Raw genomic sequence first — 41,147 nt, 5'->3', positions numbered from 1 at the left:
AATCCGCGACGACATCCACGAAGCCTTCCTCAGCCTCGCCTGCGCCCTCATCTGCTGGCGCCAACTCCAACGTTAGGAGTTCTAAGAAGGGGCCCCTTCTCTACCGGAGACGTTAAGAAGGGGCCCTTCCTTACACCTCAGCGGAGGCTGCGCAGGCGCGGCGGCACGTTTGCCGCCGCGGCCCGGTCGAGCAGCCAGAGGGTACGGGAGACGCCCCGCACCCCGGCGGCCGGCAGCTGCACCGGCCCCGCCCCGGCCAGCGCCATGCCGACCGCGCGGGCCTTGTCCGCCCCGGCGGCGATCAGCCACACCTCCTCGGCCGTGTTGATCGTCGGCAGGGTCAGCGTGGTCCGCACCGGCGGCGGCTTCGGGCTGCCCCGCACCGCGCTGACCGGCCGGTTGTCGTGGTGCACCGGGTGCTCGGGGAACACCGACGCCACGTGCCCGTCCTCGCCGACGCCGAGCATCAGCACGTCGAAGTGCGGCACGAGCGCGTTCCCGGGCCGGGCCGCCGTCGCGAGTTCCCGCGCGTACCCGGCCGCTGCCGCCTCCGGGTCGTCGCCGGCCGGGCCGTCCGACGCCGGCATCGGGTGCACCCGGGCCGGGTCCAGCGGCACCGAGTCCAGCAGCGCCGCCCGCGCCTGCGTCTCGTTGCGCTCCGGGTCGCCGGCCGGCAGGAACCGCTCGTCGCCCCACCACACGTCGACCCGGGACCAGTCGACCGCGTCCCGGGCGGGCAGCTGCCCGACCGCCCGGTACACCGCCGCGGCGATCCGCCCGCCGGTCAGCACCACCGACGCCTGGCCACGCTCGGCCTGCGCGTCGAGCAGCTTCACCACCAACCGGGCCGCCACCGCCTGCGCGAGCAGGTCGGGGCCGGCGTGTACGGCGACACTCGCCTCAGTCATCCGTCGTGCCCTCGTGTTCCGACCGCCCACCGGCGGTCTCCTGTGCCTTCGACCGCCCGGTCCGGGCGGTCACTCGTTAGCTGTCGCGCCCGCGTGCGCGGTCACGCCGGCCTCGGCCCGCCGGGCGGTCGCCGGATCCTTCCACACGTGCACCCGCTGGGCCGGACGCTGGTCGAGCCCGGTGATCCCGGCCGCGGCGCCGAGCGCCTCCGCGTACACCTGGTCGGCGTCCAGACGGCGCAGCTCCTCGGCCAGTTCGTCGCCGAGCGGCCGGCGGACCAGCGGCAGCGTGCGGTCCTCCTGGCCGGTACGCCGGAACACCGCGATGCTGTCGTCCCGGGTCAGCGTCAGCTCGTCGCCGTTGGCGCAGCGCAACTGCACCTGGCGCATCCGCGGGAACTCCTCGGTGGCGGTCATGACCGGGTCGATGCCGAGCCGGGCCTTGAGCCAGCCGCGCATCAGCGCCGCCGTCGGGTCCGACGGGGGCGCCACCACGCTCGCCTCGGTGACCCGGGCCTGGGTGGTGTCGAACGCGCCCGCCACGAGCGTGCGCCACGGGGTGATCCGGGTCCACGCCAGGTCGGTGTCGCCGGGAGCGTAGTCGTGCGCCCGCTGCCGCAGCGCGGCGATCGGGTCGGCCGCCTGCGCCGCGTCGGTGATCCGCCGGTCCGCGACAACGCCGAGGAAGTCGGTGGAGATCTCCGCCGGCGGTTCGCCGTGCCACCACGTCACCACCGGTACGTCCGGCACCAGCAGTGGCATCACCACCGACTCGGCGTGCAGCGCGAGCCGCCCGTACATCCGGGTCACCACCGCCTCGCACGGCCCGAGCCGGCCACCCACGACGATCTCCGCGTCCAGCCGGTTGCGGTCCCGCTCCACGTCGGAGCGCACCACCACGAGCAGGCGGCACGGATGCGCCGCCGCGGCGATGGTGGCCGCCGCCTCGGCCTCGCGTACCCGCTTCTCGTCCACCACCACGATCAGCGTGAGCGCCATGCCGCTGGCCACCCCGCCCGCGCTGCGCCGTTCCGCGGCCAGCGCCTTGACCACCTCGTTGCCGGTGGTGTCCCACAGCCCGATCATGCTCTTCTCCAAGCCCGGCCCTCGCGGGCCAGCATCTCGTCGGCGGCGCGCGGCCCCCACTCGCCGGCCCGGTACGGCTCGGGTGTGGTGCCCGCCCAGGCGTGCTCCAGCGGGTCGACGACCTGCCAGCTCTGCTCCACCTCGGCGGCGTCCGGGAACAGCGTCCGGTCGCCGATCAGCACGTCCAGCACCAGCCGCTCGTACGCCTCGGGGCTGGACTCGGTGAACGCCTCGCCGTACTGGAAGTCCATCGCGATGTCGCGGACCTCCATCGTGGTGCCCGGCACCTTGGAGCCGAACTTCAGCACCACGCCCTCGTCCGGCTGCACCCGGATGACCAGCTGGTTGGGGCCGAGGGACTCCATGTCGGCGGCGTTGAACGGCAGGTGCGGCGCCTTCTTGAACATGATGGCCACCTCGGTGACCCGCCGGGGCAGCCGCTTGCCGGCCCGGATGTAGAACGGCACCCCGGCCCAGCGGCGGTTCTGGATGCCCAGCTTCACCGCCACGTACGTCTCGGTGGTGGAACCCTCCGGGACGCCCTCCTCCTCCAGGTAGCCCTTGGCGCGCTCGCCACCCACCCAGCCGGGCAGGTACTGGCCGCGCACGGTGTCCTCGGCGACGTCCCGCGGCACGGTGATCGCCTTCAGCACCTTGAGCTTCTCGGCCCGGATCTCGTCGGCGTCGAAGCTCGTCGGCTCCTCCATGGCGACCAGGGCGAGCAGCTGGAGCAGGTGGTTCTGGAGCACGTCTCGGGCGGTGCCGACGGAGTCGTAGAAGGCCGCGCGGGTGCCGATGCCGACGTCCTCGGCCATGGTGATCTGCACCGAGTCGACGTACTTGGAGTTCCACAGCGGCTCGAACAGGTTGTTCGCGAAGCGCAGCGCCAGGATGTTCTGGACCGTCTCCTTGCCCAGGTAGTGGTCGATCCGGAACACGTCCTGGCTGGTGAAGACGTCGTCGACGAGGTCGTTGAGCGCCTTGGCCGAGGGCAGGTCGTTGCCGAACGGCTTCTCCACCACCACCCGTCGCCAGCCGCCGGACTTGGCGTTGTCCGCCATGCCGGTGCGGGCGAGCTGCTTGAGCACCACCGGGAAGGCCGCCGGGGGGATGGAGAAGTAGAAGGCGGCGTTACCGGGGATGCCGTGCGAGTCGCGCAGCTCGTCGAGCGTGGCGGCGAGCTGGTCGAACGCCGCGTCGTCGTCGAACGAGCCGCCGACGAACTTGATGTTGCCGGCCAGCCGGGCCCACACCTCCTCCCGCCACGGGGTACGGGCGTGCTTCTTGGCCGCCTCGTGCGCCACCGACTCGAAGTCGCCGTCGCCCCAGTCCCGGCGGGCGAAGCCCAGGACCACGAAGCCGGGCGGCAGGAGCCCCCGGTTGGCCAGGTCGTAGACCGCCGGCAGCAGTTTCTTGCGGGCCAGGTCGCCGGTCACCCCGAAGATCACCAGGGCACACGGCTCGGGGATCCGGGGCAGCCGCCGGTCCTGCGGATCGCGCAGCGGGTTCACCGGGCCACCTCCTCCTGCGTCTCGGTCCGCTGATTCCAGGTCATTGATCGTCACGTGCGTGTCCGTCCGGCCGTGTGAAGGAGCGGGCGGCACCCGCCGCCCGCTCGGTCAGGTGCAGCACCTGGCGCTCCCGGCCGGCCAGGGCCCGCCGGTCGCCGGCGGCCCGGGCCGCCTGGAGCTGCGCGAAGGTGTACGGACGGCCGGGCCCGCCCAGATCATCGGTGACCGCACCGGTGATCTGGAGGCGCCGGCCGTGCGGGTCGGTGTGTGCCGGCCGGCGCGGTCCGCGGCCGGCGGTGACCGGCCGTCCGGCGGCCGGGGTCACGGCGTCACCTCGGGCTCGCTCACCGGCAACCACCTCACCCGTTCCACGGTACGGCGCGACGCGTCCCGGGGCCCGGCCCCGGGACGCGTCGTACGCCGTCGGTCACGCGTTGCCGCCGGCCTGCTGGGCCGCCTGCGCGTTCTTCCCGGCGGCCCGGTGCGGGCTGCCCGAGCCCTTGGCCGCCTCGGCGAGGGACTTCTTGACCCCCTCCAGCAGCTCTACCCAGCTCGCCTCGAACTTCTCCACGCCCTCGCGCTCCAGCGTGGCGATGACGTCGGACAGGTCCACGCCCACCGCCAGCAGGTCGTCGAAGACCCGGCGGGCGTCGTCGTACGCGACGGTGACGGTGTCCGCCTTCGTCTCGCCGTGCTCGGCGTACGCGTGGACGACCGGCTCCGGCATGGTGTTGACGGTGCCGGGCGCGATCAGCTCCTCGACGTAGATGACGTCCCGGTAGTCCGGGTTCTTCGTCGAGGTGGAGGCCCACAGCGGGCGCTGCGGGTGGGCGCCCGCGTCGGCCAGCTTCTGCCAGCGCGCCGAGGAGAACACCTCGCTGTAGCGCTCGTACGCCAGCCGGGCGTTGGCGACCGCGGCCTTGCCGCGCAGCGCCTTGGCCTGGTCCGAGCCGATCTTCTCCAGCCGCTTGTCCACCTCGGTGTCGACCCGGGAGACGAAGAACGAGGCGACCGAGCCGATCTTCGACAGGTCGTGCCCGTTGGCCTTCGCCTGCTCCAGGCCGGCCATGAAGGCCTCCATCACCTGCGAGTAGCGGTCCAGGCCGAAGATCAGCGTGACGTTGACGCTGATCCCCTCGGCGAGCGTCGCGGTGATCGCCGGCAGGCCCTCCTCGGTGGCCGGGATCTTGATGAACAGGTTCGGCCGGTCGACAAGCCACCACAGCGCCTTGGCCTCGGCGACGGTCTTCGCCGCGTCGTGCGCCGAGCGCGGGTCCACCTCGATCGACACCCGCCCGTCCACGCCGCCGCTGGCCTCGTACGACGGGCGCATCACGTCGCACGCCCACCGCACGTCGTACGTGGTGAGCATGCGGACCGCCTCCTCGACGTCCACGCCGCGTACGGCGAGGTCGCGAAGCTGCCAGTCGTACTCGTCGGCGTCGCTCAGCGCCTTGGCGAAGATCGTCGGGTTGGTGGTCACCCCGGCCACGTGGGACTCCCGGCGCAGCTTGTCCAGCCCGCCGGAGGTCAGCCGTACCCGGGAGAGATCGTCGAGCCAGATCGCCACCCCGGCGCCCTGGAGCTCCTTCAGCCTGTCGGTCATGACGCCCACGCTCCCCTCAGTTGCCGGTCGTGAAACCGGTGATGTCGCCCACCCGGGTCAGCGCCGCGTGCGCGGCGGCCACGATCCGGTCGGGGGTGAACCCGAACTGCTCGAAGAGCACGGTGTGCGGCGCGCTGGCGCCGTAGTGCTCGATGCTCACGCTCTCGCCGCTGTCGCCGACGATCGCCCGCCACGACATCGCGATGCCCGCCTCCACGCTCACCCGTGCCTTTACCCCGCGCGGCAGCACCGACTCCCGGTACGCCTCGTCCTGGGCGAAGAACCACTCCTGGCAGGGCATGGAGACGACCCGGGTGGGGGTGCCGTCGGCCTCCAGCCGCTCCCGCGCGGTGAGGCAGAGCTGCACCTCGGAGCCGGTGCCGACGATGATCACCTGCGGCTTGCCGTTCGACGCCTCGGCCAGCACGTACCCGCCCTTGGCCACGCCCTCGGCGCCGGCCAGCTCGGTGCGGTCGAGCGTCGGCAGCGCCTGCCGGCTGAGCGCCAGCGCGGTCGGCCGGTCGGTGTGCTCCAGCGCCTGCCGCCAGGCCCAGACCGTCTCGTTGGCGTCGGCCGGGCGGACCACGTCCAGGCCGGGAATGGCCCGCAGCGCGGTCAGGTGCTCGATCGGCTGGTGCGTCGGGCCGTCCTCGCCGAGGCCGATCGAGTCGTGCGTCCAGACGTAGGTCACCGGCAGCTTCATCAGCGCGGCCAGCCGTACCGCCGGGCGCATGTAGTCGCTGAACACCAGGAACGTGCCGCCGTAGGGGCGGGTGCCGCCGTGCAGGGCGATGCCGTTGAGGATCGATCCCATGGCGTGCTCACGGATGCCGAAGTGCAGCGTGCGGCCGTACTCGTCGCCGGGGAAGTCCTTGGTGGCGTGCGCCGCCGGGACGAACGACGGCTCGCCCTTCATGGTGGTGTTGTTGCTCTCGGCCAGGTCGGCCGAGCCGCCCCACAGCTCCGGCAGCACCGGCGCCAGGGCCTCCAGGACCTTGCCGGAGGCGGCCCGGGTGGCGACGCCCTTGGCGTCCGCCGGGAAGGTGGGCAGCGCGTCGGTCCAGCCGGTCGGCAGCGTACGGGTGGCCATCCGCTCCCACAGCGCCTTGCGCTCCGGGTTGGCCTGCGCCCAGGCGTCGAACCGGGTGGTCCACTCGGCCTGCGCCTGCGCGCCGCGCTCCAGCACCTGACGGGCGTGCTTGAGCACCTCCTCGTCGACCTCGAAGGTGCGCTGCGGGTCGAAGCCGAGGATCTCCTTGGTGGCCTTGACCTCGTCCGCGCCGAGCGCCGAGCCGTGGATCTTGCCGGTGTTCTGCTTGTTCGGCGCGGGCCAGCCGATGATGGTGCGCAGCGCGATGAAGGACGGCCGGTCGGTCTCCGCCTTGGCGGCCAGCAGCGCCTGGTAAAGCGCCTCCACGTCCTCGTGGTAGTCGCCCTGGTCGGCGTCGCCGCTGCGCCAGTCGACGGTCTGCACGTGCCAGCCGTACGCCTCGTAGCGCGCCGCCACGTCCTCGCTCTTGGCGATGCGGGTGTCGTCCTCGATCGAGATCTCGTTGTCGTCGTAGATAACGCAGAGGTTGCCGAGCTGCTGGTGGCCGGCGAGCGCGCTGGCCTCGTGGGTGATGCCCTCCTCGATGTCACCGTCGGAGGCGATGCACCAGATGTCGTGCCGGAACGGCGAGTCGGCGCGGTCCGGCTCCGGGTCGAACAGGCCGCGCTCGCGGCGGGCCGCCATGGCCATGCCGACCGCGTTGCCGAGGCCCTGGCCGAGCGGGCCGGTGGTGGTCTCCACACCCGGGGTGTGGCCGTGCTCCGGGTGGCCCGGGGTGAGCGAGCCCCACTGGCGCAGCGCCTTGAGGTCGTCCAGCGACAGCGGGTAGCCGGACAGGAAGAGCTGGATGTAGAGCGTCAGGCTGGAGTGGCCGGCGGAGAGCACGAACCGGTCGCGTCCGGCCCAGTTCGGGTCGGCGGGGTTGTGCCGCATGACCCGGTTGAAGAGCAGGTACGCCGCGGGGGCGAGGCTCATCGCCGTCCCCGGGTGGCCGTTGCCGGATTTCTCCACGGCGTCCATGGCCAGCACGCGGACCGTGTCGACGGCCCTGCGGTCGAGGTCGGACCAGTTGAGAGCGGGAAGCTCGGGTCGGTTGGCAGCCACGATGGTTGTGCTCCTCGGCAGATGGGCGGAACCCTCACTGATGACCCTATCGAGCGGTGCTAAACGTCCGCCCGGGGATCTCAGCATGCTGTTCTGTACGGATCGCGGACGTTCGGTCGTTCAACCCCAGGTGTGACGGCTCGCACCGATGCCGGGTCCACGGGGCAGCGAAAACGACGCCGCGTAGTGTGTGGGGCGGTGTGTGGACCTCGAAGGGTCCGGGCCGAACGACCTCCCCCGCCGATGCCGGAAGGTGGCAATCCGTGAGCACGATCACCGAGCGCCCCGTCAGCAATCCTGCCGGGCAGCCGCCGGTGGGCACGGTGGCGGAGGCGCCGGCGAGCGGCCGGCGGGACGTACGCGCCGTGGTGGCGGCGTACGTGACGCTGACCAAGCCGCGGATCGTCGAGCTGCTGCTGGTCACCACCGTGCCGGCGATGATGCTGGCCCACGGCGGGATGCCGTCGCTGTGGCTGGTCGCCGTGGTGCTTGTCGGCGGGTCGCTCGCGGCCGGCGCGGCGAGCGTCATCAACTGCTACATCGACCGCGACATCGACCAGCTCATGCGGCGCACCAAGCGCCGCCCGCTGCCCGCGCACACCGTGTCGCCGCGCAGCGCGCTGATCTTCGGCCTGGTGCTGGCCGCCGTGTCGGTGGCGTTGATGGCGGTGGCGACGAACTGGCTGGCGACGGTGCTGACGGTGGCCGCGATCGCCTACTACGACCTGGTCTACACGCTGTGGCTGAAGCGCACGACGGCGGCCAACACGTTCTGGGGCGGCATCTGCGGCGCCGCGCCGGTGCTGATCGGCTGGGCCGCTGTCACCGGCTCGCTGGCGCCGGCCGCGTGGGGCCTGTTCGCCGTGGTCTTCTTCTGGCAGATGCCGCACTTCTACGCGCTGGCCATCAAGTACAAGGCCGACTACGCCCGCGCCGGGGTGCCGATGCTGCCGGTGGTGGCCTCGGTGCGGCGGGTCAACGCCGAGATCATCGGCTTCTCCTGGCTCACGGTGCTCTCCTCGCTGGCGGTCTGGCCGCTGGGGATGAGCCCGATCTACGGGGTGACGGCGCTCGTGGTCGGCGGGATCTTCCTGGTCGAGGCGCACAAGCTGTGCCGGCGCGCGACGCGCGGCGAGGCGGTCAAGCCGATGCGGCTGTTCCACTGGTCGACCACGTACCTGACCATCCTGTTCGCCGCCGTCGCGCTCGACGCGCTCCTCTGACCCGCCCGTCCGGCGGTTCATCAGAAATTTTTTTCGGGCATCCTCGGACGGGTGCAACCTGGACAGATTGTGACGATCCCGCCTGCCTGTTTTGCCCGCCTAAAAGCGACATGTACGGGCAAATTACCTGTGGTTCTTCTTAAACCGATGGGTAATTGGCATCACATTCAGTTCATGGTTCTCGCACATCCGGGTGGAACTCTGCTTAGGCTTCGCGTCATGGCAGATGGTTCCGATACGACGCTGACGGCTGACAAGACCGCCGAGCAGGCCCCCAACGGCCTGGTCGCGGGCATCAAGTCGTTCGCCGCCGGGCACGGCGGCGCGAAGGCGGTCATCGAGTACGTCGGCAAGCGCGGCGCACGGATCGTCCTCGTGGGTTCCGACGGGGCATGGGCAGACCAGTTCGCCGACGGCACCGACGTCGCGCGGCAGGCCTGCGCCAAGGCCGGGGTCGACGTGGAGAACGCCTGGGAGCGTGAACTGATGGACCAGATGCGTCCGAGCAACGACCTGTGGCGGTCGATGGCCCGGCGCACGATGGCCCGTTGACATACACCGAATGACCAACCACCACCAGTCGACCCGGGGGAGACCCCGGGTCGCTTTCGTCACCTGCGCCGAGCTGCCCGACCTCGACCCGGACGACCGGCTCGCGCTCGGCCCGCTCGCCGCCCGCGGCGTCACCACCGAGATCGCGGTCTGGGACGACCCGGCAGTCGACTGGTCCGGGTACGACCTCGTCGTGCTCCGCTCCCCGTGGGACTACGCGCGGCGGCGGGACGAGTTCGTGGCCTGGGCGCGTACCGTGCCGGCCCTGGTCAACCCGGCCGACGTGGTCGCCTGGAACACCGACAAGCGCTACCTGTCCGAGCTGTCCGCCGCCGGAGCGCCCACCGTCCCGACGGAATGGGTCGAGCCGGGCCGGGTGTGGGCGCCACCGGCCGGGGGCGAGTACGTGATCAAGCCGGCGGTCAGCGCGGGCAGCCAGGACACCGGCCGTTACGACCTGACCGACGCGCAGCACCGCGAGCTGGCGGTGGCCCACGTACGGCGGCTCTCCGACGCCGGTCGGGTCGCCATGGTCCAGCCGTACCTCGGCGCGGTGGACACCGCCGGGGAGACCGCGTTGCTGTTCCTGGCCGGCCCCGGCGGCCTGGCGTTCAGCCACGCGATCCGCAAGGGCCCGATGCTGACCGGGCCGGACCTCGGCGAGGCCGCGCTCTACAAGGAGGAGCGGATCGACGCCCGCGCCGCCACGGCGGAGCAGCGCGCGGTGGCCGAGAAGGTGCTCGCGGTGGTGCCCGGCGGCCCGGAGCGGCTGCTCTACGCCCGCGTCGACCTGATCCCCGGTCCCGGCGGCGAGCCCGTGCTGGTCGAGCTGGAGCTGACCGAGCCGAGCCTGTTCGTCGGGTACGCCGACGGCGCCCCGGACCGCCTCGCCGACGCGGTGCTCACCCACCTGGCCCGCCGCTGAGGCCGCCGGCCGGCTGACCGCGACGCTCAGTCGCGGTCGCTGTGGTTACGGGCCCAGCGGCCGCCGATCGGCGGCGTGTCCAGCCGCAGCGCGGCCTCGGTGCCGGCCAGGTCGTTGTCCTCGAACGCGCAGGAGACGCAACTGCCCGCCTCGGTGACCCAGATGCCGTACGCCTGGGTGTCGGCGTCCCGGTGCCAGATCCGGTTGCCGCGCACGGTGGCCGAGTCGAACGGCGCGGCGATCGTGATGCCGCCGCACGCCGGCGGAGCATCAGGCAGCTCGTACGCCGTGCCGGGCCCCGGCGTGGCCGCGCTCCAGCCGGTGGAGCCGTCCGGGCGTACCTCGGCCAGGGAGAGCCGGTCGGCGCTGTTGTCGGACACCACGGCGTCGCGGGAGCCGACCCGGACCACCTTTCCCCGGTGACCGCCGGGCGGCCAGTGCGCGTTGCCGTCGGTGACCTCGCGCGGGCCGTAGCGCACCGCGCCGCCGGAGCCGGAGCAGGCCGGCGCGGACCGGCGGCCGTTGTCCCGGATCCGGTTGCCGACGATCGACGTGTCCAGCATCGGCCTGTCGATCCGGATGCCGTCCAGCGCGTTCTCGCGGATGTCGTTGTCCTGGATCACCACGTCGGCCGCCGCGCCCCGGTAGCCGTGGCCCAGGTCGTGCTCGTGGTAGCCGAAGCCGCCGTTGCGGCTGATCCGGTTGCCCTGCACCGCGTACGGGCCGGGGGTGTTGCCCATGCTGATGCCGTCACCGACGTTGGAGTCGATCACGCAGCCGGTGAGCAGGCCACCGCGCCCGGCCACCCCGGCGGTGCCGTTGCCGGACACGTCGAAGCCGGCCTCCAGGTTGTTGGTCATGGTGCAGCCGGAGACGATCAGCCCGTCCGCCCCCCAGTCGGAGATGCCGAACCGGTTGGCCTGGCTGTGGCAGCCGATGATCCGGATGCCACGCGGCGGGGTCCAGTAGTCCTTCTGGAGTTCCAGGAAGATGCCGTTGGTGCCGTTGCCGATGGTGGTGCAGTTGGTGATGGTGAGGCGTTCCACGTCGCCCCAGCCGCCGATGCCGACGCCGATCCCGGCGCCGCCCATCTGGTCCTCGTTGTCCAGCCGGCCGCAGCCCACCGCGACCACCCCGTCGATCAGGCTGTCCTGGAGGAAGTCGCAGCCCAGCCCGGTCGCGCCGGTGTGGTGGATGTAGAGGTTGCGGAACACACCACGTACCACGTACTGCAGGCCCAGTCCCTTCGCCAGATAGTCGTAGGACGCCTGGGCCACGCCGGAGCCGTCGATCTCGAAGTCGGCGAACGTGCAGTCGGCGATGTGCCGGTCCCGGTCCGCGCCGTGCTGCACGGTGGTCCAGAACGCGAGCGGGACCGGCGCGCTGCGGTTGCCCTCGTTGCTGAGCAGGAAGCGGGTCGCCGCCGGTCCGGCGCCGAGCAGCGAGACCCCGCTGCGCCAGACGGTGCCGGCGTTGCGGATCGAGTACAGGCCCGGCGGGCAGTAGATCACCCGCGCGCGGCCGTCGGCGTCGTAGCCGGTGCCGAGGCGGTCCACCAGCGCCGCCAGGGCGGGCTGGTCGTTCGTGACCCCGTCGCCGGTGAGGCCGTACTCGCGGGCGTCGCACCACAGCGGCGTCCCGGCGACCGGGGTCAGCCGCTGCGGGGTGGTGGTGGCGAGGCTCTTGCGCGACACGGGGAGCTCCCCTCGGGCGGGCGGTCGGTGGCCCGGACCGCTTTCCCGCTCCCGCCGCTCGGTAACGCCCGCACTCAGGCGGCGGCGCCCACCCGTTCGGTGACCGCCTCGGCCGGGGCCTCGGCGTCCGGGGTGGCCGGCAGCCGCTCGCGGGTCGACCAGAGCACGCCCAGCGTGGCCAGCAGCACCAGGCAGGAGCCGAGCATGTGCGCGCCGACCAGCACGGCGGGCAGGTGGGTGAAGTACTGGACGAAGCCGATCACGCCCTGGCCCAACTCGACCGCGATCAGCACCGCGGCGGCCCGCGCCGCCCGCGCCGCGCCGACCGCCCGGAACGCGAAGTACAGCGCCACCGACAGGCCGATCAGCAGGAAGACGCTGTCGGCGTGCACCTGGGAGATCGCCGCCGGGTCCAGGCCGTTGCGAGCCGCGCCGTGGTCTCCGGCGTGCGGTCCGCTGCCTGTCACCCACGTGCCGACCACCAGCACCGAGGCGCTGACCACGGTGGTGATCCAGGCGAGGGTACGCAGCGGCGCCGGCACGGTCGGTGCCACCGGCCCGTCCGGCTCCTTGATCCGCCGCCAGAGCGCGTACGCGGCGGCGATCACCGCCATCGAGGCGAGGAAGTGCAGCCCGACCACCCACGGGTTGAGGTTGGTGAGCACCGTGATGCCGCCGATGACCGCCTGGGCCGGGATGCCGAACAGCACGCCCAGCGCGAGCGGGAGCAGCCCGCGGCGGCGGGGGCGGTGGGCCAGCACGGCCAGCACCACGGCGAGCGCGATGATGCCCACCGCGAACGTGAGCAGCCGGTTGCCGAACTCGATCACCCCGTACACGCCCATCTCGGGCGTGGTGACGTACGAGTCCTCGGTGCACCGTGGCCAGGTGGGGCAGCCGAGGCCGGACGCGGTGAGCCGGACGGCCCCGCCGGTGACCACGATCGCGACGTTCGCGATGATCGAGGCGAGCGCGAGGCGGCGCAACAGCGTGGCGGAGACCGGAAACCGGACGGATCGCTTCACGTAGCGAATCCTACGCACCGTAGTTGATCCCGATCGGGTGACTCCGGCACCCCGGTGGTCGGAATCACCGGACCCCGGGTTTGCGGGCCCTCGGCGAATTACGTAACGTTGCCGTTGTGAAAAACGCGGCGGCGCTCTCCCGAACGCCGGTGACCGGTCCGGTCGCCGGTGGTTCGCGCGCACGTCGCGGCGTACGGCCCGGCGAGCGGGAGACCGTTCCGGCCGACCTGTCGACCCGCGACCGGGTCACCCAGTTGCTGCTGGAGCGTGGTCCCACCACCGCCGCGCAGCTCGGCACGGCGCTCGGTCTGAGCCCGGCCGCGATCCGCCGCCACCTCGACGCGATGCTCGCCGACGGTGACGTGGTCGCCCGCGACCAGACCGTCCGCGGCAGTCGCGGGCGCGGTCGCCCGGCCAAGGTCTTCGCGCTCACCGAGGCGGGCCGCGGTCGCTGCGGCACCCACCACTACGACAACATGGCCACCGCCGCGCTGCGGTGGATCGCCCGCACCGGCGGCACCGAGGCGGTCGCGGCGTTCGCGGCCGAGCAGGTCTCCGCGCTGGAGACCCGCTGCCGGGCGGCCATGGAGGACGCCGGAGACGCCCCGCTCGCGCGGGCGGAGGCACTCGCCGGCGCGCTGACCGCCGAGGGTTACGCTGCCAACGCGTCCACGATCGCCTCCGGCGGCCAGCTCTGCCAGCACCACTGCCCGGTGGCGCACGTGGCCGCCGAGTTCCCTCAGCTGTGCGAGGCCGAGACCGAAGTGATCTCCCGTCTGGTCGGCACTCACGTACAGCGCCTGGCCACCATCGCGCACGGCGACGGCGTGTGCACCACGCACATTCCCGCCCAGTCCGGTTCCACCGTCACCACTGTGAGGACAGATAGATGACCGAGCAGATCGTTCAGCCCCTGACCCAGGAGGAGCAGCTCGCCGCCCTCGGTCGTTACGAGTACGGCTGGGCCGACCCCGACGTCGCCGGGGCGTCCGCCCAGCGTGGCCTCAGCGAGGCGGTGGTGCGCGACATCTCGGCCAAGAAGAACGAGCCGGCCTGGATGCTCGACCTGCGGCTCAAGGGCCTGCGGCTGTTCGGCCGCAAGCCGATGCCGAACTGGGGCGCCGACCTCACCGGGATCGACTTCGACAACATCAAGTACTTCGTCCGGTCCACCGAGAAGCAGGCCACCTCCTGGGAGGAACTGCCCGAGGACATCAAGAACACCTACGACAAGCTGGGCATCCCGGAGGCGGAGAAGCAGCGCCTGGTCGCCGGTGTCGCGGCGCAGTACGAGTCCGAGGTGGTCTACCACCAGATCCGTGAGGACCTGGAGGAGCAGGGTGTCGTCTTCCTCGACACCGACACCGCCCTCAAGGAGCACGAGGACCTGTTCAAGGAGTACTTCGGCACGGTCATCCCGGTCGGCGACAACAAGTTCGCCGCGCTGAACACCTCCGTCTGGTCCGGTGGCTCGTTCATCTACGTGCCGAAGGGCGTGCACGTGGACATCCCGCTGCAGGCCTACTTCCGGATCAACACGGAGAACATGGGCCAGTTCGAGCGGACGCTGATCATCGTCGACGAGGGCGCGTACGTGCACTACGTCGAGGGCTGCACCGCGCCCATCTACTCCTCCGACTCGCTGCACAGCGCCGTCGTGGAGATCATCGTCAAGAAGAACGCCCGGTGCCGGTACACGACCATCCAGAACTGGTCGAACAACGTCTACAACCTGGTCACCAAGCGCGCCGTGTGCCACGAGGGCGCGACCATGGAGTGGGTCGACGGCAACATCGGCTCCAAGGTCACCATGAAGTACCCGGCGGTCTACATGACCGGCGAGCACGCCAAGGGCGAGGTGCTCTCGGTCGCGATGGCCGGCGAGGGCCAGCACCAGGACGCCGGCGCCAAGATGGTGCACGCCGCGCCGCACACCTCCTCGACCATCGTGTCGAAGTCGATCGCCCGGGGCGGCGGCCGCACCTCGTACCGCGGTCTGGTGCAGGTGCTGGAGGGCTCGACCAGCAGCAAGAGCACCGTCAAGTGCGACGCGCTCCTGGTCGACACGATCTCCCGCTCCGACACCTACCCGTACGTCGACATCCGCGAGGACGACGTGTCGATGGGGCACGAGGCGACCGTCTCCAAGGTCAGCGAGGACCAGCTCTTCTACCTGATGAGCCGGGGTCTGAGCGAGGACGAGGCGATGGCGATGATCGTGCGCGGCTTCATCGAGCCGATCGCCAAGGAGCTCCCGATGGAGTACGCGCTGGAGCTCAACCGCCTGATCGAGCTGCAGATGGAAGGCGCGGTCGGCTGACGCCGGCTGCCCGCCCTCCGCCTTACCTGACACCTCGTCGTAGAACAGACCAAGGAAGAGATGACTACCCAGGCTTCCGCGCCGCCCACGACCAAGTCGCAGGCGCTCCGCTCGTACGACGTCGCCGACTTCCCGGCCCTCACCGGCCTGGAGGAGGAGTGGCGCTTCACCCCGCTCAAGCGCCTGCGCGGCCTGGCCACGTCGGCGCAGGGCGCGACCGGCGCGGTCCGGCACGAGTACGGCGACCTGCCCGAGGGCGTCACCGTCGACCGGATCGGCCGGGACGACCCCCGGGTGGGCAGCGTTCTCACCCCGTTCGACCGGGTCAGCGCGCTCGCGTACGGCGGGGCCGACGGCGCGCTGCTGGTGCGGGTCGCCCGCGACGCGGTGGTGGAGCAGCCGGTGCGACTGCGGGTGGTCGGCGAGAACGCCGAGGCGCTCGCGTTCGGGCACACGTTCGTCGAGGTGGACCGGTTCGCCGAGGCCACAGTGGTGATCGAGCACGTCGGCTCGGCCACGCTCGCCGACAACGTCGAGGTGTCGGTGGGTGACGGGGCGAAGCTGACCCTGGTCACCGTCGCCGACTGGGCCGACGACGCGGTGCAGGCGCAGCACCTCAAGGTGCGGCTGGGCCGCGACGCCCGGATCGTGCACGTGCAGGTCAGCCTCGGCGGCGACCTGGTCCGGCAGTACACGTCTGTGGAGTACACCCAGCGCGGCGGCGAGGCCGAGCTGTACGGCGTCTACTTCGCCGACTCCGGCCAGCACCTGGAGCACCGGCAGCTGGTCGACCACACCGTGCCGGACTGCCGCAGCAACGTCGGCTACCGGGGCGCGCTGCAGGGCGACGACGCGCACACGGTCTGGGTCGGCGACGTGCTGATCCGCGCCGAGGCGACAGGCACCGACACGTACGAGATCAACCGGAACCTGCTGCTCACCGACGGCGCGCGGGCCGACTCCGTACCCAACCTGGAGATCGAGACCGGCGAGATCGCCGGCGCCGGGCACGCCAGCGCGACCGGCCGGTTCGACGACGAGCAGCTGTTCTACCTGATGGCCCGGGGCATCCCGGAGGCCGAGGCGCGGCGCCTGGTGGTGCGCGGCTTCTTCGCCGAGCTGATCAACAAGATCCCGGTCGAGGAGCTGCGCGAGCGCCTGGGCGACGCGATCGAGGCCCGGCTGGCGAAGGCCGGCGCCTGATGCTCAAGATCTGCTCCACCGAGGACGTGCCGAAGGGCACCGCGATCAGCGCCGACGTGGACGGCGTGCAGGTCGCGATCGTTCACGGCGAGGACGACGTGTTCTACGCCGTGCACGACGAGTGCTCGCACGCCGCCGTGGCGCTGTCCGAGGGCGAGGTCGAGGGCTGCACGCTGGAATGCTGGCTGCACGGATCCCGTTTCGACCTGCGTACCGGTGAGCCCACCGGCCTGCCCGCGACCGAACCCGTACCCGTCTATTCCGTCGAAGTCCGTGACGGCGACATCTACCTTTCCGTGGACGGCGACGGCCGTCCGCTGCCGAGCAATGGAGTGACCCGCTGATGAGCACCCTGGAGATCCGCGACCTGAAGGTGTCGGTCAAGCTGCCCGAGGGTGAGCTCAAGCCGATCCTGCACGGGGTCGACCTGACCGTGCGCTCCGGCGAGACCCACGCGATCATGGGCCCGAACGGCTCCGGCAAGTCGACGCTCGCGTACTCGATCGCCGGTCACCCGAAGTACGAGATCACCGGCGGCGAGGTGACCCTCGACGGCGAGGACGTGCTGTCCATGTCCGTCGACGAGCGGGCCCGCGCCGGCCTCTTCCTGGCCATGCAGTACCCGGTCGAGGTCCCCGGCGTGTCGGTGGCCAACTTCCTGCGTACCGCCAAGACCGCGATCGACGGCGAGGCGCCGAAGCTGCGCACCTGGGCCGGCGAGCTGCGCGGCGCCATGGAGAAGCTCCAGATGGACCCGGCGTTCGCCCAGCGCAACGTCAACGAGGGCTTCTCCGGCGGCGAGAAGAAGCGGCACGAGATCGTGCAGCTGGAGCTGATCAAGCCGAAGATCGCGATCCTCGACGAGACCGACTCCGGCCTGGACGTGGACGCGCTGCGCGTGGTCAGCGAGGGCGTGAACCGGGTGCGCGACACCGGTGACACCGGCCTGCTGCTGATCACCCACTACACCCGCATCCTGCGGTACATCAAGCCCGACTTCGTGCACGTCTTCGTGGCCGGCCGGATCGTCGAGCAGGGCGGCCGGGAACTGGCCGACAAGCTCGAGGAAGAGGGCTACGAGCGGTACGTCGCCGGAGCCGGCGCGGCGCGGGCCTGAGACACCGACATGACCTCGATGGCCATCCCGGCGGGCATGCCGCAGTACGACGACGTGCCGCGCTTCGACGTGGCGAAGGTGCGGGCCGACTTCCCGATCCTCGACCGGGAGGTCAACGGCCACCCGCTGGTCTACCTGGACAGCGCCAACACCTCGCACAAGCCGCGGCAGGTGCTCGACGTGCTCGCCGAGCACTACGCGCTGCACAACGCCAACGTGTCGCGCTCGGTGCACACGCTGGGCACCGAGGCCACCGAGGCGTACGAGGGCGCGCGGGCGAAGATCGCCGCGTTCATCAACGCGCCGAGTGTCGACGAGGTGGTGTTCACCAAGAACTCCACCGAGGCGATCAACCTCGTGGCGTACGCGTTCTCCAACGCCTCGCTGCGCGCGGACGCCGACCCGCGGTTCCGGCTGGGCCCCGGCGACGAGATCGTGATCTCCGAGATGGAGCACCACTCGAACATCGTCCCGTGGCAGTTGCTGGCCGAGCGTACCGGCGCGACGCTGCGCTGGTTCCCGGTCACCGACCAGGGCCGGCTCGACGAGTCCGACCTGGACGACCTGGTCACCGAGCGGACGAAGATCGTGTCGCTGGTGCACATGTCGAACATCCTCGGCACCGTCAACGCCACCGCGCGGATCACCGCGCGGGTCCGTGAGGTCGGCGCGCTGCTGCTGCTCGACTGCTCGCAGTCGGTGCCGCACATGCCGATGGACGTGGTCCAGTACGACGCGGACTTCATCGTCTTCACCGGGCACAAGATGTGCGGTCCGACCGGCGTCGGCGTGCTCTGGGGCCGGGGCGAGCTGCTCGCCGCGATGCCCCCGGTGATGGGCGGCGGCTCGATGATCGAGACGGTGACGATGGCCGGCTCGACGTTCGCCGCGCCGCCGGCCCGGTTCGAGGCGGGCACGCCGCCGATCGCCGAGGCGGTGGCGCTCGGCGCGGCGGTGGACTACCTCACCGCGATCGGCATGCCGGCCATCCAGTGGCACGAGAAGGAGCTGACGGCGTACGCGCTCGACGCCCTCGCCACGGTGCCGGGCCTGCGGATCTTCGGTCCGACCGTGCCGGTCGGCCGGGGCGGGACGATCTCGTTCGCGCTCGGTGACGTGCACCCGCACGACGTCGGGCAGGTGCTCGACTCGCTCGGCGTGCAGGTGCGGGTGGGACACCACTGCGCCAAGCCGGTGTGCACCCGGTTCGGGGTGCCGGCCACGACGCGGGCGTCGTTCTACCTCTACACCACCACCGCGGAGATCGACGCCCTGGTGGCGGGTCTGGAGCGGGTGCGGAAGGTGTTCGAGTGATGCAGCTCGAGTCTCTGTACCAGGAGATCATCCTGGACCACTACAAGCACCCACAGGGCCGCGGCCTGCGGGAGGCCACGGACCCGGCCGCCCGGGTCGGCGAGGCGCACCACGTCAACCCGACCTGCGGCGACGAGATCACCGTACGGGTGGCGACCGACGGCAGCGTGTTCACCGACATCTCGTACGACGGGATGGGCTGCTCGATCAGCCAGGCTTCGGCGAGCATCCTGCACGAGTTGCTGCGCGGCAAGGCGGCGGGCGACGCCGCCGTGGTGCACGGGGCGTTCGTGGAGTTGATGTCCGGGCGGGGCCAGGTCACGCCGGACGAGGACGTGCTCGGTGACGGGGTGGCGTTCGCGGGTGTCGCGCGCTACCCGGCCCGGGTCAAGTGCGCGCTGTTGTCGTGGATGGCGTTCAAGGACGCCGCGGCACGCGCCGGGGTGGGCGTGAGCCCGGAGGTGAAGGCATGAGCGACGAGAACATGACTCCCGAGGCCGGCGCGGTGGCCACCGACGGCGCGGCCGTCAACGGGGCTGTTGCCGGCGGCGCGGCCGCGGGCGCGGCGGCGCCGGCCGGCGGCAAGGCCGCGATCGGCGACATCGAGGAGGCGATGAAGGACGTCGTCGACCCCGAGCTGGGCATCAACGTGGTCGACCTCGGTCTGGTGTACGGCGTCCACGTCGACGACGACAACGTCGCCACCCTGGACATGACGCTCACGTCGGCCGCCTGCCCGCTGACCGACGTGATCGAGGACCAGGCGCGGCAGGCGCTGACCACCGGTCCCGGTGGCGGCCTGGTGAACGACATCCGGATCAACTGGGTCTGGCTGCCGCCGTGGGGCCCCGACAAGATCACCGACGAGGGGCGCGACCAGCTCCGCTCGCTCGGCTTCAACGTCTGACCGTTCCCGCTCACCGCCACGGGCGCGGCGCTCCTGCCAGAGGAGTGCCGCGCCCGCGGCGTCTCTCCAGCACCCTCACCGGCGCCCGCGCGTCGGCTCAGGTTGTAGATCTTGGAACGAAACGGCCCCCAGGGGGTCCCTTCGCTTCCAAGATCTCCAGCCCAGCCCAGCCCAGCCCAGCCCAGCCCAGCCCAGCCCAGCCCAGCCCAGCCCAGCCCAGCCCAGCCCAGCCCAGCCCAGCCCAGCCCGGGAAACGGGTGGCGGGGGTGGGGGAGCGGGGCGCAGGATGGGCCGGTGATCGAGGCGTACCCGAAGCAGGCTCCTGTCCGTGCGGCCACCGCCGTGCGCCGACAGCGCACCCTGCCGCCGGTCGCCTCGCCGCACCTTCCGTCGTCGTGACCGGGGCGTTCCTCGCCGGCCTGGTCGCTGGTTACGGCGTCGCCATCCCGGTCGGTGCGATCGCGATCCTCATCCTCGGGCTCAGCGCCCGTACCTCGTTCCGCGTCGGCGCGGGGGCGGCGCTCGGCGTGGCGAGCGCCGACGGTCTCTACGCGGCGGTCGCGGCTCTCGGCGGCACCGCGGTGGCGAGCGGCCTCGCGCCGTTCGCGGGTCCGCTGCGATTGCTCGCCGCGGGCGTGCTGCTGGTCCTCGCCGGCCTCACCGCCTGGCGCGCCCTGCGTCCGCCGATCACGACCCCCGAGCCGAGCGTGCGGGGTGGCCTGGACACGCCCGTGCGGGCGTTCGGCGCGGTGCTCGCGTTGACCCTGCTCAACCCGGCCACAGTGGTCTACTTCGTGGCGCTCGTCCTCGGCCGGGGCGACGTGCTCGGCCCCGGTCCGGTGGGCGCGGCCGTCTTCACGGCCGGGGTGTTCCTGGCCTCGGCCAGTTGGCAGTTGCTGATCGCCGGGGGCGGCTCGCTGATCGGCCGGGCCCTCACCGGGCCCCGCGCGCGGCGGGTCACCGCGCTGCTGTCCAGCGTCATCGTCGCGGGCCTCGCGGTCGCCACGCTGCTCGGTGTGTGACCGGCGTGGACATGCCCGTGTGTCAGCCGGATTGCGGACCGGTTCATGATCCGTTACCGGGGGATCGGCCGAAACGGCAGTTCCGGACGGCGGAAAGATCCATTGATGGTCCCGCATCCGACCAAAGGTGTTCTCGGCCGTCAGGTCGGCCGGCTCCGTCCTCGGAAGCGCGGATCCCGCGTGCCGGGACGACGCGGATCACCGTCCAGGTAGAACAGCATCCACCTTCCGGGTGATGTCCGCGGTCGCGGGTGGTCCTAGGGTCACGGAACAATCCGTGGGCCGTACACGTACGTCCGGTCATCCCCGCCGGTCGTACGGCAGTCCATACTCGACCCAGCAGGGAGAAGACTTGAGGATCACCCTGTGGCGTCCGCCGCGCGACCGGCAACTCGCCGGTCGGCCTCGGCGCGGACGGACCGCTGCCCTCCTCGTCGCCGCGCTCGCCGCGGCGACGCTTCCCGTTCTCGCGGCGCCCGCGCCCGCCTCCGCCGCACCCGGCGTCCACGGACCGTGGCGGAAGGTGGACGGCAAGCCGGCCGCCACCAAGGCGGGGCGCAAGGCCGCCGTCAAGGCCAAGCGGCTGGCCGCGTACAAGCTGGACCGCGGCACCATGAAGGGCCTGCTCGACAAGGCGCCCGCCGAGAAGCGCGTGGCGGTGGCCCGCGTGGCGAAGCAGGTCGTGTCGCTGCCCGCTCCGGACGGCACGTTCCAGCGTTTCGAGCTGGTCGACTCACCGGTCATGGAGGCCGGCCTGGCCGCCAAGCACCCGGAGATCACCACGTACGCCGGCAAGGGTCTGGACGACCCGGCGGCGACCATCCGCGCGGACCTCACCCCGCTCGGGTTCCACGCGTCGGTCCGGTCGGCCAAGGGCAACTGGTACATCGACCCGTACTACCAGCGCGACCAGAGCCTCTACGCGAGCTACTTCGCCCGCGACCTGGAGCACCCGGAGGGCGAGTTCGTCGAGCGTGAGGACGTCACGCAGGAGGCGCACGCGCTGGCCGGGGAGATCGCCGAGGCGGAGGTTCCGGCCGGGCCGCTGGTGAAGCTGCGCACCTACCGGGTGGCGCTGGTGACCGACCCGTCGTACGCCACCTACTTCGGCGCGGAGAACGTCACCGCCGCGAAGGTGACGCTGATGAACCGGGTCACCCAGATCTACGAGGACGAGACCGCGATCCGGCTCGTGCTGATCAACGACACCGACAAGACGAACCTGAACACGCCGGCCCTGGCCACCGAGCCGAACGGCCCGTGCGGCGCGGCGGCCTGCTTCACGCCGGCGCAGCTCACCTCGTGCGGCAGCGGCACGCTCAGCCGTAACCGGATCGTGCTCGGCCAGCTGGTCGGCGCGAGCAACTACGACGTGGGCCACATCGGCCTTGGCGTCAACGGCGGCGGCGTGGCCAGCCTCGGCGTGATCGGCGGCAACGGCAAGGCGCAGGGCTGCACCGGCCTGCCGACGCCGGTCGGCGACTTCTACGCGGTCGACTACGTCTCGCACGAGATGGGTCACCAGTTCGCCGGCAACCACACCTTCAACGGCACCCAGTACAACTGCTCGGGCGGCAACCGCAGCGCGGCCAACTCGTACGAGCCGGGCAGCGGCTCGTCGATCATGGCGTACGCGGGTATCTGCCAGCAGGACAACCTCCAGCCGCACAGCGACCCGTACTGGTCGCACCGCAGCTACACCGAGATCACCAACTACGTGACCTCGAACCGCCCGGCGATCAACGAGGTGCAGACCGTCTCGCTGTACGGGTTCGACGCCGACGGTGAGTCCTTCACCGTCCACTACGCGGGCAACGACTCGGCGCCGATCGTGCGGGGCGTCAACTACACCACCGCCGGCATCAAGGCGGCCGTCGAGGGCATCGCCGGCTGGCCGGCCGGCGCGACCGTCACGGTGGCCGCGTTCGGTGGCAGCGGCGCGCTCAACGACAACGGCTTCCAGGTGACCTTCGGCGGCACGCTGGCGACCACGAACGTGGCGTCGCTGGAGCTGACGAACGTCTCCGGCGCCTCCGGCTTCGTCGGCGAGACGGCCAAGGGCGGCGCCATCGACAACGGCGGCTGGCTGGTCGAGGAGACCGGCAACCACGCCCCGGTGGTCACCGTGCCGGACACCGTCACCATCCCGGTGCGTACGCCGTTCGCGCTGACCGGCAGCGCCACCGACGCCGACGGCGACACCGTGACGTACCTGTGGGAGCAGAACGACAGGGGCGCCTCGGCCGGCACCGCGCTGGTGAACAACACGAAGGTGAACGGTCCGCTGTTCCGGGTGTTCGGCGAGGCGGCGATCGTGTCGCCGACCGACACGCTGAAGTACCACTCGCCGGGCCTGAACTCGGTCACCACCGACTCGACCCGGGTCTTCCCGGACATGCGGCAGATCCTGGCCGGCAACACCAACGCCGCGACCGGCGCCTGCCCGGCCGCTCCGGCGCCCCCGGCCACCGGTGGCGCGTCGAACGTGCCGGCCGAGCTGGTGGACTGCTACTCCGAGTTCCTGCCCACCCGCGACTGGGTCGGCATGGCCGGCGACCGGACCCTGCACTTCAAGCTCACCGCCCGGGACGGGCGGCTGGGTGGCGGCGGCATCGGCAGCGCCGACGTCGCCGTGGTGCTGGCGCCGGACGCGGGCCCGTTCCTGGTGACCTCGCAGGACACCGCCGCCGTCCTGGACGGCGGCTCGACCCAGACCGTGACGTGGGACGTCGCCGGCACCGACGTGGCGCCGGTGAACGCCGCGCAGGTGAAGATCTCGCTGTCCGCCGACGGCGGGCAGACCTTCCCGTACGTGCTGGCCGAGCAGACCGCCAACACCGGCACCGCGACCGTGTCGCTGCCGAACGCGGCCACCGAGAAGGCCCGGATCAAGATCGAGGCGGTCGGTAACGTCTTCTTCGACGTCAACGACGCCGACTTCACGATCCGGTCCGCCCCGGTCGTCACCAGCACCGCCCCCGACGGTGGTGTGAGCGTGCAGTACAGCGACGCGCTCTCGCCGGCCGTCACCGTCACCGCCAACGACGGCGACACCGCCGGCGCGGACCTGAGCGCTGCGGCCACCGGGCTGCCCGCCGGCCTGTCCCTGGCCGTCACGAACACCTCCGCGACCGACGCCCGCCCGGGTACGCGTACCTGGGCGGTCGCCGGCACCACCACGGCGGCACCGGGTGACTACCCGGTCACCGTGACCGTGTCCGACGGCTCCGGGCTGACCGGCAGCACCTCGTTCACCGTCACCGTCGCCGCCGAGGACGCGGCGGTCAGCTGGGCCGGTGACACGCTGGTGAACACCGCGACCGGCGGCGCGTCCGGCACGGCGCTGCTGCGGGCCGTGGTCCGGGACGGCTCGGTGCTGCCCGGTGCCACGGACACCACGGCGGGCGACATCCGTACCGCCACCGTCACCTTCACCAAGGACGGCGTGACGCTCTGCACCGCCGCGCCGGCCCTGCTCGGCACGGCCACCACCAGCGCGTCCGCGGCGTGTGAGGCCACCCTGTCGAAGGGCACGCACACCGTCACCGCGACAGTGGGCGGCAACTACACGGGCAGCACCACCGCCCAGGTGACAGTGGCCGTCTCCGACGGTGGATTCCTCACCGGCGGCGGGGAGTTCACCGCCACCCGCTCGGCGGGAAGCTACCCGGCCGACGTGACCTCCACTGTCGAGGTGGAGCTGAACGCGAAGCCGGGCAAGGCGAACAAGGCCCCGTCGGGCAAGGCCGAGGTCGAGTTCCGCTCCGGTGGGAAGTCGTACACGGTCAAGGCCGACACTGTCGACGCGCTCGGCGTCACCTCGGCGGGCAAGGTCGCCCAGGTGCGCTACCAGGCCGCCCTGTACGACAGCAAGGGCAAGCTGGTGTCCTCCGGCCTGACCCTGGCCGTGACGGTGACCGACCGGGGCGCCCCCGGTAGGAACGACAGCGTCGGGCTCACCCTGTGGAAGGGTGGCGCCCTGCTCCTGTCGTCGGACTGGACGGGCGGCGCGACCGCCGAGGTCAAGCTGAAGGGCGGCAACCTCACCGTCCACTGATCCACGCGGTAGACGCGGGAGGGCGCCGGCACGGTGTCCTCCCGCGTCGCGTCTCCCGGCCCGTCGATGGCGTACCGTCGGGCCATGAGCAGCCGACCCGCCGCCGGGGGCGGCCGGTGGGTCGAGGTCGACCCCGGCCGCGTCGCCCGCTGGGTCGAGGGCTTCACCGACCGGCACGGCCCGCCGACCACGACAGTCCAGGAGTACGGGCTGCTGCTCACCGCCCCGGACGGCGCCACCGCCGAGCTGCACACCCCGCCCGGCGCGAGCGCGTCGGCGGACGTACCCGGATTCGTCGCCTCCGCCACGGCGGCCCGCCGGCTCGGTCTGCTGCTGGCCCGCAAGGGCGCGGTCGCCCTCGGCGTCGCCGACGGCGCCGACCTGGTGGTCTCCAAGGTGGACACCCGGTACGTGCAGGGCCGTACCGCGGCGGGTGGCTGGTCCCAGCAGCGGTTCGCCCGGCGGCGGGACAACCAGGCCAAGGCCGCCCTGGGCGACGCGGCGGAGCTGGCAGTGCGTCTGCTGTTGCCGGAGGTGGGCACGCTCGCGGCGCTGGTGTGCGGAGGTGACCGGCGCGCGGTGGACACGGTGCTTGCCGACCGGCGGCTGGCCCCGCTGACGGCGCTGCGCGCGCCGCGCCTGCTGGACGTGCCGGAGCCCCGGCACGCGGTGCTGGTGGCCGCGGTCGCCGCCGCCCGGGCGGTCCACATCCTGGTCCGCTGAACAGGAAAGATCACCTCAAGACGGCGCAATCCCGTTCCCCGATGGTGCATCGAATCGACTCGATGCCTATCGTCGGTGTCACGAAGCCGGGTCTCCGGGCGACCCGCAGGGCAGCTTCGCCTCCGCCATCACGCGCCGACATCGTTGGGAGAGAACAACTTCATGAGCGGATATCAGGACGGCCGGCTGCGGGCCCGGTGGCGCCGTGCGACGAGGCTCCTCGTCGCGGCGGCGGCGATGAGCGCCGGAAGCCTCGTGCTCACCGCCACGCTGACAGCCGGCACGGCCAACGCGGCTCCGGCGCGGGGCGCCGCGCTCGCCGCGCCCACTGTCACCAGCGTCACCGCGGGCGGCGCGCACACCTGCGCGATCAGCACCGACGGGGGACTGTGGTGCTGGGGCTCCAACTACGCCGGCCAGCTCGGCGACGGCACCACCACCAACCGCAGCGCCCCGGCGCGGGTCGGCACCGCCACCTGGACCGGTGTCGACGGCGGCTCCGGGCACACCTGCGCGGTACGCACGGACGGGACGCTCTGGTGCTGGGGCTCGAACTTCCGGGGCCAGCTCGGCGACGGCACCACCACCAGCCGCAGCGCCCCGGTGCAGGTCGGCACCGCTACCACCTGGGCCCGGGTCGACGCCGGCCCCCAGCACACCTGCGCGATCCGCACCGACGGCACGCTCTGGTGCTGGGGCTTCAACCGGACCACCCAGCTGGGCGTCGGCGCCTCGCCGTACGTCGCGAACACCCCGCTGCAGGTCGGCACGGCCACCGACTGGGTGAGCGTCTCGACCGGCTACGGGCACACCTGCGGTGTCCGCACCGGCGGCACGCTCTGGTGCTGGGGGTCCAGCTCGGACGGCCAGCTCGGGCTCGGCAACCTGGCACCCCAGACCGCGCCCGCGCAGGTCGGCACCGCCACCGGGTGGACCGGCGTGGCGGCCGGATACGCCCACACCTGCGGGATCCGCTCCGGCGCGCTGTGGTGCTGGGGTGAGAACGGATACGGCCAGCTCGGCGTGAGCGGCACCTACCGGACCGCGCCGGTGCAGATCGGCACCGCCACCACCTGGAACCGGATCGCCGCGAGCAGCGACACGACGTGCGCGTCGCGTACCGACGGCACCCTGTGGTGCTGGGGCAAGAACTCGGCCGGGCAGGTGGGCGACGGCAGCACCACCCACCGGTCCGCGCCCGCCCAGGCCGGCACGGCCACCACCTGGACCGGCGAGGTAGCGGTGACCGACCACGGCTGCGGCATCCGTACCGACGGCGGCCTGTGGTGCTGGGGCGACAACAGCGGTGGTCAGCTCGGTGACGGGACGACTGTCAACCGGTCCACTCCGGCTCAGGTGACACTGCCGGCCTGACCGGCCCCGGAAACGACATCGGCCCGCACCACCGTCTGCGGTGGTGCGGGCCGATGCGCGGATCGGCTCAGGCCCCCGAACCGAAGGTGTCACAGGACTTCGGGTCGCCGGTGGTGAAGCCCTTGGTGAACCACTGCTTGCGCTGCTCGGAGCTGCCGTGGGTGAACTCGTCCGGGTTCACCGGCCGGCCGGAGCGCTGCTGGATGGCGTCGTCGCCGATCTTCTCGGCCGTGTCGATGGCCTGCGAGATGTCCTGCTCGGTGATGCTCTTGAAGATCTTCTGGCCCTGCTCGTCGGCGGTGCCGGTGGCGTTCTTCGCCCAGGCCCCGGCGTAGCAGTCGGCCTGCAGCTCCAGCTTCACCGAGAGCGCGTTCGCGCTCTGCGGGTCGCGCTGCTGCTGGCGGCGCATCTGCGCCTCGGTGCCGAGCAGGTCCTGCACGTGGTGGCCGTACTCGTGGGCAAGTACGTACGGCTGGGCGAACTCGCCCTCGGCGCCGAGCTGGTCGGCCAGCAGCTTGTAGAAGCTGAGGTCGATGTAGACCAGGTCGTCGGCCGGGCAGTAGAACGGGCCGACGCCGGAGTCGGCCGCGCCGCAGGCCGTGCTGACGTTCTGGCTGAAGAACACCGTCTTCGACGGCTTGTACTGCTCGCCGAACGCCTCCGGCATGGCGGTGCGCCAGTACGCCTGGATCGAGTTGACGTAGAGCGCGTTGCGGCAGTCGAGCTGCTTCAGCGCGTCCTGCGCCGAGCACTTCTGCTCCAGCGAGGTGTTGTCGCCCTGCTCGGAACCGCCGCCGTTGGTGGCGGCGTTGAGGCCGAAGCCGCCGCCCACCAGGGCGACGAGTACGGCGATGATGATGCCCACGATCCCGCCCCGGCCGCCGCCGATCGGGATCGGAATGCCCATCCCGCCGCCTCCGCCGGACCCTCGCCGGTCGTCCACCTGGCTGGTGTCGACCCGCGCGTTCTCGTTCAGCTCCATGTTGACCCCGATCACCGATGTGTCCGTATGTGGTGGTTGCGGTACCGGACCGGGTCCGGACGGCGGTTTCCGTACCCGATGATCTTGCACGGTAATCCGGGGGAGCGGGTCCGTGGGGCCCGGTACACTTGCCCCCGTGCTGCGCTGCGAAGGCTGAACGGCCCCGCGCCGACGGGAAATCACCACCCGCCGGCGCTTTCGCGTGCCCTGAGTCAGCCCTTCCGGACCCGAGAGCGAGTACTCCGAAATGATCACTGCCACCGGCCTGGAACTGCGTGCCGGTTCCCGGATCCTGCTGTCCGACACCACCCTGCGGGTGCAGCCGGGGGACCGGATCGGCCTGGTCGGCCGCAACGGCGCCGGCAAGACCACCACACTCAAGGTGCTCGCCGGTGAGGGCCAGCCGTACGCCGGCCAGATCGACCGGCGCAGCGCCATCGGCTACCTGCCGCAGGACCCGCGTACCGGTGACCTGGACGTCACCGGCCGGGACCGGGTGCTCTCCGCCCGCGGGCTGGACGTGCTCATGGCGCAGATGAAGGAGCTGGAGAACAAGCTCGCCGAGGGCGCCGACGACGAGCGGCTGGTCCGCCGCTACGGCGCGCTGGAGGACCAGTTCGCCTCGCTCGGCGGCTACGCGGCCGAGGCCGAGGCGGCCCGGATCTGCGCCAACCTCGGCCTGCCCGACCGGGCCCTGGCGCAGACCATCGGCACGCTCTCCGGCGGCCAGCGCCGCCGCATCGAGCTGGCCCGGATCCTGTTCCGCGACGCCGGGGAGAACGGCGGCGGCATCCTGCTGCTCGACGAGCCCACCAACCACCTCGACGCCGACTCGATCACCTGGCTGCGCGGCTTCCTCGGCAACCACAAGGGCGGCCTGATCGTGATCTCCCACGACGCCTCGCTGCTGGAGGCGGTGGTCAACAAGGTCTGGTTCCTGGACGCCACCCGGTCCGTGGTCGACACCTACAACCTGGGCTGGAAGGCGTACCTGGAGGCGCGGGAGACCGACGAGCGGCGCCGCCGCCGGGAGCGCGCAAACGCCGAGAAGAAGGCCGGCGCGCTGATGGCGCAGGCGGACAAGATGCGGGCCAAGGCCACCAAGACCGTCGCCGCGCAGAACATGGCCCGCCGCGCCGAGCGGCTGCTCTCCGGCCTGGACGAGGTCCGCGTCGCGGACAAGGTCGCCAAGGTACGGTTCCCGAGCCCCGCGCCGTGCGGCAAGACGCCGCTGACCGCGACCGGCCTGTCCAAGTCGTACGGGTCGCTGGAGATCTTCACCGACGTCAACGTGGCTGTGGACCGGGGCTCCCGGGTGGCCATCCTCGGCCTCAACGGCGCCGGCAAGACCACGCTGCTGCGGATGCTCGGCGGGCTGCTGGAGCCGGACACCGGCGAGGTGCGTCCCGGCCACGGGCTGCGGCTGGGCTACTACGCCCAGGAGCACGAGACGCTCGACGTGGACCGCACGATCCTGGAGCACATGCGCAGCGCCGCGTCCGACCAGACCGACACCGACCTGCGCAAGATCCTCGGCGCGTTCCTGTTCTCCGGCGAGGACGTGGACAAGCCGGCCGGTGTGCTCTCCGGCGGCGAGAAGACCCGGCTGGCGCTGGCCACGCTGGTCTGCTCGGGCGCCAACGTGCTGCTGCTGGACGAGCCGACGAACAACCTCGACCCGGTGAGCCGCGAGCAGGTGCTCGACGCGATCGCCCGCTACCCGGGCGCGATCGTGCTGGTCACGCACGACCCGGGCGCGGTCACCGCGCTCAAGCCGGATCGCGCCATCCTGCTGCCCGACGGCGACGAGGACGCCTGGTCCGACGACCTGCTGGAGCTGGTCGAGCTCGCCTGACCCCTTCCCGCGCCGCCTGCCCGCGCCCCTTGCCGGTTGATCATGAAGTTGACGGCACTCTTTGATCCAGATCGCCGTCAACTTCATGATCGACGGAGAAGACGGGCGGGGGCGGTCAGGCCAGGAGGGCGGCCAGGTGGGGGAGGACGCCGGAGGTGAGCAGGATGGTCGCGCCGATGGCGATGAAGATCGCCGGGACCAGCCAGTGGCCGGCGCGGCCGACCAGCGCCACCACCCGGGGGTGCCCGCCGAGCGCGGCGGCGACCGCGCACCACACGGCCACCAGCACGGCGAACACCAGCAGCCAGATCAGCCCGGTGAGCGGGTCGAGGGCGCGGAAGACCGGCACGTAGACGGCGATGTTGTCGGCGCCGTTGGCCACTGTGACCCCGGCGACGCCGGCCAGGCTGCCGACCACCGCCGGCGGCTCGTCGTCGTCGCGCCGGGCCGACAGCGCCCGGGCGCCCAGCCCGATCGGCAGCAGGCCGAGCAGACCCGGCCACGGGTCGGGCACCACGAGCAGCCCGGCGGCGGCCACCGCCGCGATCGCGACGAGCGCGCCGATGCCCGCGTACTGCCCGGCGACGATCTGCCACGGCCGGGGACGCCCGGTGTGCCGGGCGGCCACGAACAGCACCGTGAGCACGACGATGTCGTCGAGGTTGGTGGCGGCGAAGACGCCTGCGGCACCCGCCGCGGCCGTGATCATGTCAATCACCCCGGGCACGATACGGCCCGTCGCACCCGCGCACCCACCGCCGGCATGATCCATGCCGGCGCGCCGACGCGCAGGCGTCCGGAGCGCGGCGAGGCGGTCCCGTCGAAAGTGGTGCCGATCAGGCGGGAGGATGCCGCCAGTTCGTCGAACCGGCGCGGAACGAATCGTCGTCAGTCGATCGACGGACCGATTGGCGGCGCCTCTCGTGCTCTCGCCGGCATGGACGGGCCGACCACGGAGAGGGCGTTGGCCCGTCCATCCACTGAGATGCCGCCACCTTGCCGAACCTGGGGCGACGGGCTCGTCCGGCGGGCCGGTACGGATCAGCCGGCCGGAAGGATCACTCTATCGGGAAGCTGACATTGCGTAGCGTGTCGGTTGGCGAATAGTTGATATCTGGCGCATGATCGTCCGAGGCGGTCTAATAGGTGGGACCGTATCCGAACCGCACAGTCTGGGACGTGAGGAATCAGCATGGCAGCCACTGGCACAGCCACCAGCACTGAGAAGGGTCGCCGGATCGTCGGGGCCGAGCGTCAGACGCTCGCCAAAGACCTGGTAAAGCGGTACACCGGCGGAGAGAGCATTCGTGCTCTGGCGGCCTCGACCGGCCGTTCCTACGGGTTCATCCACCGGGTGCTCACCGAATCCGGGGTGCAGCTGCGGCAGCGCGGCGGCGCCCGGCGCCGGAAGAAGGCGTGATCCGCCCCCCAGCGTCGTCCACCCGCGCGTTCCGGGGCGTCCGGTGACCGCCGAGACGACCGGAGTGCGCTTCGACTGCGACGGGCCGGTCGCGACGGTGACGTTGTGCCGGCCCGACGTGCTGAACGCCCAGACTCCCGCGATGTGGCGCGCGATGAGCGACTTCTCCCGCGACCTGCCGGGCGACGTGCGCGTCGTCGTCGTACGCGGGGAGGGGCGTGCCTTCTCCGCAGGCCTGGACCTGGCGGTCGCCGGCGCGACCGGGCCGGGCTCCTTCGCCGAGCTGGCCGCGATGCCGGCGGCCGAGTGCGCCGACCGGATCGCCGAGTACCAGGGCGGTTTCACCTGGCTGCACCGGCCGGACGTGGTGTCGATCGCCGCGGTGCAGGGCCACGCCATCGGCGCCGGCTTCCAGCTGGCTCTCGCCTGCGACATGCGGGTCCTCGCCGCCGACGCCAGGCTCTCCATGGCCGAGGTGACGCTCGGGCTGGTCCCCGACCTGGCTGGTACGCGCCGCCTGGTCGAGCTGGTCGGCTACTCCCGGGCGCTGGAGATCTGCGCCACCGGCCGGCGGATGGACGCCACCGAGGCGGACCGTATCGGCCTGGCCACGCTCGTGGTGCCGAACGACGAGCTGGACGGCGCCGTGCGTGACCTGTCCGCCGGGCTGCTGGCGAACAACCGGGACGCGATCATCGAGATCAAGGCGCTGCTCGCGGGCGCGGCCGGGCGCTCGCATGCCGAGCAGCAGCGCGCCGAGCGGGAGGCGCAGACCCGGCGGATCCGGGACCTGGCCGGGCGGGGCGAATAGCCGGTACGGCGATTTCGTAAGGACCGTTCGGGAAGATCTGGGTTACTCGCGAGGTTGTCACAGGCGTCGGGAGAATGGACTCCGACGGTTCCTGCTGCCCTGACGACCCGGAGGTGACGAGTGTCCCACCCGATGGCCGGCGGCGGCATGGGCGGCTGGAGCATGCTCCGGTCGCTGCGCAACCGTGACGAGGTCTCCGCCCACGAGCTCAAGCGCGGCACCGCCCGGCGGATCGTCGCGTTCGCCCAGCCCTACCGGCGCGACATCATCGTCTTCCTGATCACCGTGATCGTCGCCGCGGTGATCGGTGTGGCCACGCCGCTGCTCGCCGGTGACGTCATCGACGCGATCGCCGGCGCCGGCCCGGACGCCCGCTCGACAGTCGTCCGGCTCGCCCTGATCATCGCCGCGCTGGCCGTGGCCGACGCCCTGTTCTCCCTGGTCCAGCGGTGGTATTCGGCCCGCATCGGCGAGGGCATCATCCTCGACCTGCGCACCCGGGTGTACGACCACGTCCAGCGGATGCCGTTGCAGTTCTTCACCCGCACCCAGACCGGCGCGCTGGTCAGCCGGCTCAACAACGACGTGCTCGGCGCCCAGCGCGCGTTCACCTCGACGCTGTCCGGCGTGGTCAGCAACGTCATCCAGCTCGTGCTGACCGCCGGGGCGATGCTCGTGCTGTCCTGGCAGATCACCGTGCTGGCGCTGGTGCTGCTGCCGATCTTCATCATCCCGGCCCGCCGGGTCGGCCGGCGGCTGGCCGAGATCACCCGCGAGTCGTACAACCTCGACGCCAAGATGAACGCGACGATGACCGAGCGCTTCGGTGTGGCGGGCGCGCTCCTGGTCAAGCTGTTCGGCGCACCGGAGGTGGAGGCCGACCGGTTCGCCCGCCGGGCCGAGCGGGTGCGCGACATCGGCATCCAGTCCGCGATGTACTCGCGGACGTTCTTCGTCGCGATGCTGCTCGTCGCGTCCCTGGCCCAGGCCCTGACGTACGGCGTCGGCGGCTGGCTGGCGGTCACCGGCGCGGTCAGCGCCGGCACAGTGGTCAAGCTGGCGCTGCTGCTGACCCGCCTCTACGGCCCGCTGACCGCGCTGTCGAACGTCCGGGTCGACGTGATGAGCGCGCTCGTCTCGTTCGACCGGGTCTTCGAGGTGCTCGACCTGCGCCCGACCATCGCCGAGAAGCCCGAGGCGGTGCCGGTGCCGCGGGGCAGCGGCCGGGTCGAGTTCCGCGACGTACGCTTCCGCTACCCGAGCGCCGCGGAGGTGTCGCTGGCCTCCCTGGAGGAGGTGTCGACGCTCGACCGGACGGTCAACGAGCCGGTGCTCAAGGGCGTGTCGTTCGCCGTCGAGCCGGGGCAGATGGTGGCCCTGGTCGGCCCCTCCGGCGCGGGCAAGTCGACGCTGTCCATGCTGATCTCCCGGATTTACGACGTCAGCGACGGCCAGGTGCTTGTCGGTGGCGTCGACGTACGGGACGCCACGCTCGCCTCGCTGCGCGACGAGATCGGCGTGGTCACCCAGGACTCGCACCTGTTCCACGAGACGATCCGGGAGAACCTGCGCTACGCCAAGCCGGACGCCACCGACGACGAGATCTGGGCGGCGCTGGCCGGCGCACAGGTCGCCGACCTGGTCCGGGCTCTGCCGGACGGGCTCGACACGACTGTCGGTGAGCGGGGCTACCGCTTCTCCGGCGGCGAGAAGCAGCGCATCGCCATCGCCCGCCTGCTGCTCAAGGCCCCGTCGATCGTGATCCTCGACGAGGCCACCGCGCATCTGGACTCGGAGAGCGAGGCAGCAGTGCAGCGGGCGCTGTCGGTGGCGCTGACCGGGCGTACCGCGCTGGTCATCGCGCACCGGCTCTCCACGGTGCGCGACGCCGACCAGATTCTCGTGCTCGACGAGGGCCGGATCGTGGAGCGCGGCCGGCACGACGAGCTGGTGGCCGTCGGCGGCCTGTACGCCGAGCTGTACCGCACCCAGTTCGCGATCACCGACTCGCCCGCGCCGCACGCCGAGGCCGAGCAGCCCGAGCCCGTGGTGACCACGGTGCCGATGGGCACCTACGTCGCCCACGAGGCCATGCCCCCGGCCGCGGCCAACTAGCCCGCGACGACAGCGGCACGCAGCTCGGCGAAGGCGGCACCAAGCGTCTCCGGGGTGAAGTGGGCGTTCAGGCCGCTCGGGTTGGGCAGCACCCAGAGCCGGGCCGCCGCCAGCGTTTCCGGCTGCGGCCCGAATCCGGCCTTCGGCCGGGCGAACCCGATCCGGTACGCGGTCACCCCGACCACCGCCACCCAGCGCGGCCGGTAGCCCTCGACCTTGGCGGTGAGCGTGGCGGCGCCGTCGACGAGTTCCGCGGGGGTGAGTTCGTCGGCGCGGGCGCTGGCCCGGGCCACCATGTTGGTGATGCCGAGGCCCAGCGCCGGGAGCGTGTCCTGCTCGCTGGGGTGCAGCAGGCGCGGCGTGAAGCCGCCCCGGTGCAGGGCGGGCCAGAAGCGGTTGCCGGGGCGGGCGAAGTGCCAGCCGGTGGCCGCCGACCACAGGCCCGGGTTGATGCCGACGAACAGCACGTCCAGGCCGGGCGCGATCACGTCGGGCAGCAGCCGGTCGGCCGCCGCGGCGAGCTGTTCCCGGCTGGGCCGGGGGTGGCTTCGGGCGGGTGTGCCCGGGCCGGGCGCGGCCTCGGGCCGCCCACCGGCCGGACGCCGTCGATCGCTCACCGTCCCTCCGCCCCGGGTGCCCGGCCCGCCGCGACCACCCGCACCCGGCTCACCAGAGCAGCCGCCACGGGAAGCCCAGCCACCGCGCCCACCGTCACAGCCCGCGCAGCGCGCCGCCGTCGACCGGCACGGTCACCCCGGTGACGTACCCGGCGGCGGGGGAGAGCAGGAACGCGGCCACCCTGCCGAACTCCGCCGGGTCGCCGATGCGCCCGAGCGGGATCGCCGCCTCGGCCTGCGCGCGGGCCCGCTCCGGATCGCCGGAGCCGGCCAGCAGCTCCCGGTTGCGGTCGGTCATGATCCGTCCCGGCAGCAGGCTGATCACGCGTACGCCGCGCGGGCCGAACTCGTCGGCCATGTCCTTCGCCACGCCGGCGAGGCCCGGCCGCAAACCGTTGGAGATGCCGAGGCCGGCCAGCGGTCCGCGTACCGAGGTGGACAGCACCAGCCCGATCGCGCCGCCGTCGGTGAGCGCGCCGGCCACCGTCCGGGCGAGCCGGACGCTGCCCAGGAAGACCGTCTCGAACGACTCGCGCCACTGCTCGTCGGTGACGGAGGCGGCGGTGCCGGGAGGCGGGCCGCCGACCGAGATCAGCGCGCCGTCGAGACGGCCGAAGTGTTCGCGGGCGGCCGCGACGAGCCGCTGCGGCGTGGCGGGGTCGGTGAGGTCGGCGGTCAGCCCGATCGCCTGCCGTGGATCGCCGAGCGCCTCGATCGCGGCGGCCACCCGTTCCGGGGTACGCGCCGAGATGACCACCCGGGCGCCGTCGGCGACGAGTTGCTCGGCGGTGGCGAGGCCGAGGCCGGCGGAGGCGCCGGTGAGCACGTACACCCGATCGGCGAGTCCGAGATCCATACCCCGATCCTGCCGTACCGGCGGGTGCCTGTCAGCGCGGGGCGGGCCGCACCAGGCGTACCCGGCTGGCGACCTGAACCGCGACGGCGCCGCCGGCCCGGGCGAGGGCCGGCCACCGGCGAGGCCGGGGCGGGTGGTGGCCGTCGTAGCGGCTCGCGGCCTCCCGCTCGGCCAGCTCGTCCGCGCCCAGCGGCGGCAACGCGTCCCGCTCGCGCAGGTCGCGGGCCAGGTCCCAGCCGTCGCGCAGCGAACCGTTCGTGGGACGGCCGTCGGCCCACGCGGTGAACGTGGCCGGCCAGCCGGGCCCGAGCCCGGCGGCGAGCAGCGGCCAGTGCCGGGCCACGTCGCCGGCCCGCTTGCGCAGCAGCGCCCGGCGGGCCGCCTCGACCGGGGCCGGGGCGAAGCCGGGCGGCAGCGGCCCACCGGCGACGAGCGCGGCGACCAGCTCGGTCTGCCGGGCCGCGAGGTCGCCGCTCACGTGACCACCGGGTGGCCGGACGCGGCGGCCAGCGCGTCCAGCTCGCCGCGCAGCTCGGCGGCGGGCGGATAGTGCCCGTCGCGTTCCAGCAGCAGCGCGGGCGGCCGGCGCCGGGCGCACAGCTCGCGGACCAGGTCCAGCACGGCGGCGGGCAGCGGGTCGGTGTGCGTGTCGTGGTAGAAGCCGCCGTGTTCGGCGCCGCCCGCCACGTGCGCGTAGGCGATGCGCTCCAGCGGCAGCCGGTCCAGCAGCGCGGCCGGGTCGCCGCCCCGGTTGCGGGCGTTGGCGTGCACGTTCGCGATGTCGAGCAGCAGCAGCGCGCCGGTGGCGTCGAGGATCTCGGTGAGGAAGTCCGCCTCGTCCAGCTCGTCGTCGGGCCAGTCGAAGAGCGCGGCGATCGGCTCCAGGGCCAGCGGCACCGGCAGCTCCGCCTGCGTCCGCCGGACGTTCGCCACCACCGCCGCGACCGCCTCGCGGGTGCGCGGCAGCGGCAGCAGGTGACCGGCCTCCAGGCCGCCGGCCCGCACGAACGCGATGTGCTCGCTCACCAGCGGCGCGTCCAGGGCCGCGGCCACAGCGGCCAGGTGCGCCACCCGGGCCGGGTCCACCGGTTCCGCGCCGCCGAGGGACAGCCGCACCCCGTGGGGTACGACGTCGACGCCGCGTCCGCGCAGCTCGGCGAGCCCGTCCGGGAGCGGCCCGGCCGGTGCGACCGCCTCCGCGACCACCTCGACGAAGCGCAGCCCCGGCAGCCCGGCGACGAAGCCGGCGATCTCGGGGCGCCAGCCGATGCCGACGCCGGACGGGCCGGTCATCCGCCGCACCCGCCTCCGCCGCAGCCACCGCCTCCGCCGCAGGAGCTGCCGCCGCCGCACGAACTGCCGCCGGCAGTCGCCCCTCCGCCGCAGGAGGTGCCGGAGCTGGCGGCGCCGGTGCTGCCCATCGCCTGCCGCTGGATCTCGGCCTGCTCGGCGAAGCCGGGGTCCATGGTCCAGAGCGTCGCGGTGCCGAACAGCGCCACGCCCAGCGCCACCTCGGCCGGGCCGTACGTGGTGTACGCGGGTCCGGCGGCCGGGCGCAGCCAGGCGTGCCGGCGGCGCATGTCGTCGAGCGCCGCGGTGGCCGCCCGGGTGCGCCACGGCACGCGGTTGAGCAGCACGAACGCGAGGCCGAGCGGGAACAGGCTGAGCAGCAGCCAGCCCGTGGGCCGGTCGTTGAGCAGCCCGGAGACCGCGCGCACGATGCCGATCACCAGCAGGAACCCGATCAGCAGCGCGCCGCGCCGCAGCGTCCGGCGCCGCTCCTGGTCCAGGGCCAGGCCCCGGCGTACCAGGCCGTCGCGCAGCTCGTCGAGCGCACGCCGCACCCACTCGTCGGCGGCCAGCTCCCGGGTCCGCAGACCTCGGCTCGCCGCGTGGTGGACCGCCTGGTCCAGCGGGGTGGCCCCGGCCGGCAGCGGACCGCCGGTGGTGAGCCGCCGGTCCGGCCGTACGCCGACCGCACCCGCGTGGCGCAGCCCGCCCAGCGCGGCCCAGACGGCGAGCTGGTCACCACCGTTGAGGTAGGCGACCTGCTGCGGCCCCAGGTTGCCGTGAACGCTCACCGGCGTGCCCGCGAGCATGCGCCGTCGGTACACGATCGCACCGACGACCAGGACGACGGCGAGCAGGAGGTACCAGCGCAGGAATACGGGGCCGGGGATGCCCCAGGTGTCGGAGGGGGTCATCGTCTGCTCCTGTCGCGAGGAGGGGTCGCGGCTCATTGTGGAGCAGGCGTGCCAGAGTCGATCTCCTCGGGCGGGGTAGTTACCGGACCGAGACCGGCACGGTTCAGTGCCGGCGGACGGCCTCCTCGACCAGGTCGAGCACGCGGGCCAGGTCGCCGGCCGGCCGGCCCATCGCCAGGTGCAGTACCAGCCCGTCGTAGGCCAGCTCCAGGAACTGGGCGAGCACGTCGATCGGCACGTCGTCGCGGAGCACGCCGGCCTCGCGCTGGCGCAGCAGGCGTTCCCGGGTGGCCGCGGCGATGGCCTCGGAACGTTCCGCCCAGCGCTTGGCGAAGGCGGGGTCGGTGCGCAGCCGGCGGGAGACCTCCAGCTGGCTGCCGAGCCAGCCGGTGGTGTCCGGCGAGACGGCCCGGGCCAGCAGGTCGCGCATCACCTGCACCAGGCCGTTGCGGGCGACGGTCTCCACCATGGCGGCGGCGTCGTCCTCGGCCACGGCGAGGAAGAGGGAGTCCTTGTCCCGGAAGTGGTGGAAGATCGCGCCCCGGGACAGGCCGGTGGCCTCCTCCAGCCGCCGCACGGTGGCGCCCTCGTAGCCGTGCCGGGCGAAACAAGCCCGCGCCGCCGCGAGGATCTCCTGCCGGCGCGCGTCGAGCTGGTCCTGACTTACTCTGGGCACGAACGGATCGTCGCAGGTGGAACCGTCCGATGCAAACCGTACGTACGGCTTGAGATCCGGTGACGGATGATCATCTGCCGTCGCCGGGGTGGTTACCATCGGCGGGTGACCGCCCTCCCCGCGCGCCCGCTCACCGTCGCCGCCGTCCAGGCCCAGCCCGTCCCGGGCGACGTGGCCGGCAACGCCCGCACCGCCGCCCGTCTCGTGGGCCGGGCCGAGGGCGCCCGCGTCGTCGTGCTGCCCGAGCTGTTCCTGCCGGCGTACCACCCGCCGACGCTCGGCGCGGATCCGGACGCCACGGACGTGGCCGCCGACGCCGACGGCCGGGTGACCGACGCCCGGCTGGACCCGCTGCGCGCCGCCGCCGTCGAAGCGGGCGCCGCGGTGGTGATCGGCGCCGCCGTGCGCCACCCCGACCGGCGGCGCACGATCTCCTCGCTCGTGGTGGACCCGGCCGGCGTGGTCACCGCCGCGTACGACAAGCAGCAGCTCTGGAGCGGCGAGCGGGAGCTGTTCGACGCCGGCGTCCGGGGCGCCACGATCGAGGTCGACACGTGGCGGCTGGGTCTGGGCGTCTGCTACGACGGCTGTTTCCCGGAGCACGCGCGGGCCGCCGCCGGCGACGGCGCGCACGGCTACCTCTGCCCGAGCGGCTACCTGGCCGGCTCGGCGCACCGCCGCGACCTCTACTACGCCGCCCGCGCGCTGGACAACACGATGTACGTGGTGTTCGCCAACTCGGTCGACGGCGCCGATCCATGGCGGTTCAACGGCGGCGCGGCGGTGTACGACCCGGAGGGCCGGCCGCTGGCCCGGGGCGCCGACACCGGCGAGGACGTGCTGGTGGCCACGCTGGACCCGGACGCGCTGGCCGCCACCCGCGCGGCACACACGATGCTGCGGGACCGCCCGCTCGACGCCGGGGCGGCCCGCGCCGTGCTCGTCGCCTGAGCGCCGCGCCGGGGCCCTTGGCCCTGTCGGTGCTCCGGTGTGTCCCGTAGGGTGCCCAGGTGCCGTTGCTCCTGCTCGATCTGGACAACACCCTGCTGGACCGCGACGGGCCGTTCCGTGTCTGGGGAGAACGCTTCCTGGCGGGCATCGGCGCGCCGCCGGCCGACCTCGACTGGTTGGTGTCCGTGGACGCGGACGGGCTGACCAACCGCTGGGACGTGGCGGACGCGATCCGCGAGCGGTACGCGCTGCGCATCCCCTCGATCGACCTGGTCGACGAGCTGCACGACGGCGTGGTGGCGCACATGCGGCTGGATCCGCTTGTCGCGTGCGCGTTGCGGATCGCGGCGGACGCGGGCTGGGTGCCGGTGGTGGTCACGAACGGCGCGGCCCGCCAGCAGGACGCCAAGATCCGTACGACCGGCCTGGACCGGTACGTCGCCGACTGGGTGATCTCCGAGGAGGCGGGCGTCAGCAAGCCGAACCCGAGGATCTTCGCGCTCGCCGCCCAGCGGGCCCGGATGCCGCTGCGCGGCGCGTGGGTGATCGGCGACAGCCCGGAGGCGGACATCGGCGGGGCGACGGCGGTGGGCCTGCCCAGCGTCTGGCTGCACCGGGGACGCCGCTGGTCCGACCCGAGGTACGCGCCGACCCGGATCGAGGACGGGCTGATCGCGGCCGTGGCGGCCGTGCTGGCCGGCTGACGGCGGCACCGGCGCGGCGGGCCGGCGGCGGCGCGGTAAATCCGTTGACCCGAGCCGGGCGGGGCACGAGCATGGTGCCGCGCGAGTGCGCAGCCGGGGGTCGCCCGGTCGAGGAGAGGAGGTCGGTCATGGCCGTCTTCGCAGGGTCGTTCCACCTGCCTCCACCAGCCTCGATCGAAGGACAGATCCACCCGTGCGCGATCACGACTTCCCGGCGCCGCAGCGCCGTGGCCGCGGCAAGAGCCGCTTCGACGACGACGAACCCGACTTCCTGAAGCGGGGGCGGCGCACGCCGGCCCTCGCCGACCCGGACGCCGAGCCCGACGTGGAGGACGCCTGGTCCTCCTGGGACCAGGCCGTCCACGGCCCCGAGCCGCGCCCGGAGTGGCTGGTCACCGAACTGGCCGCCCGGGACACCGAGCTCGGGGTGCTCAAGACCGGCAAGGAGGCGGACGTCCACCTGGTCCGCCGCGCGGTGCCGGGTACCGACCGCGGCTGCCTGCTGGCGGTGAAGCGCTACCGCGACGCCCAGCACCGGCTGTTCCACCGCGACGCCGGTTACCTGGAGGGCCGCCGGGTACGCCGGTCCCGCGAGATGCGGGCGATGACCGGCCGCACCGCGTTCGGCCGGCAGATGATCGCCGGGCAGTGGGCGGCGGCCGAGTTCGCCGCGTTGTCCCGGCTCTGGGAGATCGGGGCCGCCTCCGGGCGGATCGCGGTGCCCTACCCGGTGCAGCTGCTCGGCACCGAGCTGATGCTGGAGTTCGTCGGCGACGCCGGGGCGGGGGAGGCCGCGCCGCGGCTGGCCCAGGTCCGGCCCGACGACGACGAGCTGCGCGACCTGTGGGACCAGCTCGTCGAGGCGCTGACGGTGCTCGCCCGGGCCGGGTACGCGCACGGCGACCTGTCCCCGTACAACCTGCTGGTGCACGCGGGCCGGCTGGTGCTGATCGACCTGCCGCAGGTGGTCGACGTGGTGGCGAACCCGCAGGGGGCCGAGTTCCTGGCCCGCGACGTGCGGGTGGTGGCCGCCTGGTTCACCGCCCGTGGGATGCCGGCGACGGTGACCGACCCGGCGGCGCTGACCGAGGCGCTGCTGCGGGAGGCGGGCATCCGCTGACCGTCCGGCGTCCCGGGCGGGAGACCGCCCGGGCGAGTTCGACGAGGCGGCCCGCCGCTTCGTCGACGAGTCGGTCGCCCGGGACGGGCGGCTGCACCTGATCACCCACGCGCG

General features: G+C 72.7%; 37 protein-coding genes and 1 pseudogene. 22 read left to right on the top strand and 16 right to left on the bottom strand.

The genetic code is table 11. The features are described from left to right. Positions 1-137: 137 nt before the first annotated feature. The 6 genes and pseudogenes from pgl to tkt all read right to left on the bottom strand — a co-directional run bounded on the left by pgl (position 138) and on the right by tkt (position 7,266). Entirely contained in the window at positions 138-908 is a 771-nt protein-coding gene (pgl, locus tag AB0B20_RS27215) for a 6-phosphogluconolactonase (RefSeq protein ID WP_357381026.1), read from the bottom strand. A 69-nt stretch (positions 909-977) separates the two neighbouring features. Beyond that, positions 978-1,994, bottom strand: a complete 1,017-nt coding sequence (locus tag AB0B20_RS27210) for a glucose-6-phosphate dehydrogenase assembly protein OpcA (RefSeq protein WP_357474555.1) — start codon at positions 1,992-1,994, stop codon at positions 978-980. Further along, complete coding sequence (gene zwf, locus AB0B20_RS27205; protein ID WP_357381030.1) at positions 1,991-3,505, bottom strand: glucose-6-phosphate dehydrogenase; 1,515 nt, start codon at positions 3,503-3,505, stop codon at positions 1,991-1,993. Before zwf ends, AB0B20_RS27210 begins: the two co-directional genes overlap by 4 nt. Positions 3,506-3,545: 40 nt before the next feature. Continuing rightward, positions 3,546-3,749 (bottom strand): annotated as a pseudogene (locus AB0B20_RS27200) (hypothetical protein); the annotation flags it as partial. 183 nt (positions 3,750-3,932) lie between these two features. Beyond that, entirely contained in the window at positions 3,933-5,111 is a 1,179-nt protein-coding gene (gene tal / locus AB0B20_RS27195) for a transaldolase (RefSeq protein WP_357381032.1), read from the bottom strand. A gap of 16 nt (positions 5,112-5,127) precedes the next feature. Then, positions 5,128-7,266, bottom strand: a complete 2,139-nt coding sequence (tkt, locus tag AB0B20_RS27190) for a transketolase (protein ID WP_357381034.1) — start codon at positions 7,264-7,266, stop codon at positions 5,128-5,130. Between the two features lie 263 nt (positions 7,267-7,529). Between tkt and AB0B20_RS27185 the strand changes: the two genes are divergently transcribed. From AB0B20_RS27185 to AB0B20_RS27175, 3 genes are all read left to right on the top strand, one after another. Continuing rightward, on the top strand, positions 7,530-8,489 hold the full coding sequence (locus AB0B20_RS27185; protein WP_357381036.1) for a heme o synthase: 960 nt from the start codon (positions 7,530-7,532) through the stop codon (positions 8,487-8,489). A 219-nt stretch (positions 8,490-8,708) separates the two neighbouring features. After that, on the top strand, positions 8,709-9,041 hold the full coding sequence (locus AB0B20_RS27180; protein WP_349876021.1) for a hypothetical protein: 333 nt from the start codon (positions 8,709-8,711) through the stop codon (positions 9,039-9,041). Between the two features lie 10 nt (positions 9,042-9,051). Beyond that, positions 9,052-9,966, top strand: coding sequence for a hypothetical protein (locus AB0B20_RS27175; RefSeq protein ID WP_357381039.1), 915 nt, complete (start codon positions 9,052-9,054; stop codon positions 9,964-9,966). Between the two features lie 26 nt (positions 9,967-9,992). Here the strand turns inward: AB0B20_RS27175 and AB0B20_RS27170 are convergent, their stop codons facing one another. Beyond that, positions 9,993-11,660 carry a right-handed parallel beta-helix repeat-containing protein gene (locus AB0B20_RS27170; protein WP_357474551.1) on the bottom strand — a complete coding sequence of 556 codons (1,668 nt, stop codon included), beginning with the start codon at positions 11,658-11,660 and terminating at the stop codon, positions 9,993-9,995. A gap of 74 nt (positions 11,661-11,734) precedes the next feature. Further along, positions 11,735-12,703: a COX15/CtaA family protein gene (locus AB0B20_RS27165; RefSeq protein WP_357381043.1), complete on the bottom strand. Its 969-nt coding sequence runs from the start codon at positions 12,701-12,703 to the stop codon at positions 11,735-11,737. 98 nt (positions 12,704-12,801) lie between these two features. Here AB0B20_RS27165 and AB0B20_RS27160 point away from each other — a divergent pair, with 98 nt between their 5' ends. The 12 genes from AB0B20_RS27160 (at position 12,802) to AB0B20_RS27105 (ending at position 26,722) form a co-directional block, all read left to right on the top strand. Beyond that, positions 12,802-13,578: a metalloregulator ArsR/SmtB family transcription factor gene (locus AB0B20_RS27160; protein WP_357381045.1), complete on the top strand. Its 777-nt coding sequence runs from the start codon at positions 12,802-12,804 to the stop codon at positions 13,576-13,578. Continuing rightward, complete coding sequence (gene sufB, locus AB0B20_RS27155; protein WP_073831403.1) at positions 13,575-15,005, top strand: Fe-S cluster assembly protein SufB; 1,431 nt, start codon at positions 13,575-13,577, stop codon at positions 15,003-15,005. Before AB0B20_RS27160 ends, sufB begins: the two co-directional genes overlap by 4 nt. 60 nt (positions 15,006-15,065) lie before the next feature. Then, positions 15,066-16,208: a Fe-S cluster assembly protein SufD gene (gene sufD / locus AB0B20_RS27150; RefSeq protein ID WP_073831402.1), complete on the top strand. Its 1,143-nt coding sequence runs from the start codon at positions 15,066-15,068 to the stop codon at positions 16,206-16,208. Then, complete coding sequence (locus tag AB0B20_RS27145) at positions 16,208-16,552, top strand: non-heme iron oxygenase ferredoxin subunit (protein ID WP_064445305.1); 345 nt, start codon at positions 16,208-16,210, stop codon at positions 16,550-16,552. Before sufD ends, AB0B20_RS27145 begins: the two co-directional genes overlap by 1 nt. Continuing rightward, positions 16,552-17,325, top strand: coding sequence for a Fe-S cluster assembly ATPase SufC (sufC, locus tag AB0B20_RS27140; protein WP_073831401.1), 774 nt, complete (start codon positions 16,552-16,554; stop codon positions 17,323-17,325). The genes AB0B20_RS27145 and sufC overlap by 1 nt, the downstream gene beginning before the upstream one ends. Positions 17,326-17,334: 9 nt before the next feature. Then, entirely contained in the window at positions 17,335-18,639 is a 1,305-nt protein-coding gene (locus AB0B20_RS27135; protein WP_357474545.1) for a cysteine desulfurase, read from the top strand. After that, positions 18,639-19,112, top strand: coding sequence for a Fe-S cluster assembly sulfur transfer protein SufU (gene sufU / locus AB0B20_RS27130; RefSeq protein WP_357474541.1), 474 nt, complete (start codon positions 18,639-18,641; stop codon positions 19,110-19,112). The genes AB0B20_RS27135 and sufU overlap by 1 nt, the downstream gene beginning before the upstream one ends. Next, entirely contained in the window at positions 19,109-19,546 is a 438-nt protein-coding gene (locus tag AB0B20_RS27125; protein ID WP_104113561.1) for a metal-sulfur cluster assembly factor, read from the top strand. Before sufU ends, AB0B20_RS27125 begins: the two co-directional genes overlap by 4 nt. A 395-nt stretch (positions 19,547-19,941) precedes the next feature. After that, positions 19,942-20,568 carry a LysE family transporter gene (locus AB0B20_RS27120; protein WP_357474537.1) on the top strand — a complete coding sequence of 209 codons (627 nt, stop codon included), beginning with the start codon at positions 19,942-19,944 and terminating at the stop codon, positions 20,566-20,568. Positions 20,569-20,920: 352 nt separating this feature from the next. Then, positions 20,921-24,625: a M12 family metallo-peptidase gene (locus AB0B20_RS27115; protein ID WP_357474534.1), complete on the top strand. Its 3,705-nt coding sequence runs from the start codon at positions 20,921-20,923 to the stop codon at positions 24,623-24,625. An 84-nt stretch (positions 24,626-24,709) separates the two neighbouring features. Further along, positions 24,710-25,348: an acVLRF1 family peptidyl-tRNA hydrolase gene (locus AB0B20_RS27110; RefSeq protein ID WP_357381057.1), complete on the top strand. Its 639-nt coding sequence runs from the start codon at positions 24,710-24,712 to the stop codon at positions 25,346-25,348. Between the two features lie 162 nt (positions 25,349-25,510). Further along, complete coding sequence (locus tag AB0B20_RS27105; protein WP_357381059.1) at positions 25,511-26,722, top strand: hypothetical protein; 1,212 nt, start codon at positions 25,511-25,513, stop codon at positions 26,720-26,722. Between the two features lie 67 nt (positions 26,723-26,789). Here AB0B20_RS27105 and AB0B20_RS27100 read toward each other — a convergent pair whose 3' ends face one another. After that, positions 26,790-27,704 carry a neutral zinc metallopeptidase gene (locus AB0B20_RS27100; protein WP_357381185.1) on the bottom strand — a complete coding sequence of 305 codons (915 nt, stop codon included), beginning with the start codon at positions 27,702-27,704 and terminating at the stop codon, positions 26,790-26,792. A 247-nt stretch (positions 27,705-27,951) separates the two neighbouring features. Here AB0B20_RS27100 and AB0B20_RS27095 point away from each other — a divergent pair, with 247 nt between their 5' ends. Beyond that, a complete protein-coding gene (locus tag AB0B20_RS27095) occupies positions 27,952-29,559 on the top strand; it encodes an ABC-F family ATP-binding cassette domain-containing protein (RefSeq protein ID WP_357381061.1) in 1,608 nt (535 codons plus the stop codon). A 115-nt stretch (positions 29,560-29,674) separates the two neighbouring features. On the opposite strand, the gene AB0B20_RS27090 is transcribed toward AB0B20_RS27095, so the two are convergent. Then, positions 29,675-30,268: a cadmium resistance transporter gene (locus tag AB0B20_RS27090; protein WP_357474531.1), complete on the bottom strand. Its 594-nt coding sequence runs from the start codon at positions 30,266-30,268 to the stop codon at positions 29,675-29,677. Positions 30,269-30,751: 483 nt separating this feature from the next. Here AB0B20_RS27090 and AB0B20_RS27085 point away from each other — a divergent pair, with 483 nt between their 5' ends. From AB0B20_RS27085 to AB0B20_RS27075, 3 genes are all read left to right on the top strand, one after another. Further along, a complete protein-coding gene (locus tag AB0B20_RS27085; protein ID WP_007072022.1) occupies positions 30,752-30,979 on the top strand; it encodes a helix-turn-helix domain-containing protein in 228 nt (75 codons plus the stop codon). 43 nt (positions 30,980-31,022) lie between these two features. After that, positions 31,023-31,790 carry an enoyl-CoA hydratase/isomerase family protein gene (locus tag AB0B20_RS27080; RefSeq protein ID WP_357381065.1) on the top strand — a complete coding sequence of 256 codons (768 nt, stop codon included), beginning with the start codon at positions 31,023-31,025 and terminating at the stop codon, positions 31,788-31,790. Between the two features lie 132 nt (positions 31,791-31,922). Beyond that, positions 31,923-33,905 carry an ABC transporter ATP-binding protein gene (locus AB0B20_RS27075; RefSeq protein ID WP_357381187.1) on the top strand — a complete coding sequence of 661 codons (1,983 nt, stop codon included), beginning with the start codon at positions 31,923-31,925 and terminating at the stop codon, positions 33,903-33,905. On the opposite strand, the gene mug is transcribed toward AB0B20_RS27075, so the two are convergent. From mug to AB0B20_RS27045, 6 genes are all read right to left on the bottom strand, one after another. After that, on the bottom strand, positions 33,902-34,522 hold the full coding sequence (mug, locus tag AB0B20_RS27070) for a G/U mismatch-specific DNA glycosylase (protein ID WP_357381067.1): 621 nt from the start codon (positions 34,520-34,522) through the stop codon (positions 33,902-33,904). The genes AB0B20_RS27075 and mug overlap by 4 nt on opposite strands. A gap of 94 nt (positions 34,523-34,616) precedes the next feature. Beyond that, positions 34,617-35,378: an SDR family oxidoreductase gene (locus AB0B20_RS27065; protein ID WP_357381069.1), complete on the bottom strand. Its 762-nt coding sequence runs from the start codon at positions 35,376-35,378 to the stop codon at positions 34,617-34,619. A gap of 31 nt (positions 35,379-35,409) precedes the next feature. Further along, positions 35,410-35,856, bottom strand: coding sequence for a hypothetical protein (locus tag AB0B20_RS27060; protein WP_357474528.1), 447 nt, complete (start codon positions 35,854-35,856; stop codon positions 35,410-35,412). Next, positions 35,853-36,671, bottom strand: a complete 819-nt coding sequence (locus tag AB0B20_RS27055; RefSeq protein ID WP_357474525.1) for a DUF692 domain-containing protein — start codon at positions 36,669-36,671, stop codon at positions 35,853-35,855. Before AB0B20_RS27055 ends, AB0B20_RS27060 begins: the two co-directional genes overlap by 4 nt. Continuing rightward, positions 36,668-37,582 carry a TIGR04222 domain-containing membrane protein gene (locus AB0B20_RS27050; RefSeq protein ID WP_357381075.1) on the bottom strand — a complete coding sequence of 305 codons (915 nt, stop codon included), beginning with the start codon at positions 37,580-37,582 and terminating at the stop codon, positions 36,668-36,670. The genes AB0B20_RS27055 and AB0B20_RS27050 overlap by 4 nt, the downstream gene beginning before the upstream one ends. Before the next feature lie 103 nt (positions 37,583-37,685). Then, the gene (locus AB0B20_RS27045) at positions 37,686-38,258 is read right to left on the bottom strand and encodes a TetR/AcrR family transcriptional regulator (RefSeq protein ID WP_194803152.1); all 573 of its coding nucleotides are present in this window, start codon (positions 38,256-38,258) and stop codon (positions 37,686-37,688) included. A gap of 105 nt (positions 38,259-38,363) precedes the next feature. Between AB0B20_RS27045 and AB0B20_RS27040 the strand changes: the two genes are divergently transcribed. The 3 genes from AB0B20_RS27040 to AB0B20_RS27030 all read left to right on the top strand — a co-directional run bounded on the left by AB0B20_RS27040 (position 38,364) and on the right by AB0B20_RS27030 (position 41,033). Next, complete coding sequence (locus AB0B20_RS27040) at positions 38,364-39,209, top strand: carbon-nitrogen hydrolase family protein (RefSeq protein ID WP_357474521.1); 846 nt, start codon at positions 38,364-38,366, stop codon at positions 39,207-39,209. Between the two features lie 59 nt (positions 39,210-39,268). Next, positions 39,269-39,913 (top strand): HAD family hydrolase, encoded by a 645-nt coding sequence (locus tag AB0B20_RS27035; protein WP_357381080.1) that lies wholly within the window; start codon positions 39,269-39,271, stop codon positions 39,911-39,913. A 193-nt stretch (positions 39,914-40,106) separates the two neighbouring features. Next, positions 40,107-41,033, top strand: a complete 927-nt coding sequence (locus AB0B20_RS27030; protein WP_357474518.1) for an RIO1 family regulatory kinase/ATPase — start codon at positions 40,107-40,109, stop codon at positions 41,031-41,033. The last annotated feature ends 114 nt before the right edge of the window (positions 41,034-41,147 follow it).

The organism is Micromonospora sp. NPDC049151, from assembly GCF_040648395.1.
Classification (GTDB): Bacteria; Actinomycetota; Actinomycetes; order Mycobacteriales; family Micromonosporaceae; genus Micromonospora.
Note: the sequence above shows the minus strand (reverse complement) of the source record. Positions and strands in the feature narration are given on the sequence as shown.

What these genes read in the sequence shown, in the direction of transcription:
- pgl (WP_357381026.1), bottom strand. Translation starts at nt 908, where the DNA reads ATGACTGAGGCGAGTGTCGCCGTACACGCCGGCCCCGACCTGCTCGCG.
- AB0B20_RS27210 (WP_357474555.1), bottom strand. Translation starts at nt 1,994, where the DNA reads ATGATCGGGCTGTGGGACACCACCGGCAACGAGGTGGTCAAGGCGCTG.
- tal (WP_357381032.1), bottom strand. Translation starts at nt 5,111, where the DNA reads ATGACCGACAGGCTGAAGGAGCTCCAGGGCGCCGGGGTGGCGATCTGG.
- AB0B20_RS27180 (WP_349876021.1), top strand. Translation starts at nt 8,709, where the DNA reads ATGGCAGATGGTTCCGATACGACGCTGACGGCTGACAAGACCGCCGAG.
- AB0B20_RS27175 (WP_357381039.1), top strand. Translation starts at nt 9,052, where the DNA reads ATGACCAACCACCACCAGTCGACCCGGGGGAGACCCCGGGTCGCTTTC.
- sufB (WP_073831403.1), top strand. Translation starts at nt 13,575, where the DNA reads ATGACCGAGCAGATCGTTCAGCCCCTGACCCAGGAGGAGCAGCTCGCC.
- sufD (WP_073831402.1), top strand. Translation starts at nt 15,066, where the DNA reads ATGACTACCCAGGCTTCCGCGCCGCCCACGACCAAGTCGCAGGCGCTC.
- AB0B20_RS27145 (WP_064445305.1), top strand. Translation starts at nt 16,208, where the DNA reads ATGCTCAAGATCTGCTCCACCGAGGACGTGCCGAAGGGCACCGCGATC.
- sufC (WP_073831401.1), top strand. Translation starts at nt 16,552, where the DNA reads ATGAGCACCCTGGAGATCCGCGACCTGAAGGTGTCGGTCAAGCTGCCC.
- AB0B20_RS27135 (WP_357474545.1), top strand. Translation starts at nt 17,335, where the DNA reads ATGACCTCGATGGCCATCCCGGCGGGCATGCCGCAGTACGACGACGTG.
- sufU (WP_357474541.1), top strand. Translation starts at nt 18,639, where the DNA reads ATGCAGCTCGAGTCTCTGTACCAGGAGATCATCCTGGACCACTACAAG.
- AB0B20_RS27125 (WP_104113561.1), top strand. Translation starts at nt 19,109, where the DNA reads ATGAGCGACGAGAACATGACTCCCGAGGCCGGCGCGGTGGCCACCGAC.
- AB0B20_RS27110 (WP_357381057.1), top strand. Translation starts at nt 24,710, where the DNA reads ATGAGCAGCCGACCCGCCGCCGGGGGCGGCCGGTGGGTCGAGGTCGAC.
- AB0B20_RS27105 (WP_357381059.1), top strand. Translation starts at nt 25,511, where the DNA reads ATGAGCGGATATCAGGACGGCCGGCTGCGGGCCCGGTGGCGCCGTGCG.
- AB0B20_RS27100 (WP_357381185.1), bottom strand. Translation starts at nt 27,704, where the DNA reads ATGGAGCTGAACGAGAACGCGCGGGTCGACACCAGCCAGGTGGACGAC.
- AB0B20_RS27095 (WP_357381061.1), top strand. Translation starts at nt 27,952, where the DNA reads ATGATCACTGCCACCGGCCTGGAACTGCGTGCCGGTTCCCGGATCCTG.
- AB0B20_RS27090 (WP_357474531.1), bottom strand. Translation starts at nt 30,268, where the DNA reads ATGATCACGGCCGCGGCGGGTGCCGCAGGCGTCTTCGCCGCCACCAAC.
- AB0B20_RS27085 (WP_007072022.1), top strand. Translation starts at nt 30,752, where the DNA reads ATGGCAGCCACTGGCACAGCCACCAGCACTGAGAAGGGTCGCCGGATC.
- AB0B20_RS27075 (WP_357381187.1), top strand. Translation starts at nt 31,923, where the DNA reads ATGGCCGGCGGCGGCATGGGCGGCTGGAGCATGCTCCGGTCGCTGCGC.
- AB0B20_RS27065 (WP_357381069.1), bottom strand. Translation starts at nt 35,378, where the DNA reads ATGGATCTCGGACTCGCCGATCGGGTGTACGTGCTCACCGGCGCCTCC.
- AB0B20_RS27055 (WP_357474525.1), bottom strand. Translation starts at nt 36,671, where the DNA reads ATGACCGGCCCGTCCGGCGTCGGCATCGGCTGGCGCCCCGAGATCGCC.
- AB0B20_RS27050 (WP_357381075.1), bottom strand. Translation starts at nt 37,582, where the DNA reads ATGACCCCCTCCGACACCTGGGGCATCCCCGGCCCCGTATTCCTGCGC.